Below are 57,671 nucleotides of genomic sequence, written 5' to 3'. Positions count from 1 at the left end.
TATTGAGGATTATCTCACCTAGCTTCAATGGGCTAAGTAATTTTTGTTTGGCTTGTATACATTGGTTATTTATCATTGCTACCTCAATCCAAGGCCGTTACGAGTACTGCCGAGCGACCACCATCAACGGGTAAGCTCACGCCTGTAACATATGAAGCATCATCACTCGCCAAAAACGCGATCACTGACGCTAACTCATCGGGTTGTCCGACTCTCCCCATGGGTATTAATCGCTCGGTGCTTTTACGAGTAGCGGGGTCTGATAACATGCCCTCTGTCGCGGGTGTTTCTACTACAGCAGGGATCACGGTATTGACACGAATACGACTAGCCGCACCTTCAGCCGCTGCTGCTCTGGAAAAATTAGTGACAGCCGCTTTAGCTGCGCTATAACCTGACATCCATGCTGTTCCAAGTTCTCCACAAATAGATGATAGGTTGATAATACTACCGCCATTTTGTTTCATTAATTTCATCGCAGCCTTTGTTCCCCAAAAGGTACCGTCTACTGATGTCTTAAAATTTGCATGCCAAGATGGGGTGTCCATCTCTTCGATACTGCCCCAAGTAAATGCCATCGCATTATTGACCATAATGTCCAATGAGCCATATTCGCAAGCACATCGCTCAATCGCTGATACGAGTTCAAATTCATTCGACACGTCAGCAATCACAGCCTGAGCCACTCCACCATCTTGCTTTATCTGTTCAACAACAAGATCTAATGGCTGCTGATTTCTACCACAGATCATAACCTTCGCCCCCTCAGCAGCTAAGCGAACAGCTGTTGCTGCGCCAATACCACTTCCCGCCCCCGTAATAAATGCGACTTTTCCTTGAAGGCGAGCACGATTAATACTATTTGACTGCATCTTAATCTCCTTAGATGATGCCGCTGGCCATAAATTGCGCCAAGCTAAACCGCATATCACGGTTTGTTAGGTATTAATCAGAGTAAAAAAGGCTGAGTTTTACGCCATCGTCCGTTGAGACTACAAACATAACCCATTGCCATTATTGATAACAAATAGTTATAAAATTGTTAATTTCAGTCGGTAGCTCAGCGTCAACTGAACTTGACAGCGTCAATTGTGAAGAGGTGAAAAAATGGACTTTAGGGATGTTTTACGTGTGATTATTTTACTAAATAATCTGACTACGACATTAAACTCTACGAGGCGCACCTTTGCGCTAAGCGCTTATAAATTCGAGACTTTAGTCTAGTATTTGTCGCTCATTAGGTAAAAAGAGTATTAACCGCCTTTACTAAGCGATTTTTGTTTAACTTGATAAAAGTGCATTAGCGCAAATTAACGGGCGATTTTACAACAACGCCCGTTAATTTGTGTTAGGTGTAACAAATTCTGATGTGTTCCGACAATGGGACCGCCTGACAACTCAGGGTTAAAGATTGCTTTAAATCACGCTCGCTCAGTACATCATTAATACGTAATTTTACGTTTCCTTCTTTTACTTCACACATGCAAGAGGCGCACATCCCTTCCCTACATGAATGTGGAAGTGACAAACCTGCTTTTTCTGCCGCCTCAAGTAAAGTATCGGTTTTGCTCCAGTTGACAGAATGTGATTGTCCATCTAGCTCAATAATCGCTCGGGCATCTATTCGCTGGTCTAACTCAGGTGATAAATGCTCATCTTCAGTGGCTGCAATACTTTGCTCGTCTATCAATTCGTCTGTTTTAACAATTTTTTCATTGGGTAACGAAATAAAGCGTTCTATGTAAATTTTATCTGCTGACATATCAATTGACTCGAGTGCTTTTTCCATCGAATCCATGAAAGGCCCAGGACCACATATAAACGCACCAGCAAAGTTTAATAAACCAGAGAATGGCTGGGCTAATCGCGCAAGTAAGTACGGATTTGGGATCCCTGATACTGAATCGATTAAGTGTATAACTTCAAGGCGATTTGGATATTCACAGGTTAATGCCTTCAGTTGTTCCTTGAAAATAACTGATTTTTCATCACGATTAGCATAAATCAAACGAATATTGCCTTCGCCTTGCGCTAATGCTGTTTGCAATATTGAAAATACCGGAGTAATGCCACTGCCGCCAGCACAAAGCAGCATATCTCCCTTAACGGATTTAGGGACAAAAATCCCAGCCGGTTGCATTACTTCTATCTTATCTCCGACCTTTACCTCATCCATTACCCAGCTTGATACTAAGCCATTTGGAACACGCTTAATGGTCACTTTTAATGAAGAGTCTTTTGGCGTATTCGATAATGAATAGCAGCGTAATAAATACTCGCCGTTTTTAGGGATCCTAAAAGTAAGGAATTGCCCTGCCTTATATGCAAACTTTTGACGTAAACTCTCAGGTAAATCAAACACCAAAGAACGTGAATCTTCAGTTTCTTCGATGATATGACTCACAGTCAAATGGTGATAACGAGATGAAGACATGGCAACTCCTTTCCAGCAAATGGGTTATCTAATAAGGCGACTAAATAAATGGGTCAAGGTTTGGTAGTCCAAGCATGACCGAACCATGTGCACGCATGTAGGCATCACCATTATTCGCGATATGTCCGCGGGCCTGATGAATATCTCTAAATATCCGTTCGATAGGATTAGATCTATATAAACCAGAAGCTGCGCAAGCTTTAAGTAAATCATCAACATGTTCACCACACAATTTCGGCACTGATGCAGCTTGAGCTCGTTGTAATAAACGTTCTTCAACATCCATTACTTGGTTGGATTTTACGCAGTCAACTATTCGCTGATAATTTCTTAACATGACTAACTTAAGCTGATCGCTTGTCATCATTGCTGCTGTGACAGCAAATTGTGCATTAGGATCCTCTGCAGTTTTACTACCGTGCTTACCTACATGCATAGAGGCTCTTTGCTTAAATTCATTAATCGCGCCGTCTAGCGCACCGATACAAGCTGTTGAAACCGCACGTTGAAAGACCTGTGTAAACGGGATTTTGTACAACCAACCATTATTGAGCTCTCTACCTGGACAGCCAGCATCACTATGGTTGTTAGTACGCTGGGTACGATGAGCGGGAACAAATACATTATCAACAACGATATCATGACTCCCCGTTCCTCTAAGGCCATGGACATCCCAGTTCTTGTCAATGGTAAAATCTGACTTAGGTAACAGAAAAGTCGTATGTTCAAGCCCTTCACTGCCATCTTCCTTAGGCAATAACGCCCCGAGGAAAATCCATTCACAATGCTCACAACCACTTGAGAACCCCCAGCGTCCTGAGAACATATAACCGCCCTCTACAGGCACCGCTTTACCTACAGGCATATATGTTGACGCGATTAAGGTCGAGTCGTCTTTTTGCCAAACATCCTGTTGAGCTTGCTCAGGAAACAAAGGCAGTTGCCAATTGTGAACACTAATAACCCCATATATCCATGCAGTTGACATACAACCCTGAGCCAAAATCATTTGAATTCGGTAAAACACACGAGGATCGAGTTCAGCTCCGCCCCATCTTTTTGGTTGTAATACTCTAAATAGGCCTGCAGCAGCTATTTCTTTGACTGATTCTTCAGAAACCTTACCATCAAGCTCTGTTTGTTTAGCACGCTCAGCAAGTTTTGGCACTAAAGCAGTGGCAAGCTCGATTAATGCTTGAGCGTCTACGGTCATGTAGTCTTCTTGTTCCAAATCGGCCGCTATCACTTCACTATGGTTACTCATCAATATTCACTCCCCAATTATCGATAAAATTTGTTCATTTAGTGTTTTGCAAACAAAACATCACACTGCACTGTTGTTGAGGGTTCCATACCCGCCTGAAACACTCATCGTTAATTCGGACTAAAACAATAAAGAGCGATAAAACTCCTATTTAGCTCCTAGCTCATTTGGACGATGAGACTCTAAGTCAACTGGTAATAATGAGCCTACAAGCAATATGTATCCCCCCCTAGACATGGTAAGAATTTAGGGCGATAAAACTGTTGCAACAAGCTGTTTAATAACAACATTGTCAGGCAGCGCCAAAATATACGTCTTTAAGGTTAACTTGATTTAAATAACAGCAGTTTATTAACTGACTGCTTTAGGGAAGTTCCTATCGGGAGAGTTATGCATATATTTTTTACTATCTCTATTTCACTCATTGTCGCTACAGCAGGTTTAATTGCTTTTTCAGCAAGAGAATCTGCACCTCTATCAGCTAACGACATTCCTGTCACTAACATGAACATCACGAATATAGAAGTCACTTCGGCAGGGCTTGTCGCAAGTGGAGAACTAGGTTCGCTTTTATTGTCTACCGATGAAGGCAAAACATGGCAGCCTACTAACGTGACCAAGCAGCGGCATGCACTTATCACGAGGATGGTTTTTGATTCACCAGATACTGGTCTTGCAATAGGACATGAAGGTTGGATATTAAAAACCACCGATGGCGGCTTGTCTTGGCGAGAGGTCGCATTCGATAAAACGATGAGTGATCCCCTGTTTAACATTGCTAAATTAGATTCAGGCCAATGGCTTACGGTGGGAGCTTTTGGCAAGTCTATGGTGTCATATGATGATGGGGAAAGTTGGCAAAAAATATCTGCTCCAGAAGGAACCGATTGGCATCTAAATGGCTTAATGAGCGACGATAACAAACAAAATTGGTTAATGGTTGGCGAAGCCGGAACCGTACTGCGCTCAAACGACTACGGCGAAAATTGGCATTCTTTACCAACTTTTTACGATGGTTCTTTGTATGGAGGTCTGCACTTAGGCGGAAGTAAATGGCTGGTATATGGTATGAGAGGCAATATATTTCGCACGGTAGACAATGGCAATAATTGGCATAAAGTCGATTTTCCTTACCCTATTTCTCTATTTACTCATTTAACACTATCGTCCGGAGAACTACTTCTTGCTGGCCAAGGTGGCATTGTTTTATCTAGTGTTGATCAAGGTGAGACATTTAGCATATTCCGCAGCGGAGGACGTCTATCTGTAACTGATATGGCGGTTTTACCTTCCGGCAATATCATTTTAGCTAGTGACTCAGGCATTTTTTATCACTCTTTAAAACAACAAAAAACGGCTAAAACAGAAACCAGAAAAATCGTAAAACCAAATACTAATTCGAATACATAACCGGCACCCCTTGGAGTTTTCTATGTCGCAACCTCAATCAATTCCCACTCAACCAAGGCAGAAAGATATTAGTTTAGTTAAACGTTTTGTAGACTTTACCGCCAATCAGCTGATCCTTAAAAGGAAACCTTTAGGGCTATTGTTTCTATTAATCACATTATTGTTAAGTTACTCAGCCCTCGATACACGCTTTGATCCCGGATTTACCAAACTGGTTCCTATTCAGCATCCGTATATGCAGGCTTTTTTAAAGCATTCAAATACATTTACCGGAAGTAACCGCATCATGGTTAGCATGACTTGGACCGGTGAAGGTGATATTTATAACGCTGAATTTCTTGCTCGCTTAAGAAAAGTCCATGATGAAGTTATATTTACGCCAGGGATCAATAGAACAACAGTAAGATCCTTGTTCGCTCCTGAAGTCCGGTATATGGAAGTCACTGAATTCGGTTTTATGGGAGATGTCGTTATCCCCTCTCGTTTTACCGCTGATGAGGCTGGACTTAATTGGGTACGCACTAATGTGACTAAATCTGGTCAAGTGGGAAATCTCGTTTCTAATGATTTGAAATCAGCGATGGTTCAAGCAGATTTAATGGAAATGGATCCTGAAACGGGTTTAGCCACCGATTACGCGCAGGTAGCTGCACACTTAGAACAAATTCGCAGTGAGTTGGCCGGAGCTGGAATTGAGATCCAGATCATCGGTTTTGCTAAGGTGATGGGCGATGTGATGGACGGTTTATCAACTGTGCTGTTGTTTTTTGTCATCGCATTTTTTATCACTTTGCTGCTACTTTGGCATTATACTTTATCAATAAAGCTCACCTTATTAGCAATCGCTGTTGCGTTGCTGCCTGTTGTTTGGTTACTCGGTATATTACCTTTACTCGGTTACGGCATCGACCCTATGTCGGTTCTGGTACCATTTCTCATTTTTTCAATCGGTGTTTCCCATGCTGTACAGATGACTAATGTGTGGAAACAAGACGTACTTGATGGCAATAGTTCGCCCGAGGCGGCGGTGAATGCTATTCGAAAATTGGCTATACCAGGAACTGTTGCCTTACTGGCAAATGCCCTTGGCTTCATGGTCATCATGGTTATTGATATCCCCATGGTACAAGAGCTTGGTATGACAGCCTGTTTAGGCGTGGCATTGATGATCATTACCAACAAAATGTTCATGCCTGTAATATTATCTTATCTCACACTCGAGAAAATGGCGCTCCGCAAAAACGATGAAGTAATTGATAAACAAAAACAGATTTGGTGGAAAGTCTCCGCTTTAGCGACACCTAAGCCTGCTATAGCATCTGTTACTGTAATGATGATTTTATTAGCCTTAGGGACCTGGCAGTCTCGCTCGTTACTCACTGGCGATATTGGCAGTGGCGTACCAGAACTCAGAGAAGACTCCCAATACAATCTAGATAATGCACAAATCATCAAGGATTACTCTATTGGTATGGACGTATTGTCTGTGTACTTAGAGACTTATAATCGAGAAGAGTCTTGCCTCGACTGGGAAATTATGAACGCCATAGACCGTTTTGATTTGCATATGAGAGGAGTCGATGGTGTACGCTCTGTTAAGACAACAGCAGGTTTAGCTAAGCTTTATGTTTCAGGCAACAATGAGGGTAATCCTTTATGGCGAACGCTACAGCGAGACTCTAATGCACTACTAGCCGGTGCCAGTGCTGCCAACCCTTTGCACGCACTTAACGATAATGGCTGTAAAACCATTAACATGCAGGTTTATTTAGCTGATCACCAAGATGCGACATTAAAGCATGTCGTTAACGAGATTAGGAGTTTTACCGACCAACAACAACTAAATAACGCGGAATTTAGACTATTAGGCGGTAATGCTGGTGTGGCATCAGCTACCAATGAAGCCGTTGAAAAGGCAGAAGTACAGATGCTAATCTCTATCTTTAGCGCTATTAGTTTGCTTTGCTGGATAACGTTTAGATCTGCTCGAGGTGTTCTATGTGTGATCCTGCCACTAATGCTGGTTTGTATTCTTTGTAATGCATTAATGGCATTGCTTGGAATTGGTCTGAAGGTATCAACGTTACCCGTAATAGCCTTAGGTATAGGCGTGGGTGTTGATTACGGGATCTATATTTATGAAAAGATGCAGCACGCACTTTATCAAGGCCATGATCTACGAAATTCATTCTACCAAGCAATGAAAAGCCGTGGAACAGCCGCAGTATTTACTGCTGTTACAATGTCGATAGGTGTAGGAACTTGGGCATTTTCAGCTCTAAAATTCCAGGCTGACATGGGGATTTTACTCGCGTTTATGTTTTTAGTTAACGTATTTGGAGCAATCTTTTTATTGCCTGCTCTTGCCTGTTTACTTGGTGTTAAGCCAGCTAAAATCTCGCAAAGCGATATCTCAGAGTCATCAGTTAACGACAATAACCTAAAGCCAGTTAAACTTTAACTCATACAGGAAAAGTGAAAAGCTTGTATTCACTTTTCCTTCATTCCCTTATCCTTCACTACTAAGCTCTCATTGAAGCTCTCACTGTAGTTTAATCCATAAATAATTCTCGAATGACCGATCAGAAATGTATTGGCTTCGAACAAATCAGGGTAACAACACCATTAAATTATCCTAAGTGATTTGTTGTTAAAAGATAGAATGGATTCACTCGTTATATCGACTGTGGATAAGTGGTTATTCTAGTGGTGTGCATACAGTAAAGGTATGCATAGTCAGCTTGGACTAACGCTCACCTTTACCCACAAAAAAGCCGTCTTAAAAGTATATAGACGGCTAATAGTGCTTATTTTACGCAGTGTTGCGTATTTGATGGTTCTAGGCGCTAAATGTTTCTGCCAACTCAGCTTTCAACACTTTATTAGAAGCATTGACTGGCATTGACTCGACAAAGCGAATGTGTCGAGGAACCTTATAGTTTGCCATTCGTGAACGGGACCATTGTATGAGCTCTTCTTCATTGAGCACACTGCCAGGCTTTCGTATTACGTAGGCACACCCGACCTCCCCCATTCGCTCACATGGTACACCAATCACAGCGCTCAAGCTGATACTATCGTGCTCAGCAAGTACAGCTTCTATCTCAGCGGGATAGCAATTAAAGCCACCCACAATGAACATGTCTTTTAAACGACCTGTAATCGTCACATTACCACGCTCATCAAGCATTCCAATATCACCAGTGTGTAACCAATCATCACCATCTATGGTCGCAGTAGTTGCGGCTTCGTCTTGGAAGTAACCTTGCATGACATGAAAACCTTTAAGACAGATTTCCCCTTGAACCCCATTTCCTAAAAACTGACCATCATTTGATTGAATCGAAATTTGTGTACCTTTAATGGCACTGCCGCTGGTTTTAGCTATGGTCTCGACATCCTCATCTGGTCTACAGATAGTTGCCAGCCCACCACATTCTGTTAAACCGTAGGCAGTGGTAACGATTTTAAATCCTAATTCACTACGCATACGTTCAATCAAAATTGGTGGGATCGTCGCAGCTCCAGTAACAGCGACTCGTAGGCTTGATAGATCAGTCGTGCTCAGTTTAGGATGAGAAAGCATTGATAAATATAAAGTGGGAGGCCCAGGAAGTACTGTCACTTTATCTGTTTCTATCCGAGCAATAACTTCATTAGCATCAAAAACCTTATGGGGTAAAATTGTCGCTCCAGCAATTAAACAGGTAAGCCAACCGGCTTTATACCCAAAAGCATGAAAAAAAGGATTAACGACAAGATAACGATCGCCCTTTTCTAACCCTAAGATCTCTACAAACTGGGTGAATGCCAGTAAACAGCTACGATGACTGCTCATAACACCTTTCGGTTTGCCTGTCGTCCCAGAAGTGAACATCAGATCGGCAATATCGTCCGGCTTAACAGCATTAGCCCGCTCAAGCGCAACTTCATCTTTCAGGCTATTTCCCATAGCCAAAAATTGTTGCCACGTTTGGTTCACAATAAGCGGTATCGTGTCGTTAGCTGTACGCTCGGTAACAACCACTTGTCTTTCTACATTGTTAGGCAATACATCTGCCAACGCAGCAGGATAATCCAGCCCCAAAAAATCTCCCATAATAAACAGAATCTTAGTACCACTACGCTCTAAGATATCGGCAGCTTCTATGGGCTTCATGCGCGTATTTAAAGGAACCAGTATTGCTCCAGCCATTTGTAAACCTAAAGCCGCGATAACCCAATTTGCGCAGTTTGGTAGCCAAATAGCAACGCGATCGCCAGGTTTTACTCCTGAGTTAATGAGGCTTTTACAAACTGCTAATGCCCGTGTTGATAGTTCAGTGTAACTAATATTTTCGCCGTCATCTTCTATCGCGATATTATCGTTGTACACATGTCCAGCATGCAGTACCAATTGAGGAATGGTTAACACTGCAGCGTTTGAAATCGATTTATCAAAAATAGAATTCGTTTGGTTCGTGTTACTTTTAAATATCATCGTGTTACCTATCTTCATTACAAGCATTTAAGTTTTTAACGTCTTGTACTTGTTGATCTAGTAAAAGATGATCTTTTACATCCTCTTTTGGCCAAGTACGCAAACCTTCAATCAACGCATCACAGCTATATAAACAAGATGCTTCGTCGGAATGACAAAATAACAGAGACGTAAATGCTTCAATGTTAGAGAATAGTCTGATTGCCATTAGCTCTGCCCTTTGCAATATGATTTGCTGCGATATATCCAAATGTCATCGCAGGTCCCAACGTAGCCCCAGCTCCAGGATAACTGCGGCCCATTACCGATGCTGAACAGTTGCCAATGGCATATAACCCAGCAATAGGAGTATTCGTATCACTTAATACCTGTGCATGTTCGTTAGTCAGTAAACCGCCTTTTGTACCGATATCACCAGCTTCAATTCTCATTGCATAGAATGGACCTTTAGCAACAGGTGCTATGCAAGGGTTAGGTTTAACATTGGTGTCACCATAATAACGGTCAAAAACATTACCTCCTCGGCCGAAGTCTTCATCAACACCCGTTTTTGCAAATCTATTAATTCGCTCTACGGTTTGTGAAAGTCCTTCAGGATCTATTTGGATCTGTTTGGCCAGATCATTAAGGTTTTCAGCCTTCCAATAGAGTGTGTTTAACCACCCCTTAGGCAATCTACTATCTGGCTGGATTTGCGCAGGCATAAACGGGCCCATGGCATAATTAAAACGAAAGTTAGCATCGAAAATTACCCAGGCAGGTAATGATTTACCGCCAGTAGCTGCATTGTTGCGGTACATAGCGTCACCGAACTCAAGGTACGGAGCGGCCTCATTAACAAAACGCTTGCCAAGTCCATCGACAACGATTGCACCGGGAAAAGCACGTTCAGCAAAAATGCCTCTCGCTTTATCTTCTTTAGGTACATTCACTGTTGGGGACCACCAGCACCAATCCATAATGTCAGTTTTTGCGCCAGCGCGAATGCCGGCCTCTAGTGCAGCACCAGTATTATGACCAGGGGGCGTTGCACTCCACTTAACATTTGACGGTTCAGGTAAATACTTTTCTCTAAGCTTCTGATTTTGCTCAAAACCGCCACTAGCAAAAATCACGCCTAGAGCGGAATTAATTATTTGTTTTTCACCTTCGCGGACAACTTCAATCCCCGAAACCTTCTCATTATTTAATACAATATCGGTAAAGTCGGTATTGAGCCAAAGCGGAATATTACGGTCGGTCATTGACTGCCTAAGTGAGGCCACTAGTGAACTGCCTAAAGCCGCTCGTCTATCGCGCTTTGTTTTACGTCGTTGACTAAAATCTAATTTATATCTGAGCATTAGCTTTAACAGTAAAAAGCGCCAACCTCTTTCTCTTGCCATCGCTTTATGCGCATCTCGTGCCGTCCAAGCTATTTTGCCCATTAACAGAGTAGATGCAGATGCTTTCAATTGGTTATCGACTTCACTACCCATACATTTTGTATCAAATATTTCAGGATCCAGTGTTCGCCCGCCAGGCAAAGCCCCTTCTAAATGTGGATAGTAATCAGGATATTTTTCTGCAACGGCGTAGCGCACTCGGCTATTATTTTCCAAATAGCGGATCATTTCAGGAGCTTGAGTCAAATAAGCGTGCAGTCTTGGCTCTGACACTGTGTTCTCTGTCGATGCTTTTAGGTAATCAAAAGCTAACTGGTAGCTATCTTCACCACCTTTAGCCTTAAAATGATCGTTATTGGGGATCCAAATCCCCCCGCCAGAGAGTGCCGATGTTCCCCCATAATGGGCTGACTTTTCGACAACCAATACCGACAAGCCATGGTCAGCAGCAACTATTGATGACGCCATAGCCCCTGCGCCAGAACCAACAATTACAACATCATAATTTGATTGATTAATTGACGACTTCTTGGTCTCTCTTATTTGTTTATTTAAAGAACTGAATGTCATTTGCAATCTCGCTATTGTGAACTCATGAATACCATTACTTCCGGCTAAAAATCGTAACGGAAGAAGTATCAGCGGGTTAAGAAACCACTAAAGAAAATTGGTAGTTTGTGAGTTCATCATGTAGGTTTACAAATTAAGAATCATCGTCAATCTGGACTAGCAGGAACATGCTCTAGAGAAGTGTTAATAACAACTAATAAACAATGACTTAACTATTAAAAAGCAACGTCAAAATCATTAGTTGACGCTGCCTTATTGCTCATGTTTTATTGATTGGCGCTATAGGCGGCCTTTAGTTGATTGTGCTGTAACTTACCCGCTGGATTGCGTGGTAGATCATCATCAATAATATGAATGGTACTTGGCACCTTGTAACTGGCAAGTTGCCCTGCAACGTGCAACTTTAGCGCCTCTTCATCGGTTGAGTGCCCATTTTTAAGGGAGATAACGGCCACAACACTTTCGCCCACCATTTCATCAGCAACTCCAAATACCGCAGCCTCTTTAACTGCATTATGTAGCATCAAGCTAGACTCAACCTCTACAGAGGCAATATTTTCACCATTTCTGATAATGACATTTTTGAGTCTATCGACAATAAATAAGAATCCATTATGGTCTAAATAACCAATATCTCCAGTATGCAACCAGCCGTTACGAATGGCTTCTTGTGTACCCGCATGATTATTCAGATACTCACGCATTACAGTAACTGACTGAATACAAATTTCGCCGATTTCCCCTTCTGAAAGCTCATCACCTATAGGATCACAAACTTTAATCTTAACTAATGGCGATAACATACCTGAACTTTTAGGGCTAACTCTAAACAACTCTCCTGATGAAGAAGAGCCGACACCATTAGATTCTGTCATACCAAAACCGCTACCAACCATATGGTTTGGCATTTCCTTTAATACAAGCTCGACTAATACTTCTGGTAAACCGGAGCCGCCGAAACCGAGTCCAGCCATATTATCAAGAATAGAAGTTGATAAAAATCCAGGCTCCCTAAGTAACTGCATAACCATCGAAGGAGCACCATTAAACTGTGTAATATTGTGCTGCTTGATCATTTTTACTGCTTCAGTGGGATCCCAACGATGCATCATTACCATTCCACGACCGCTACGAAGCGCGGTAAGCAATTGCGCATGTAAACCACTTACATGGAATAAAGGTACTGCGGTCAATAACATAGGAGGTTTTGCATTTGCCATTATTCTCGCTACAATTTTTGGCGACGTCATCGCCGATATTGCAGAGATATAATCAATATTATATAGCGCTTGGCAAACTGCTCTTTGGGTCGAGATAACAGCTTTAGCGTTACTTGATGCTCCAGAGGTAAATAGGATCAACGCCGTATCTTCTGGCAAAATATTCAGACGAGGTAAAGAAGTTTTGGTATTGGCTTCTACTATGGCGTCTTCATAATGGCTCACTTCTGCTGTAATTTTATCGTTATCATCTACAACCAACACTTTAAATATATTGTTGCTTACCTGAGTATCTAGCTTATTCCAACGAGCCTTGTCACATACCAAGATCTTTGGCATGACCTCATCAATTGCTGACCATAACTCTTTTGGCTGCCCCAGACTATTTAACGGTACAGGTACTGCACCAAGCTTTGCAATGGCTGCAAATGATACTGCCCATTCAGGACGATTACGTAGCGCAATAGCCACCCGAGTCCCTTGAACGACTCCTTGTTCATGGAACCAAATGGCAAGCGCATCTACTTCAGAATAAAACCGGCGATAGCTGTAAACATCATCTTGATAAACAAGGAAAGTACTTTCATCATCACGTCGCGATGCTTCTATGACTTCAGACAGATCCTTAGGTGCGTTAAGGTAAACTGGTACACTTATTTCACCTTGATCAAGTTGTACTAATTCAAAAGGGGCTCCTACGGCTGTCAGTTGTGCTTTTACCTCTTGCGCATGATCCATAATATCCATAACTTTCTCCTGTTATCCTTTTCTCGTTAACTATAATCCCTAAGCTATTTCAGCTTATTGTTATATATAAATTTATCGCTTTTATTGCAAAGGGTTCTCGTTAACTCTTCTACGTTTATTAACCAGTTTAAGTGAGCAAGAGTTTCCCCCAGCGCCATTAATTTTTCGATTGGCTGCATAGGTCGTTTAAATAACACTTCTAATGCATCCAATGCGGTAAAATCAATATAACTAACGCTTAACTCACGTAACACATCAAGCTGGTTTTTATGATGTTGTTCCAATTGCTTTGATCTAATGTGTAAGTTACCAAAAACAGGGCCGTGTGCTGGTAATACCAATGATTCACTATCTAATGACTCAAGCCGCTTTAACGACTTAAACCATTGAGCTAACGGATTGCCTTCCGGTTCAATACTACTAACTAAAATATTTGAGCTGATTTCAGGGAGAACTTGGTCACCTGAAATTAATAGTGCAGGCTCGTCTTCCATTGCTTCACTATATAAACAAGCATGTTCAGGACTATGGCCTTCACCGATCCAAACCTGCCACTTTCGCTGTCCAATCGTAAAAACATCTCCCTCCCTTAGGCGGAAAAAATGTGGCGGGTAATGAGTTATATAGGGATCCTTCTTACAAGCTTCAAAAACCTTTTCAGCATACCCAGCTGAGAATCCAGACCTTGTATAAAACCGCTTGTCTTGTTCATTGCCGCTACATTCATGAGTAGCTGCAACACCTCTCAACATATAGTACTCACCGTGAGTCATATACAAAGGCACATCAAAATACTCAGTTAGCCAACTCGACAAACCTGAGTGGTCATAATGAAAATGGGTACAAATCACGCCTTTAACAGGTTTAGCGGTGAGGTAGTTTTCTGCAAGCGCTATCCACAATGCTTTATTTTCTTCAGTGTTTAAGCCTGTATCGACTAAATACCAACCATCAGTATCTTCAAGAATGTATACATTTATATGGTCGAGTCCCATTGGCATTGATAACCGCGCCCACAGTACGCCTTTAGCCACATAAACAACCTTGGCATCACACAATGGAGGCGTAAAAGGATAACTAAGAGCTTGGCGATCCTTTAATTTCTGTGCTCTATGGTCATTAAGTGATTGATTCTTAGTTACGTCCATTGCCCCTCCCACCTGAATTAAAAGTTACATGATTAAGCACCATGATAAAGCCAGCTATTAATGACACAAATATAAGAATCTATTACACGACTAAACAACACGTCCATAAGGACGATGTTTAGATTTTTACCTAGGTTACCTTTTAGCTACTGCGATATTAATTTTGGAGCAAATTATGGGGCCGACTTCACCTTCAGTGACATGGCGTACACATAGCACACTTGTTTTGCTAGCACTGGTTTACGTCTTCTCTTTTATTGATAGGAATGTCATTGCCATTGTTTTGGAGCCAATAAAACAAGAGTTTGGCATTTCAGATACCTTAATGGGTTTCCTTAGTGGGCTCGCATTTGCCATTTTATATGCAGGATTAAGTCTACCTCTCAGTCGGTTAGCCGATAGAGGTGGAAATAGACGCAATATTGTCGCCGTATGTTGTGGGCTTTGGAGTATTGCGACAATGGCCTGCGGTATGGCGCAGCACTTCTGGCAATTATTGCTTGCCAGAATGACTGTTGCTGTCGGTGAGGCTGGCGGTATCGCGCCATCGATATCGATGGTGTCAGATCTCTATCCTCCCCATCGTCGCTCCTTGGCTATTAGCGTACTAATGATTGGTCCTCATCTTGGGTTATTAGCAGCCATGGTTGCGGGTGGCTGGATAGCACAAGAATATGGATGGCGCTCAGTTTTCTTATTCTTTGGCGCTCCCGGAATTTTACTAGCCTTGCTGTTATTTTGTTTTACTAAAGATCCTGGCCATGGTGTTTACGATAAGTATACAGCGTCCAAAAATAAAAAAGTTAAGCAAGAATCCTTCTTCAAGCAGCTAAATGGAATTATGAAAGTTAAAGGCTTCATTTGGATCGCAATGGGTTGTGCACTAGCTGGTATGGCTGGATATGGTTACGGCATATGGGTACCTACGTTTATGGTTCGTAACTACGATATGTCCCTCGCTCATGCCGGAATAAGCTTTGGATTAGCCGGTGGTATTTTTGCTGCTATAGGGACCATATTTAGTGGTTTATTTTGTGATAAATTGTCAAAGCGAGATTCACGCTGGCAAATTGGACTACCCATTATTGGCATTTTAATCAGTTTACCAATGGGCGTTGCATTCATGCTGTGGCCAGCTGATGCCTTTTGGATGATAGGCGAAATAAAAATTCCTCATGCCATCGTCTTTGCTGCGTTATTTAGTTTCTTCAATTGCTGGTGGCCAAGTTTATCTTATGCCGCAATCAGTCATTTAATGACCAGTAGCCAACGTGCAACAGGCGCTGCATCGCTAAACCTATTCTTAACCCTTTTCGGAGCAGGCCTCGGCCCTCTGCTGACAGGCACATTAAGTGACGTGTTTGGGGCAACATTCGCAGGTGAAGGACTAAAGTACGCTTTGGTCGCGACTATGATGTTACTCCTCGTTTCAGCATGGTTTTACTATAAAGGCCTCTCCCCTTACCAAACTCGAATGAAACAATTGGATAACGATGAAGTTGAAGCTGTAGAAAACGCAGTGCCGCCTACTACCATCAACGATCCGCTACCGAGTTCATAGATAATTAAAACGATAATGGCACCAGTACACTTAAGTATTAGTGCTGAAACCAATATTATAAAAACAAGGAGTTACGCATGGCAACAGCACAGGAATACCGTTTAGGAGAATTCGACTTCCCTAGAGGCTGGTTTATGATAGCCACCGCCGAGGACATTAATACCCATAAGCCTTTAGCCGTTAGATTTTTTGGGCGAGATTTTGCTCTATACCGTGGTCAAGCAACTGGCAGAGTTGTACTACTCGATGCGTACTGCCCTCATATGAAAACGCATTTGGCAGCAGAAAATAATACTTCTTATGTGATCATTGACGGTGGCGGAACTAATATCGACGGTGACGGGATCCGTTGTCCTTATCATGCATGGCGCTTTGGGCCTGATGGGCAATGTGATGATATTCCTTACCATGACGGCCCTATCCCTAAAAGTGCTTGTGTAAAGTCATGGCCCGTAACAGAAAGCTTGGGAGCTATTTGGGTTTGGCATGATCCAGAAGGCGCTGATCCAGAGTGGGATCATCCCTCTTTGCCGCAATGGAACGATGACTCTTGGGTAAACTGGCAATTTGATGACCTTGGTATACTTGAGCAACATCCACAAGAAGTTATTGATAACATATGTGATTATGGACATCTTAGCCCTATTCACGGTTCAACAGTACAACGTTATGAGAATGAGTTTAAAGGCCATCAAGCCATTCAACGACAATGTGGGCCCCACCGTACCCTAGTCAGTGATGATGGCGGAAGCCCCATTCTACATACCGATACTTGTTACCACGGACCGGGGGTTCTCATATCTAAGATGACAGGGTTTTATGATGCAATCCTGATGATCACGCATACACCAGTAGAAGACGGTTCAGTGAGAGTTTGGCACGCGTTATTAGTGAAGTCACCTAATGGTCACGAAGTTGTTACTGTTGAAGATAGCATCGCGGCCCGCCAATTTCAGCAAGCAAGTCGTCTCGCCTTTGAGCAGGATTTCGAAGTCTGGACCAATAAAGCGCCTTGTTTAAATGGGCTCTTTATCCCTAGTGACGGACCATTTATGAAAGCTCGTATCTGGTATAAGCAGTTTTACAATCCTAAAGCACGCAGAGCTGAGTTTTTGGATAAATGTGAGGGTGTTTATGTGCCCAAAGGGACTGAACCTTACACAATATCTTAAGATACGGCTACTGTGTAATCTTGTGTGAATAATGTACTAACCTAAAAATGGCAGCCAGTAGCTGCCATTTTTTATTAATGTTATATAAGTAAAACGTCAGACACTTAATCTGCAGTAATTTGAGACTCCATTACAGCCTTAAAGCCTTCATGGTAAGGTGGTAGCATGCCCCATTCAGCACGAGGATCATAATCAGGCATTGTTAATACTGTCTTCATATGGCTAAACTCTAAGAAGCCTTCTTTACCATGATAATGACCTATTCCCGAACCACCAGTACCGCCAAATGGCGCATCATGCATTGCTGCATGCATTAGAGCATCATTGATAGTCACACCACCAGAGCGAGTCAAGCTTAGAACCTTTACTTGCTCTTCACTATTCTGTCCAAAGTAATACAGGGCTAACGGATTGTCTCTACTATTAATATCGTTTATTACGGTATCAATCTCTAAATAGGTTTTGATCACTACAGCTAAACCAAAAATTTCATGCTGCATAATGTCACAATCATTAGTCGGATTAACGATGATACGTAATGGTGCTCTACGAGTAATCGGATCGGCCAAGGTATCATGACTCGACTCGACTCTTGCACCTTTTGCTTTTGCCTCTTCAATGTAACTCTCAACTCGCTCAAAATGGGCTTGATTGACCATAGGGACGAGATCTTGGTTATGACTTATTGAAGGATATAAAGTCGAAAATACCTGCTTTAATGTAGTTAGTCCCTGCTCTAGATTTTCTTCATGAAGATAAATAATGTCTGGGCTCACACAAATCTGGCCACCATTAGTACCTTTAGCAATCGCTAAACGATAGCAAGCTTGGTCAATGTTTGCGCTAGCACTAATGATTGCAGGTGACTTTCCACCAAGCTCTAAGGTCACAGGGGTCAAATTTTTTGCCGCAGCAGACATTACTTTTCGTCCAATATTGGTGCTACCTGTAAACACTATATGATCAAAAGGTAGTGCTGCAAAATCAGCCCCTATCTCCGCACCGCCTGTTACTACGGTCACGATTTCTGGACTAATAAATTTAGCGAATAATTCAGCAATAGTTTGTGCGGTGCGGGGCGTCAATTCAGATGGTTTCAAAATTGCTCGATTGCCAGCACCCAGCGCACAAGCTAGAGGGCTCAATAATGTATACAAAGGTGCATTCCAGGTGCCAATAATGCCTACAGAACCTTTTGCTTGGAAGCTGACTTCAGCTTTAGCGCCTAACTGATCATAAGGAGCAAACGGTTGGCGATTTTCCGCAGCCATCCAATCCTCTAAATTATCTCGTGTATGCTTTAGTGAGCCTAATGAACCCAATACGTCGTTCATTAGTGAAAAACCTTGGCTGCGACCACCAAAATCCTCCTCCATTGCAGTCACCAAAGCGCTATGACTAGCCACTAATAAATCGATAACTTGTTGAATTCTCGCCTTACGTTCACTTGCAGTTGGGTTTGGGCTAACAAGATGCGCTTGCTTTTGCTGCGTTAATAATTGAGCGAGGCTATTTACTGGTGTTGTCATTTTGGAAGTTCCCTCTTTATTAATACGGTTGTTTGCACCTTTTTAGCGCTCTAGCTTGGTTAATTCATGGTCTGTACGGACGATGCAGCTAACGGTTATTTATTCTGTTATAGCTAGACCTCTGCGTAACTTCTTAACGTCAAAATACTGGGAGCTTCTAGCCACATTGCAATGAGCTTTTAGTCCATTAAGACGATGATTGCCTTACCTGTCAACATGATACTGATATCTATGATTGCATACCATTTAGGGTTTGCTCCGCATATTGTGCTCGACAGAGGGATAAGTAATGTCAAATCCAAATTTTGATACAAAGGCATTTCGAAATGCGCTAGGGACCTTTACCACCGGGGTTACCATTATCACAACCAAAGCTGCAGATGGCACCGAAGTCGGTTTAACCGCTAACAGCTTTAACTCTGTATCACTTGATCCGCCATTGGTACTTTGGAGTCTTGCTAAATCGGCGATGAGTGTGCCGGTTTTTAATGCAGCGGACCATTGGAACGTTCATGTGTTATCTAGTGATCAACAAGAACTATCAGGGCGATTTGCATCACGAGGCGAAGATAAGTTCTCAGGTTTATTACAAGATGAGGGGGTCAGTTCTGCTCCCTTGCTTCAGGGATGTGCTGCGCGTTTTCAATGCCGTAATGCTTTTATCCACGATGGTGGTGACCACATCATATTCATTGGTGAAGTATTGGACTTTGACCGCAATGATCAGGCGCCTCTCGCCTTCCATAGTGGACAATATGCGCTCACCGTTCCACAGCCTTGGGAAGAGGTAAACCTTAGTCAGGCTGAAGACACGCTAGCCTGCAGTTACAACGAAGATCTTCTTGGCTATCTACTGGGGCGATCACACTTTCAAATGCTCAATAAAATGCGTTCAGTATTAACTGAGCACTTATTACAAGACATCCACTTCTTCGCTCTATCAGTGCTGTCGATAAGTGACGGTCTCGAGCTGGCGCAGCTTAACACTCATATCGAATACACTGGCCGATGCGTAAGTGACGCTCAGTTGCAACATATGGTTAATAGTAATTTACTCAAAAAAACTGAACAGCGTTACTTTTTGACCGAACAGGGACGCCAAGTTTCATTCCAGCAAATTGCTCAAGCGAAAGCCATTGAAAATGAGCTAGTTGACGGTCTTAGCCAAGGTGAAATAAACGCACTAAAACTGCTGTTGAAACAAATAATTAAACGCACAGACCCGGGGCTACCCGATCTGTGGTCAAAAGTGTCTTAGGAGTACGTAATGGTCGATAAAGTAAAAGCAACAACCAATAGCTCTCTTATCGAAATGCATGCCGAAGAGTTACTTTTAGCACTCAGGAAAGGTGAAGCGATTACTCCTCTGAGTGAGCGAACGACAAGCTTAACCATCGATGATGCATACCAAATATCACGGTTATGCTTACAACAGCGTGAAAATGACGGTGAACAACTCATTGGCAAAAAAATCGGCGTGACCAGTTTAGCCGTGCAGCAAATGCTCAACGTTCACCAGCCTGATTTTGGGTTTCTGACCAACAGCATGCACTTTAACAATGGTGATTGTATCAGTTTATCAAAAGCCAAACTCATCCAGCCCAAAGCTGAAGGTGAAATAGCTTTTTGCTTAAAGGAAGATTTACACGGACCGGGGGTTACCGCTCAGGACGTCCTCGATGCCACGCTTTGGGTGGCCCCATGTTTTGAAATTGTCGATTCAAGAATCGAGGATTGGCGCATAAGTATTGTTGATACCGTTGCTGATAATGCTTCATGTGGAGTGTTCGTCATTGGTGATACCCATACTCCACCTAGAGAAATTGATCTCGCGGAGGCGCAAATGGAAATCAAAAAGAATAGTCAATTTGCCGGTTCTGGCTTAGGCAGTGCCGTTCAAGGACACCCAGCCCAAGCAGTTGCATGGTTGACAAATACACTAGGCGAGTATGGTATTCCGTTTAAAAAAGGGGAGATTATTTTATCCGGCGCACTTGCTCCGCTAATTGTGGCCCAATCAGGTGACAAATTCACCATGGAAATTGAAGGCTTGGGAAGCTGCAGCATCAGCTTTTGCGACTAACACAGATTAGACATCAGCACGGAAATAACAGAAGGAATACCGACATGACAAGTAAAATAAAATGTGCGCTGATTGGCTCTGGCAATATTGGCACCGACCTACTCTACAAATTAATGCGCAGTGATGTGCTTGAGCCTGTATGGATGGTGGGAATCGATCCGGAGTCTGATGGATTAGCTAGAGCTAAAGCCGCCGGGCTGAAGGTGACCGCAGACGGCATCAATGGCTTACTGCCGTTTGTTGAAGCCGATGAGATTAAAATCGCCTTTGATGCTACATCTGCATACGTACATGCAGAGAACTCACGAAAATTAAATGAATTAGGGGTGGTGATGATTGACTTAACCCCAGCGGCAATTGGTCCTTTTTGCGTTCCCCCGGTTAACCTTTCTCAACTCGATGAAAATGTAAAAAATATTAATATGGTCACCTGCGGCGGCCAAGCAACTATCCCAATGGTTGCTGCGGTTTCACGAGTACAAGCGGTAGAGTACGGCGAAATTGTTGCTACGGTTTCATCCCGCTCTGTAGGCCCCGGTACTCGGCAAAACATTGATGAGTTTACTCGTACAACGGCTGGCGCAGTGGAACAAATTGGTGGTGCAGAAAAAGGCAAAGCGATTATTGTCATTAACCCTGCTGAACCGCCGTTATTGATGCGAGATACCATTCACTGCCTAACAAAAGAACAACCTGATGAACAGGCAATTACAGCATCTGTCCACGAGATGATTGAACAAGTTCAACAGTATGTACCGGGTTACACACTTAAAAATGGTCCTGTATTTGATGGCCGTAAAGTCACCATATTTTTAGAAGTTGAAGGTCTTGGAGATTACTTACCAAAGTACGCAGGTAACCTCGACATAATGACCGCCGCAGCAGCAAGAACAGCAGAGATGCTAGCGTCCAAAATGCTCAATCCTGAACCCCATTACAATGTTACCCAAGAAGCGGCGCTAGCCTAGGAGTCCATGATGAATTTAACGGGAAAAAAAGTTATTTTACACGACATGTCATTAAGAGATGGCATGCATGCTCGCCAACATCAAATTACTTTGAAAGAGATGGTTGATGTAGCAACAGGACTCGATGCTGCGGGGGTACCTTTAATCGAAGTTACCCATGGTGATGGCCTTGGCGGTGCATCGCTAAATTATGGTTTCCCTGCGCACACTGATGAAGAATACTTAAGCGCCGTGATCCCTAAAATGAAGCAAGCAAAGGTTTCTGCACTGTTATTACCAGGGATCGGTACCGTCGATCATTTACGGATGGCACATCAACTTGGTGTTAATACAATCCGAGTTGCTACCCACTGTACTGAAGCCGATGTATCTGGACAGCACATTGCGTTATCAAGAGATTTAGGCCTTGATACTGTAGGATTTCTTATGATGGCTCATATGGTTAGCCCTGAGAAGTTGCTTGAGCAAGCCAAACTTATGGAGTCCTATGGCGCAAATTGTATTTACTGCACCGACTCTGCAGGTTATATGCTACCAGGAGACGTTACTTCGCATATTGAGCGATTACGGGGCGAGCTTAAAAGCGATACGCAAATTGGTTTTCATGGCCACCATAATATGGGGATGAGTATCGCCAACTCCCTTGCAGCTATTGAAGCTGGCGCCGAACGTATAGATGGTTCCGTTGCTGGTTTGGGTGCCGGAGCTGGAAACACACCATTAGAGGTATTCGTGGCCGTACTTGAACGTATGCAGGTCCACCACGGGGTTAACTTATATGACATTATGGACGTAGCAGAAGATCTCGTTACCCCAATGATGGACCAACCGATAAGAATCGACAGAGATGCGCTAACTTTAGGCTATGCTGGAGTCTATTCATCATTCTTATTGTTCGCACAAAGAGCCGAAAAAAAATATGGGGTTCCAGCAAGAGATATATTGCTTGAGCTGGGTAGACGTGGCACTGTTGGCGGCCAAGAAGATATGATTGATGATACCGCAATGAATATGGCAAGAGAGCTTGCCTAAACGTGAATAAAATTGCTGACGGTAAACCAACACAGTGGCAGCGACATGGTCTGCTACTGCTGTTGACGTTGTTTTATGGTGAAACGTTCATCGGAAGACAAATTATCGCAGTGATGATTGAGCCCATTAAATTGGAGTTTGGTACTAGCGATACACAAATGGGTTTGATGTCTGGACTGGCTTTTGCTGTTGTATTTGCAGTGCTAGGCTTACCCGCGGGTCAGTTAGCAGATAAAAAGTCACGAACAAGAATATTGGCGTTTTGCGCCTTAGCTTGGGCATTTGCAACCGCGTTATGTGGGTTTGCTGTTGGCTTTTATATGTTGGTTGCGGCGCGGATGTTAGTCGCCGTGGCTGAAGTCCCTATAGGTTCCTCTTCAATGTCTCTTATCGCCGATTTATATCCGTTAAATAAGCGTGCATTTGCCATTAGCTGTTATACCTCTGCCGCGACAATCGCCTCTATTTTGGCATTAGGCCTTGGAGCTTACCTCATAGGTCAACTGGGGTGGCGACATACTTTTTTTCTGCTCTCTATTCCCGCTCTTATACTTTCTGCTGTATTTTTCATTTTCGTAAAAGAGCCGAAAAGAGGTCAATTCAATCACAAATCTCAAGCTAACCTAACCGCAGTACAAACAGAACTAACCTCTAGCAACGGAACTTTAGCAGATACATTACGATCGCTGTGGGCACATAAACGATTTAAACTGCTCGTTTTTTCAAGTGCGATGGCAACCATGTCAGCAAATGCGTTCGGCATGTGGAATATTACGTTCATAATGCGAAGCCACCAACTCGAGTTATACAACGCAGGTTTGCTTGCAGGAGTTATCGGCGGAGGTTCTGCTGCAATCGGTATTCTTTTAGGCGGGTATTTAGCAGATAAGCGCAGCGTTCGGACCTCACCGTTACAACTACCGATTATTGGCCATATACTTGGGGTCACCTCTCTGTACTTATATCTATTATGGCCAAGTGAGCAAACCATATTAATTTTTGGACATAACGTGCCAGTTGCGATGTTTGCTTGCGCCTTAACCAGTTTCTTTTCTGTATGGTGGGTTGGTCCCTGTTTTAGTTTGCTCACCAATTTAGTCCCAGCTCATCAAAGAGCTGTTGCTATTGCATGTCAATCTATCTTAGTTTCGTTTCTCGGTATGGGAGTTGGCCCTGTTTTAGTCGGCAGCCTTAGTGATATTTTGTCTCCTAGAATGGGCGAGGAATCATTGAGGTATGCACTAATTTTCAGTAGTTTTTCGACAATTATCGCCATATTCCTTTTAATAAAGCTTAACCAAATATTTACAGCTAATGACCCTAACTATATTGACGTGAGTTCTTCGACTCAATCAAAGTTAAACCAAATTCACAGTGAATAGATCTAGTCTCTTTAAACGAGGAGACATAACTTATCACTCGGCATACTGGCTGTATCAAAATCTACCATCGCTTTAAAGTTTACTTTTTAAGCGCTAAGTATTGCTAACGATGAAAGGAGAAATAATATGCCTACTACTGCGGTAACAGGATCAGCTTCAGGCATTGGCGCTGCGGTTTGCGCTCAACTTGAAAAAGCAGGACACACCATTATCGGTATCGATCGCAAAACGGATGACAATTTCACAAGTATTGCCGCCGATCTATCCACAGCTGAAGGCCGTCAAAACGCCATAGACCTTGTATATCAACAGTCTAATGGGGTATTGGATGGATTAGTATGTTGCGCCGGTCTTGGCGTCACTGCGCCTAACTGTGGACTTATCGTTGAAGTTAATTACTTTGGCGTCACGTCTTTAGTTACTGGCCTCTATGACGCACTACGTCAAGGTGAGCAAGCTTCTGTCGTTGTTATCGGTTCTGTGGCTGCGAATCAACAAGTAGCAGCGCCGCATCCGATGGCGCTAGCCATGCTTGATAGCGATGAGGCCCTAGCAACGAAGTTAGCTAATGAAGACCAACAAGCTCACATTGCTTATGCCGCGTCAAAGTTTGCTGTAACCAGTTGGAGTCGTCAAACGGCTGTAAAATGGGGTGGCAACGGGATCCGTGTTAATGTCGTTGCACCCGGTGCGGTAGAAACACCTTTACATCAAGCTTCTAAAGACGATGCGCGTTATGGAGAAGCCGTTCGTAATTTTGTCGCACCGATTGGTCGTAATAGCGAAGCTGAAGAAATCGCTTCTGTTGTGACGTTCTTACAATCAAATCAAGCAAGTTTTATTCATGGCAGTGTGCTCTTTGTCGATGGTGGTATGGATGCAATGATGCGAGCCAATTCGTTTTAGACGCTTAACTGAATAATAGGAACCCTAGGGTTCAGTTCAGTAAACTCCAGATAGCAAGAAGCCCGCTATAAAATAGCGGGCTTCTTTATGTGTGGCGAAGGGATAGGGATTTGAACCCTATATATCGATGCTATAAACCCATTGCACTTGAACTCTGCAATCCAATATGCGAAAAAGCCCGTAGCATTTCTGCTACGGGCCTCATCTAGAATGTGGCGGAGGGATAGGGATTTGAACCCTAGATGGGCTATAAACCCATGCCGGTTTTCAAGACCGGTGCATTCGACCACTCTGCCATCCCTCCGAACGCCGCGAATAATATAGCGCTCTATTGTGCTTGTAAAGTAATAATTCTAAGAATTTATCACTTTGACCAACAACAAAGCAGTTTGACTAATTCTTGTCCTGATTGATTGCGATGCGAGCAGGATCTGGCATAACAATATTTTCGCCAACTTCTTTCCAGTTATTGTGATTACGTAGCTTGTAGCCAAGAAAGACAATAAACGAACAGATCATGATGCCCCAACCAATGGCAACTTCACCACTTGTTGCCCAAATAGCCACTAAACTTGAAGCACCAAAAGATAAGCTGATCTGTAAAAAGTTTTGTAATCCAGCGGCTTTCGCTGCGTTTTCAGGAAACTGCTGCAAGGCACCATTAACAACGATTGGGTAAATCGCACCATTACATGCAGCGAGTACCGAGAATACCGCTAGCAGCGGGAATACCGACAAGCCAGTAATCAAAATGGTTACGACAACAATACCAAGTGAACATAGACCAAATACCGATAGCAAAACCTTTAATGCGTTTTCAGCACCCACTTTACGAATGAGAGTCTTACTTGCATAACCACCTAAAACGAACATGATAGTTTGTGGAATAAAGCTCAAACCGATCGCTTTTGCGTCGAAACCGTGCTGCTCCATGACCATTGGCCAAACTGTTAAGTAAGAGAAGAACGCCGCTGAACAAGCACCAAAAATCACAACGTTACCCAAATACTTGGTGTTCTTGAAGATATTAACGTAGCTAATATCTTTCTTTTTACGATTTATCGCTTTGGTTTCACTAGGTACAAACCATACCGTCAATAAGATCATGACAACAGACATCATAGTTAGGGTAACGAAAATGCTTTCCCAGCCCATAGATTCAAGAATAAATGCACCTAAGATTGGAGCGAGAGCCGGCGATAAAGCCACAAGCGGCATAATGTTTGAAAATACACTTTGCGCCTTTGAAGCATCATACTTCTCGATAACAATTGCTTGCCAAATAACCCCAGCAGAACAAGCACCTAACGCTTGCATGAAGCGTGAAATGTTAAATACTAACATTGAGTCACTAATTGACAGTGAAAAACTAGCAACCGAAAATAATACTAATCCAAAAATGAGTGAGTTACGCTTACCGAAGCGTTCTACTAATGGACCGTATAACAATTGCCCCAGAGCCAAGCCCGCTAAAAAGAACGTCAAAGACATCGCGACTTGTGATGGTGACGCCGCCATTGTGTCTTCAATTGCTTTGAATGCAGGCAAATACATGTCGGTTGCAATAAAACCTAGCATACTTAGTAACGCTAGATAGGTAAGAAATATATAGTATTTAAGATTCATAGGAGAATTCACCAGCAAAGAATTAAATCGGGATTTATTAAAGTCGCGCAGTTTAAACACTTGCTAAACTACTGTGAAACGTTTATTTTTCACATTAGCTATCAAAAAAACTCACAGCAGGATGTGGCCTATGCTTTCAGAACAATCCCTTCAACTCATCGATATGGTCGCCCGTGTCGGTAGCTTTACCGCTGCAGCTAACAAACTGCACAAAGTGCCTTCAGCCGTAAGTTATGCGGTCAAACAGCTTGAAGAAGAGCTTGGCGTGGTTTTATTTATTAGACATCATAGAAGTGTCAGCTTAACTCCGGCAGGCGAGCACTTCGTCAAACAGTCTCGGAGCCTGTTAACAGACATAGATGCAATGCGGGCTGATACCATTCGCGTAGCTAATGGCTGGCAGCCTACACTTTCAATTGCACTCGACAATATCGTTAGAGCCGATAAGATCAGTAATTTAATCGCCGACTTCTATCGAACTTTCGATAATGTTGAGTTGATTATCCGCATCGAAGTGTTTAATGGTGTTTGGGAGTCAATAGCAACAGGACGAAGTGATATTGCTATTGGCGCAACAACTGCAATACCTGTCGGCGGGGACTTTCATTTTAGGGACATGGGTAAGATTGAATGGAATTTTCTTGTAGGCAAAAATCATCCTCTGGCCGATATTGATAGACCCATAACCGATGATGAATTGCGACAATACCCTTCTATATGCCTTGAAGACACCTCTCGCGAGATCCCTAAAAGAATGACCTGGTTACTTGAAAACCAAAGGCGTCTTGTTGTCCCAGATTGGATCCGCGCGATTAACTGTTTTAGAGAAGGCCTAGGTATTGGATACATGCCGGCTCATTTTGCATTTCCGTTTATTAAAACTGGGGCACTGATTGAGAAAGAGCTTGAGCGACCTAATCTGACCAGTCCGTGTTGCTTAGCTTGGAACGCGACCAATCAATCACCCGCTATGGCTTGGGTACTGAACTATTTAGGTGATAGTGAAAAATTACATAAAGACTGGCTTGATTAACTAAGCTTAACTTAACGCTATTTTATGCGCTAAGCGCTTTATACCTTGAGTTGGCTACTGTATGATTCAATGAGCTAACGAGCGATTAAAACTCATTTTGACGATGGGGGAACTCCTTGTTTATCTCATGTTCAAATAGATTGGCTTGAAAATTTGTCTTCGGAGAAAGATATGAAAGATATGACACAACAAACCGCGTATAGCAGTACTTCAGTTGAAGTAAACAAACTGCTTAAAAATACGTACATGCTGCTTTCTATGACCCTAGCGTTTTCTGCAGTGTGCGCAGGTTTGGCGATGGCATTAGCAATTAGCCCTATGATGTCTCTAGGCCTATCTATTGGTAGCTTAGTCCTTTTATTTGTGACACTAAGAAAAGCGGACTCTAGTGCCGGTCTTTTTTGGGTATTCGCGTTCACAGGTATGCAAGGTGCGTCGTTAGGCTACATCCTTAACCATTATGCTGGTATGGCAAATGGTCCACAGCTGATCATGCAAGCATTAGGGTTAACCTCGGTAATCTTCATTACGCTTTCAGGTTATGCGGTAACGACCAAGAAAGACTTCTCCTTCATGCGTGGTTTCCTGATCGCAGGTCTTGTGATCATGGTTGTGGGTCTGTTGGTTAACATGTTCCTTGGTAACGGCATGGTTTTCATGGCGCTTAATGCCGGTATCGCGCTGTTGATGACTGGTTTCATCCTTTACGACACGAGTCGTATTGTGAGTGGTGGTGAGACGAACTATATCCGTGCAACCATCTCTTTATACCTAGATTTCTTGAACCTATTCATCGCCCTACTGCATTTAATGGGCATCGGTAACGATGACTAATACCAATTAAATTTAATTGAGTTAAAATGGTCCTATTACAGGGCCATTTTTTTTACCATGAGCAAATTTATTATTCAGGTTAACTCTCCAGCTTACGGAAGTTCATCAAGTTACAGCGCGTATCGATTCGCAAAAGCCGCGATAGACAATGGTCACATGATTGAGAAAGTATTCTTTTATCAAGATGGTGTCCTTAACACGAATAGCCTCAATAGCCCCGCAAGTGACGAGTTTGATCTAAAGCAGGCATGGGTCGATTTACACGATAATCACGGTGTGGCCTTGATTAACTGTGTCTCTGCCGCGCTGCGCCGTGGTGTGTTATCAGAGTCAGAAGCAAAAGAAAACCAACAGTTGCACTGGAATATGCAAGCGCCATTTATTATGGGTGGCTTGGGTGAGTTGGTTACTGGTATTGAGACAGCTGACAGACTTATCTGTTTTTAGGAGCATTAGTGAAGAAACTTTGTATTATCTTTAGGCAGGCTCCTCATGGCACAGCACACGGCAGAGAGGGCCTTGATCTGTCATTGTTAAGTGCTAGTTTTGAGCAGGAAGTTAGCCTCATATTTACTGATGAAGGCTTGTTAACCTTATTAAAAAACCAAGATCCTGAGTCCATTGGCTGCAAAGATTATATCGCAACGCTCGGTGCGCTATCACTTTATGATATTGATACGGTGTTAGTTTGCCAAGAATCGATGCAAGAGCTTGGTTTACTTGAAGCTAATTTTCGCATCGCCGTTTCCATGGCAACTGCCACAGAGATTTCGACTCACTTAGCAAGTGTCGATGAGGTAATTGTTTTCTGATGATATTACATCTCATACAGGACTCCCCCGAACAGAGTTCAGCGCTAAAAGCATGCTTACGTTATGCAACCAAACAGGATTGCATTTTACTATCCGGTAATGGCGTAAACAGTTTGCTAAAGCAGACTTTGCGATCACAACTATCTGAGTATACTTGTGTTGCCTTGCAAGAAGATGTTGAAGCTCGTGGTCTAATGGGCTTTCTGAACGATATTAAACTGGTAAACTACAACGAGTTTGTAGCGCTTAGCCTTACGCACGATAAAGTAATTAGTTGGTAGAATGATAGAATTTAATGGAAAGCAGATTGAGACCGATGCTCAAGGTTATTTGAAGTCGGTAAATGATTGGACGCCTGAGTTAGCAGTCATTATCGCCAAAGAGGAAAAGATAGAGCTAACTGATGCACATTGGGAAGTGATTAACTTCGTTCGTGAATTCTATCTAGAATTTAAGACCAGTCCCGCGATCAGGGTGCTTGTAAAAGCGATAGGTCTTAAACTTGGAGCTGACAAAGGGAATTCTAAGTACCTCTATACCCTCTTCCCTGTTGGTCCAGCAAAACAGGCCACCAAGATAGCGGGCCTTCCAAAACCAGCTAAGTGTATCTAAACCAGCATCACACAATCGCCCTACATGTTAGGGCTTTTTATTCTCAGCCCTAAACCACCTACTGAAGTAGGTGATTATCATCAATGATGACTTTGCCTGAAATAAAACAAATGAAAGTTATGGAGTAGGTTATGTTTAATGGCTTATTAGCACGCTGACTTTTTGTTGAAGAGAAAGTGTCATGGAGGCTCGCTTACCGCACCCCTGAGATACACGGCTTATAAGCTCTTTTAAACATATCCACGTTAGACTCAGTGACAAAGTTAAGCTTTGCTAGAAGTGCAGTGCAAGCTTCTAAATCAGGGATGATTTGGCCCATGCTTGAATAAAAGGCCTTTAGGGATATATTTACGGCGTCTTGCTAAAGCACGATAGGAAAGCTCTTCTAGGGAGTCCGCTCCATAACAGTAAGCAAAGCCACTTTCTTCAGAAGGTGGATTCTTTACTCTGCCTTATTATCAAAGCATTATCTCGTCAGACAGACAATCAGCAAGGTTCTCTTTTCAAGGTGGGGCCCAGAGGCTGGTTTGGTCACTCTTCATAAGAAGATGGTACCCGTGGCCAGACTTGAACTAACACATCTATTCAGTGAGGCATCTGTTATAAAAAGCAAATCCCTTGTACTTTTGTCGTAAACGCAAGATACAAAAAAACCTCCGCACGTTAATGCGGAGGCTTTAATGATGGTACCCGTGGCCAGACTTGAACTGGCACGCTTATTCAGCGAGGGATTTTAAATCCCTTGTGTCTACCGATTCCACCACACGGGCAAACTCTTTGACTCTGACGATACGCACTATCGGTACTAGTACTGCAGCTCATTATGAGTGTGCTGCTCATCAAACTCTTAATTTGTGGAGGCGCGACCCGGAGTCGAACCGAGATCGACGGATTTGCAATCCGCAGCATAGCCATTCTGCCATCGCGCCACATGATTTAAATTGGAGCGACATATCGGGTTCGAACCGATGACCTATACCTTGGCAAGGTATCGCTCTACCAACTGAGCTAATGTCGCATTTCAATTTAAACTGTATTCAAGTTGTTGCTTAGTTCGCTTCCCCTTGACTACGGAATGGCATTCTACCGATTTAACGTAGAGAGTCAATCGTGAAAAAACAATTTCATGACTGTTTGGTGTTAAATTCATCAAAGCTAACAGTTTTTGTGCTGATTGGTTACGCGGCAAACAATAATGTGATTGTCTGCAGCGACAGTATTATTAAATTAGCACTTTTATTAGCTGAAGTTGAATCTGTTTTAGCGCCTTCCTCTCCCCTCTCCTAATAGCTTGATTATTATTTTATCCACGAATGAGCTGTAAAGTAGGTACGATCTCTGTCCTGCAGCAGGCTTTGGAGTTTGACTGTCGACTCATCTTACTTTTGGATGAAATTGCATATTTTGAAAGTCGGAAGTTTAAAAAGCAAAAACGCCTCTAAAAATAGAGGCGTTTTATTCGCTAAGCTTAACTCTATAACGAATTAGCCATGGGGCAATGACTGGTAGTTTAGGCCAAGCATTTTTTGCATTACGCCGACAACCTGACAGCTATAGCCAAATTCGTTGTCATACCATACATAAAGAATAGTACGGTTACCTTCAGCAATCGTTGCTTGCGAATCAATTACACCCGCATAACGAGAACCCACAAGATCACTTGATACGATTTCTGTAGAATCAGTGTAGTCGATTTGGTTTTGCAGTTCAGACTGCAATGCCATGTCTTTTAGGTACTCGTTCATGTCGTGCTTGTTCGTTTCACCCTCTAGGTTAAGGCTAATAATCGCCATAGACACATTGGGTGTTGGAACACGAATAGCATTACCTGTTAACTTACCTTCAAGTACTGGTAGCGCTTTTGAAACCGCTTTAGCCGCACCGGTTTCAGTAATAACCATGTTTAGTGGTGCACTACGTCCACGGCGATCTGCACTGTGGTAGTTATCGATAAGGTTTTGGTCATTGGTATACGAGTGAATCGTTTCAACGTGACCATTTACGATACCGTACTTATCATTTACCGCTTTAAGCACAGGCGTAATAGCGTTAGTCGTACAGCTTGCAGCCGATACAATGGTATCTTCATCAAGAATATCTGACTCGTTCACACCATAAACGATGTTCTTAATAGCACCCTTAGCAGGGGCTGTGAGCAATACTTTGCTCGCACCAGGTGACTTAAGGTGTAAGCCAAGGCCCGCTTCATCTTTCCAAATACCAGTGTTATCAACCACAAGTGCATTTGAAATACCAAATTTAGTGTAATCAACTTCATCTGGAGAGTTCGCGTAGATAACCTGAATGTAGGTACCGTTTGCGATAATTGCATTGTTCTCTTCATCAACTTCAACAGAGCCATTAAATGGACCGTGAACCGAATCTCGACGCAATAAGCTTGCACGCTTTTCTAAATCGCCAGTACGGCCACCACGAAGTACGATAGCACGTAGTCTAAGCTTGTTGCTTACACCCGTTCTTTCAATAAGCAAACGAGCGAGTAGACGACCGATACGACCAAAACCATAAAGAACGACATCTCTTGGTTGTTGCTCATCTTGATGGGTGATTGCATCTGCAAGTTCGCGGCTCATATAAGCCTCAACCTGACTTGCATCTTGATATTCGCGCCAGTAATTAACCGCTAATTTACCGATATCAACTTTACACTGTTTTACCGCTAACTTGCTTAAAGCCTCAACAAATGGAAAACTTTCACGTAGTCTTAGTTTTTCACCAACATGGCGACGCACTAAACGGTGCGATTTAATGATTTCGATTGTAGAAGCATTCAGTAGAGGTTTGCCATAGACGACCACTTCTACACCTTGGTTACGGTATAACTTACCAAGTAATGGCTGCATTGCCTCAGCCATTTCGAAACGTTCTTGCCAACTTTGTAGGTGTTTATCAGCGCTCATTAACAGATCCTTTATCTCACTTTTCTGACTTTTTTGTCTGAAATGTTTGAGTAACAAAAAGAAAAGACCAATAATCTAACGTTATATAGGGTGTCTTTCCCCATTTGGTCGGCGCCATTGTAATGAAAAGTTAGCTTTCAAGCTAGTCGGAAATTTTCCATAACAATGTAATTTTATTAGAAAAAAGTTCGTTTGGAGTCTGGTTTGAATAGAAACTTTGTAATGTTTACATCATTTTTTGCAATTAGCGCTTTTTTCGGGCTTTTGGGGTGCGAACAACCGACGAATACTCAGGTCATTTGTAACAAAAATCCTGAACTTTGTGCCGATCTTCATAAGGATAGTTGGTGTCGATTCGAAAAAGGCGACCTGATCCGCAATCGATTCAAGCTGAAAAACACTCTCGAGCCTTCTGGAAAGCTAATTTATGACCAATTATTGTACTTAGAAAACTACAATAAATGTGTAGAGTTGGCGTCAGGTGTGCAGCACATTTTACATCCAGAGCGAACGAATGATCGTGCCAGAGCCTTTGGCTTAAGTTCACAAACATTATCTGAGTTACAAGAAACGACTAAAGGAAGTAACGACCCTCATTTAGCCTACTACCACTGGTCACGCTTTAATGATCCTGAGGCCGAAGCGGTATTATTCGCAGCCGAGAGTAACGGCGCTATTACAGATGTAATGTTAAAGGCGGAGCTCGCTTCTCACTACCTAAGGCTTAATCCAACAAAATCGAAACAACTTTACGCAGAAGTGTTCGAAGGTAGTACTGAAGAAAACTTTAAAGCCGACTGGTTACTGGCTTTGGCGACCATTTATCGGCTCGAAAACAAATTTGAAATCGATTATTGGCTCTCTATGACCAACATCGAAATTACCCATGCTAATTTTACTGAAGTTCAGATGTTGGCCCTAATTAAGGGCAATAAAATTTTACAGCGTAGACTCGATAAAGATGCGTTAGAACTAGCGGAACAACTACAATCTGGAGAGTATCAAAAGAGCAAATTAAAGACGTTACTCGATAAAGACATAAGAGAAGCTCATTCACCATTATAATGTCGTGTAACTATCATTTAATGTTGGCAATAAATTTGCCAACTTATAAGTATTTTATACATTTATGCAATAAATGCTTAAAATCGCGACACGTGTAAAAAAATTACCGAAATAACGGCCATAAAGTCGCTTTTATCGTCGATATAACTTGACGATAGCTGTCAATTTGGTAATTTTACTACCAGATATATTTTTTATACATTTACCTGAGGGATATGAGATGACTATCCGAGTTGCAATTAACGGCTATGGCCGTATCGGCCGCAATGTTCTACGTGCTCTATATGAAAGCGAAAAGAACTATCCTATCAAGATTGTTGCGCTTAACGATTTAGGTGACGCTTCAATCAACGCTCATTTAACTAAGTACGATTCAGTACACGGACGCTTTAACGCCAAAGTTGAGCACACTGATGACGCTATTTTTGTTAACGAAGATAAGATCCTGACCTTCCAAGAGCGCGATCCTTCAAAGCTTCCTTGGAAAGAACTTGATATCGATGTGGTATTTGAATGTACCGGTATCTTCACTTCTAAAGAGTCTGTTCAATCTCATTTAGATGCTGGTGCAAAGAAAGTGCTTATTTCTGCTCCAGGAAAGAATGTAGATGCGACTGTTGTTTACGGCGTAAACAACGACGTTATCACCAGTGATATGACCGTAATTTCAAACGCCTCTTGTACAACTAACTGTTTAGCCCCTTTCGCTAAGCCGTTAAATGATGAGATTGGTATTGAATCTGGTTTGATGACAACAATTCATGCTTACACAAACGACCAACGTTTGTCTGACGTTTACCACACCGACTTGCGCCGTGCACGCGCTGCAGCAATGTCTATGATCCCAACACAAACAGGCGCTGCTGCCGCTGTTGGCCTTGTGGTTCCAGAGCTTGCGGGTAAATTTGACGGACTAGCCGTACGTGTACCGACTGTAAACGTTTCATTGGTCGACTTATCTTTTATCGCTGCACGCGACACGAGTGTTGAAGAGATCAATGCCATCATTGAGAAAGCCGCTTCAGTAGCACCATTAAGCGAAGTCTTGGCTGTAAACCATGAGCCATTGGTATCAATTGATTTCAACCATAACCCATTCTCTTCGAACTTTGACGCAACTCAAACTCGCGTTAATGGTCGTTTAGTAAAAGTTATGGCATGGTACGACAACGAATGGGGCTTCAGTAACCGCATGCTAGATAATGCTGTTGCACTGATGACTGCTAAGTAATTCGTCTGTTTTACTAAAAACCCAGCTTAGGCTGGGTTTTTTTATACACTTAAAAACTCAAAACAGTTTCTGCCACGCTTTTTTGCTTGGTACATAAGTAGATCGGCTTGAGTGATTAAACTTGTGCATTCCATATCCGTTTGCTTGCTATAAATGGCACCTAAGCTAACAGTAATAGCGAGCTCTCCTGCATCGGTATAAACCTTAGTCTCACAAATACAAGTTTGCACCCGCTCTGCAAATGCTATCGCTTGGTTTTCGTTAAGTTCAGTCATAAATACACAAAACTCCTCGCCACCTATGCGTCCAAGTACGGCTTTATCACAGAGCGTTAGAGAGACCCTTTTTACGACTTCTATTAGTGTTTGATCGCCAATATGATGGCCAAACGTATCATTAACGCCTTTGAACCTATCGATATCGAATAGCAATAAGGTCATGCTTTTTTTTCTAGTCTTATTGCTTCGTTCAAACTCACTTAAAAAATAACGTCGATTATTAATGCCTGTTAAGTGATCTTTCCTGGCCAATAATTGTAATTCTTGATTTACGGCGTAAAGCTCTTTGGTTCGTAGTGATACTGTTCTTTTAAGTTGTATGACGTAAATAGCGATCATACCTAGAGATAAAACGATCATCAGTGGCAGTAAGTAGCTCGGGTATACCGTTTCGACATGAAGCCATTTCCTGTTAATACGGCTTAACGTGTCCTGCTCTATCTGTTTAAAACCATTCTTTACTAAGTTAAGTAATTGAAAGTTCCCTTTGGCTACAGCGGGCTTAACTGAAGCCGTATACAGATGCTGTACCGGTGCAAAGGTGCTTTGCTTGTCTGAGGTATAGAGATAAAAGTTTGCAACTTGAAAGTCGGCTACAAAAGCCTTGATATCGAAATGTAAAGCAGCATCTATCATCTGTTCATTATTGCTAAAATGGATTAATTTGACCTGAGGGTACTCCCTACGGATGAAATTATCTTCATAGCTTCCTTCAATCACTCCTAGCGGTGTGCTCTCTACTATTGAGTCTACGTTATCACTAAGCAAAGACTGCTCTACAAATACTTGGCCATCTAGTTTGGCGAGATTATTTGCGTAGTCGAAATACACCGCTCTTTCATTTGACCATAATAAACCTGCATGTATATCGGCTCTGCCCTACCGAACATTGTCGATAGACTCTTGCCAGTCAGTTAAAAGGAATTCGATTTCTATCTGGTTGACCTCAGCAAACTCTTTCCATAAATCAATAAGCAAGCCTCTAGGCTCACCTTTATTATCTATGTAAGAAAAGGGTTTCCATGCTTTGGAGTTCGCAACAACTAAGGAAACAACATTGTTAGATGTAGTGTGTGATGAAACTGCTGTCGCTAGTGGAATGTTGGAGGCTAGTGTTATTAAACCGATGAGCAAGATGAAAAGTAGAATGATTACTAAGGGAGTAAATCGACATGAGATGGCTTTACGAACCGTTTTTAATGTTATCGGACCTTGGTTATCCTTAGGGGAAATCGCCACAAGATACCGTCCTTTGCCATATTCCTTTAGTGGTAGCGTAACATCTGCAAAACAAGCGCGCTACATTAACTGTTTCAATCAACCCTGATTAACACTAAAGCATGATATCAAGTGTAAAACTATAGTTTGGCAAGGTTTTTGAAACAAAAATGCATTTTAAAAAATACAGTTTCATAGGCTCTAGCTGTTCATGCTAAATATCACATCAATCAGCTTCTACGTTCCTAATAGTTAGGACTCATACATCAATATAGTTGCTCGACTTACTATTAGATAACCTTACCTATTTTTGAAATTCCAGAATCAATTGCTTCATCAATAACTTCAATATTTTGATTTATATAGCTAATTAATATGTGCCGTTCGGTATCTCCCATTTCGCCATTCAGCACTGCACGGTGTAACTCTAGAGATTCAGACTTATGGCTAAGAAGTGAAAGCACAGATATTTGCTCTGTATTGTAATAATGCATCAGTAAGGCTCGTTGAGTGAGCCTTATCGATGCATGTATTAGGTACGTAAGACTAGATACATTGTCATTACTAGATAAGTTGTCATTAGCAATAACCTGCGAAGCAAAACCCTGGTATTGGAGAGTTTGTTGTCTAGTTGAATGCATGTTCACCCCTTTTAAATTTGCCCTGTGATTAGGCTAGTGGGATGAATAGTAGCGTTTTAACGCTGTACGATGCCTTAACGGTTTTTTATCAACAATGATGTATTAACAACAAGGCAAGCTATCTGGTTAACTGCGTTTGATTCTCACAACTTTAAAGATATCCATTTCAAAGCCAGCTACGCCCTGTTTATCCGGATAATAGGTCATGTTTACGCGAGCACCACATAAACTTTTATACTTTTTGGTTCTTCTAAAGGTAAAAGGCGTATCACAGTTATCAATCATCACTGTGTGTAACACCCAATCATCTTTAGCTCTTTGTGTGTGTGAACAGACTTTCACATCTTCTGAATGTACTAGCTTATCGTGCTTAACTAACATTTTGTCTACTGTGGACTTCACCATTTCCTCCATAGCAAAAAAGTAAGTACTAAAAGTAGCACAAATAGGCATTTGAGTAAAAAATTTGCTAAAAATAACGGTCTCTTATCCAGCAATATTGATAGTAGCCCCCATTGTCCAACACACCAAAATTAGTGAAAGGAAACTTATCTCATGACTAAAGAAAATATAATCACTAGGCTATAAAAAAAGCGCTATGCCAGAGGCATAACGCTTTTTCATTTATCCTAGGTTGGAGCGGATTACTCAGCCTTCCAACCCAACTTCTTCTCAATAGAATCGATCATCGCACCAGCGATATCGATACCTGTCGCAGATTCGATACCTTCAAGCCCTGGAGATGAGTTAATCTCAAGCAATAATGGTCCGCGACTAGAGCGAATGATATCAACACCAGCAACACGAAGACCCATTGTCTTGGCAGCTTTCAGAGCCAATTGTCGCTCTGCAGCACTTACCGAGACAATAGACGCACTACCACCTTGATGGATGTTAGCTCTAAACTCTCCAGGAGCCGCTGTACGCTCAATAGAAGCAACAACCTTGCCGTCAATAACAAAACAGCGTAAATCCTTACCCTGGGCTTCTTTAATGAATTCTTGCACAAGTAGATTTACATGTAGCGATTTGAAAGCATTGATTACGCTTTCAGCCGCTTTGGTGGTTTCGGCTAATACAACACCTTTACCTTGAGTTCCCTCAAGTAGCTTAACGATAAGTGGTGCACCACCAACCATATCGATAAGATCTTTCGTATCAACGGGTGAATTAGCAAAGCCACTTGTTGGAATATCTAAGTTATTCTTTTGCAGTAACTGCAACGAGAATAGTTTATCTCTTGAGCGTGTAATCGCATCAGAGGTGTTAAGCGCCATGATATTCAAACTTTCAAAGTGACGCGTTAACGCGCAACCGTAGAAGGTCATACTTGGTCTGATGCGTGGAATGACTGCATCAAGATCATTTAAGATGCGGCCGCCACGGTAATGTACCTCAGGCTCAGAGGCATCGAGCTTTAAGTAACACTGTTTGATGTTTAAAAACACCATCTCATGACCACGTTGTTCACCCGCTTCAATGATGCGTCGGTTACTGTACAAGTCAGGGTTACTTGCTAACAAACCGATCTTAAGACCACTTTTCTTAGCTGATTTCACACCGTAAAGTTGTTCAACCTCAACGTCGTTCTGCTGACCTAAGCAAAATGATTCCGATGGGTCAACCAAGGTCTTGTTGCTCATCGCTTCACGACCTAACAACATGCGATATCCCATACTGTCGCGGTTAGTCAAGGTTAGCTCAACTTCCCAAGCGTGGCCGCCTAACTGAATAACAGAGGCGATAACGTAGCGTTTTTCGATCTCACCGTTAGAGCTCTTAATGTTGCGACGGTCGATAACTTTACTTTCACATCGAAGGATGATCTTGCGACTATTTTGTATCGGGTGAAGTTCAAAAGAAACCCATGGCTCGCCTTCTCTTTTAAAAGGGCGGATATTGACAGCATGGATTGATGACGTTCTGGCGCCAGAGTCAACTCTAGCTTTAATTGCTGGAACACCAAGAGCTGGGAATGCACACCACTCTTCACTTCCGATAATAAACTTGTTGTCGCTCATTACAATTCTTCCAGTTAAGTTAAATTAAGGAGCGCGAAAGTACTCCTTTTTTCAGCAGATGCAAACTAAATTTTAGTTATTTTCTACAAACGGATAGGATTTTTTCCAAAATCCCGAAAACTGAGACATCTGTCGTCAATTTTTAGCCATATAAATGGCTGACATCACGGCAAATTAATTAAAGGTGCAGGGTATCAAAAATGCCTATTTTTGAGTAGCTTTGCCCGATTAATTTTAATTTATAACAGAGATAAATACCAACTTTTCACCTTCCGCGCAGCTATAAAACTGAGTGACGGGGCAATCACCAAACAAAGTCGCACTGCTGATGAAAAACCCCCTTTAAAATAAAGCAAATTTTACCAAGGGATGGTTTTCCCTTGGTAATCATAAAAATGACCGCTTTGTTCTTGTGTTAAGCCATCGATAACTTGAGTCATTCCCTTTACCGATGTGTCAGTATCAATCAGCGCATTGGGTCCGCCCATCTCGGTTTGTACCCACCCCGGGTGCAGTACCACACATTTGATTCCATCTTGAATAAGATCGATTGAAAGAGACTTAACAACTGAGTTTAATGCTGCTTTTGAGGAGCGGTAATAATAGCCGCCACCACTGCTATTATCTTGCATGCTTCCAACCTTTGAGGAGATAAATGCCAAAACACAGTTTTGCGCAATCTTTAAGTTAGGATACAAGGTTTCAGTCAGGATAAGCGGCGCGATAGTGTTAACCGCTAACACCGCCTGCCATTGGTTTATATCCGTTGTACCAAAGCGCACTCCCTTTGGTCCATAATATCCTGCATTATTAATCAGTAAGTCGATAGCTTCAGAGCCTAGTGATCGCTTCAATTCTGCGATAGAACTAGGAATTGTGACATCCAGCTCCACAAGCTTTAGTGCTGTAAATTTTGATTGCTGGTGCTGCAACGCAACTGCATCATTCAGATTTCGACAGCAAGCGGTGACCTGCCAACCTGTTGTTAAGTAATGCCCAACAAAGGCAAGACCAATTCCGCGGTTCGCACCAGTGATGACGACATGCTTCACAAATTACTCTCCCTAAAAAACCATTAGCTAACAAACCTGTCCAATCGTTAGTTTAGCAGTAACTGCCTCTTAGGCAGACTCTAAGGCAGGAAAATCTTCCTAGACATGAAGTATCACAACGTAATCAACATCTTTAACTAATTTCCTCGATGCTTGCTGCATAACTATGCGGCGTACTTGCTATAACGGTACACGCAACATCAATAATACCAATTGCATTAAGTATCTGTTCATTCAGTGGGAATTCAAAGCGCTGAAGGCAAGTTGGGAACTTGAAGCTAATAGTTATTCTATATCAAGAGTTTCCGGCGCAGCATGCAGTGCTTTGAAAGCCACCCAGTGGGAAGCGCTCAAGCATTCCACTTCTGCTTTGCATCGACTCACAAGGGAATAACCATTCTGTCGTCCATGCGCCTTGAATTGAAAAGCTTGAGCGCTTCTGAATTGATTAAATATTTAATGCAATTGGTATAATTTGTCCAAAGGCTATTTTGAAGACAAAATTAGCCAACTCGATAAAAGCCTTCAGCCAGCATACATCCACTTCTCCATGAATGTTAACTAGCTGATTAATCACTCAAAAAAGGCTAAGCTAATAATTAGCTTAGCCTTTATGTTTAACGACTTTAATTAAGTACGACATAACCTCGATTTATCATACAATTTTTAATAACGGCTTGCTGCTCTGAAGCATAGGCATCTTTATTACTCCGCCTTTCTCTTCCTTTAGAAATAACCCCTACGCCAAGTCCGATTGCAGCGCCCTGTTTTGCTCCGTCTGTACCAGAACCACCTGCAATCGCCTTACCTGCTGAACCGATTGCAGCACCTTTAGCAGCGGTGCCAATGGCGCTACCTTCTGTCTGTTTTTGCTTAACTTGAGTCGACATTTCAGTACATTGATGTAGATCGTACACATAGTCCTTCTCATCAACCCCCGTTTTATCGACAATAATATTTGCCATCGCGCTCACAGGTAGTAACAACAATCCAAGGCTTAATAAATAACGTCTCATTCAATGCTTCCTCTTTAATCGCCACACTTTTTGTGCTAATCAACAACAGAATCAATATACTTAGTCTGTTTTGAATTTCGTTGTATATCAATTATAGTACAGCGTTCTACCTGTCTGGCTCTTGAACAAGAATTCACTAAGGGACATTAATAGATTTGACTAACGCATCAATTAACAATGTTTTGGCGGACTTTTTCGAGTCTGCAGACTTTGAAAAAGTTACAAATATTCAATCCCTTTGGTCCGGATATGGTGAGATCGCTAGATATCGTTTTACCTCTGTGAAGTTAATTGAGAAGTTTGGATTCAAACTCTTTATTGTTAAACACATTGCACCTCCTCAGCAGGTACAACATCCAAGGGGCTGGTCAGGTTCGGTCTCTCATCAACGAAAAATAGACTCTTATCAAGTTGAAGCTAACTTCTATCAAACTTTAGCTAAACGTTGCAATGATGACTGCTTAGTCCCCACTTTCTTAGGTGAGCGCCACTTTGTCGAAAAAGGACAAGCAAGCCAACTGATCTTAATGTCTGATCTTGATAGTCAAGGTTTTCCTGTTCGTGCAGCTAGTTTGAATCTGGAACAGACAAAGTTATGTCTTCGTTGGCTAGCGCAGTTTCATGCAAATTTTATGCACCGAACAACTGACAATACTCACGATGGGCTTTGGCCCATCGGCAGTTACTGGCACCTTGCTACTCGACAAGAGGAGTGGCAAGTTATGCCGGAATCTGAACTTAAACAGCAAGCAGGTAAAATAGATAAGCTATTGAATAATTGTGAATATAAGACAATTATTCATGGTGATGCTAAAGTTGCCAACTTCTGCTTTAATGACGATTTTACTGATATTGCTGCTGTCGACTTTCAATACGTGGGCAGTGGCTGCGGCGTTAAAGACCTTGTATACCTGATTGGCAGTTGCTTATCTGAGACCGACTGTGAGAATAATTTTACACAATTAGTGAATGAGTATTTCACACAATTAAGGCAGGCACTAAGCTTATATCAGCCACAGTTAGACTCAAATTTAGTCGTTAAAGATTGGCACAGATTAGTGGACTTAGCCTGGGCTGACTTCGAACGCTTTCTTGTTGGTTGGGCTCCTAACCATAAAAAAAGAAATCGATTTAGTCAGCAGATCACAAACAGAGCACTAGAATCCATTCGAGGTTTCTGAATAATATTTTGAGCATCGAGCATCGAGCATCGAGCATCGAGCCAATATTTTTATTCTAGAGGGCTAGCTTAGTTAGCCATTTAATTAACTAATTACTTAATTAGATAGTTAGTGAACTCATCTAAACGAGCCTATCTGTGGATTAGGACTGTAACTCAATTCTCTTCACTTGATTTCGGATATTCACTCAATAGATGATCAATGGCCTGATCAAAAGTATCGATTTGATTGGAAGCCATAAATTCTTTTAGTTTGATGACAAGATCATTGCCTATCTCGATGTGGGATTTCTTTTTACGTTTCTTAATTTGCGATAGCTCCTTTCGCACCATTCTCCAACCATGATCACTAAAGTAGCGGTTAAGCAGTAGATTGGTTTGTTCCAGAGCATTATCGACACCATTCGCTTGTTTGCGGATCTTATTGAGAGACGACAAACTTTCGGTCAGCATGATATAGAGCTGTTCGCGTTCACCTGTTTTTTCAAATTCACAAAACCAATCTTTTCTCTTTTCGACTTCAGCCAAAGAGATGAGTCGATAGATAAGAGGTAATGCGACAAGCAACTCTTCCGCTTCAAGCAATTTTAATTTCCGGCCAGCTGTCGGTTTCTGTTGATGGTACTGCCAACTCTGCCCTGCGTTATCTATTTTCTTTTGCATTCAATTCCATTCTCAATCGATTATTTCACCACACGTTACGGGTAACAAACCAAAACATTAAAAGTATGGTGCAACCATATAATAATTTAATTGTCGCACTAATGCAGTATCTAACTCACTACTTCTACGTATTTTTTATATTTTTTCGCTTATCACTTTACTCAACCAATAAAATGGTGACACCATGCTATCTACACCATTACTCCGCCTCAAAAGTGGTGGCTCTGCTCTACTGGATAGCAACTTAATCAAATTTCAGTTCCCCATGTATAATGCTAACGGATCATTTCGTACAAGCCTGGCTTTTCAATCATCCATGATTAAGAACCACTAGTAGAATTTAACCAAATTTCCCCTAGACGATGATTAACAGTCTGACCGCAAAAACCATCACACTCATTGCAGTTTCACCAAGGTAAAACGATATTAGTACGGAGTACTGAACCGTTATTGCATAAACAGTTAAGCATAAACAGCTTCGAGATAAGGGATGCTGTTATAGGTATTAATATGGTTATACCATGTTATTTATGTTCCGCTTTTTGTAACCATTATCCCAAGACTTTTCGTTACTCACTCTATAGCATGGTTATACCACGCTTTAATAAATAACATTCTAACCAACGCTGATACAGCTAAATTAAAAACAGCGTTCATATTCACTGACCTATTTTTGCTCCATATTTAACCTCTTACTTAGGCAAACCCTCAATTATTGTGCGTAAAACATCCAACTTGTACCTTGCCAACTTCTACCAGTGATAATGACGATTATCACTGGTAGAGATAAGGGTTTTTAAGTAGAATATCCGACGTTAAATGACGGATTTAACGCCACTTTATTAGATTATAGGTCAGCAAAAAAAGATGAATTCGGAACAACAATGTCCTAAGCAAGTACCCTCTTTGAATGAACAAGAGCATGCATTAGGTCACTTTAGTGGGGGCTTAACTAACGGCCACAGTACCCAACACGCTCCGAGTCAGAATCCCAATGAAAAGTTTTTCCAAGAGCAACAACTTCCCATCTCGATCTTGGATGATTACAAGAGCGCGGCCAGTGAGACTCAATATGAGATCTCGGACAATACCCGACGAGTCTATCGTTCCAGCTTCGCTATTTTTAGAAATTATTGCGATCAACATAATCTAAGTGCCCTGCCCGCCGATCCTCGGAGTGTGATTTCTTTCATCGGTCATCAAAAAGAAATTTATCAGGAAAAGAGCGGCCACCAGCTATCTAAGCAAACGATTAATACACGTTTGGCGGCAATACGTTTTTTCCATATTCAAGCCGCACATCATTCACCGACTGAACACCCCCTTGTGATCAGGGTGATGCGTGGTCTGATGCGAAACCAATATCGACAGATCTCAGACTATGATCAGCAACCGATCACCTATGATGAGCTGGAAATGTTGTTGGATGTGATCGAGCGACAGCCGCAACAGTTAACCCGATTGCGGGATAAAGCGATTTTACAGCTTGGGTTACAGGGGGGATTTCGACGTTCTGAATTAGCGGAGATACGAGTCGAACATATTAGCTTCTTAAGAGAAAAGCTTAAGGTGCGCGTACCCTATTCTAAAAGTAATCAGCAAGGCCAAAGAGAGTGGAAAGATCTGCCGAAACAGGAACTGTTTTCTGCCTATGAAGCGGTTCAACAATGGCTTGATGCCACCAAGATAAAACAGGGACACCTATTCCGATCCTTGAGCCGTGATGGCAATTCGGTTCGAGATTATCAGATCACTCAAGCCAAAATGGGTAAAGGCTTTTTAAAGGGCGACGATATTTATCAGATGATAAAAAAATACTGTGACAAGGCGGGACTAAATTCTCGATTCTATGGTGCACACAGTTTACGAAGTGGCTGCGTCACCCAGCTCCATGAAAATGATAAAGACCATCTCTATATCATGGCAAGAACCGGGCATACCGATCCGAGATCATTGAGGCATTACTTGAAGCCAAAGGATTAAAGCTGCTTAAAGCTTCAGTCATCCTTTAGTTTGAAGCTTGAATTTACAGTTAAAAATTTCACTTAAATTTTTGGTTTTTATTTTAGCTTTTGGGTTTTCGATTTCAGTTTAGCAGCTTAAGAAAGCGGCTAAAATGGACTGGGGCTATTTGCAAATATTCTCTCTCCAGTGATGGGATGATCAAATTCAAGCCGAGTAGCATGCAGCATCAACCTTGGTGCGAGTCGGTAAGAGGTCTCGGAGCCATAAAGATCACAACCGATAATCGGGTGACCAAAGTACTGGCTATGGATCCGTAATTGATGGGTTCGGCCTGTTTGCGGAATAAACTCAACTCTTGTCACCGAAACCGAACGGTCAACAGCTTGTTCATTCGTGCTCAAAAGCGGTGCGTCATCATCAAGACTAGAATAAGATTCTAGACCTAAAACATGATACAAAGACCGAGCTGTTTTCCCCTCTTTATCGCAGATTTTCATCAGCGGAAAATTAGGTTTATCTTTAGCAATTGGTGCATCGATAAATCCGTCATCATGGCTAAGCTCGCCAAGTAACAATGAGGTATAGGTTTTTAACACGGTTCGTTCACTAAATTGCTTACACAACAGCGCATTAATTTGTTTGTTTCGTGCTATCACCATAATTCCCGACGTCCCTAAATCCAACCTATGAACTAAGGTACAACCTGGAAAATCCTTAACCAGACGGTAATGAACTGAATCCAGATTTGCAGGATTTTTTCCCGATAGAGACAGCAGCCCCGAAGGCTTATTGATCAGTAAAAGGTGCTCATCTTGAAACAAAATTTCGATCTCTTCAAGACAGGGAGGCGCAATAAAATCGTCTGCCGGCGGTGGGGAAACTTGCAATGCGGTAAACTCTAAACAGATAAATGACAGGCTATGATACAGGAGTTTGTGTTAAACAACGAACTGATAATGGACTTAAAGCTACAGTCAGGATCCTGTAAAACTAGTCAAATTTAGCAGCCTATTTTGAGTTATTTAAGCTGCCTTTTAGACTGTATATCTACAGCAATATCTTATATAGGCACTTATGCTATCTCTTATAAAGCCTCTTATACAGTCTCTTATATTAGTCATATGTCGCTCGTACATATGTTCTTACCTCCTCTATATAGCCCTCGACAATTATCGATTTGTGACCATTTCTTTATATTAATAGTGTTTATTAGTCTATCAACGTACAGCTTTTTTTCAAAAAGCTATTTATTCAAAAATAAGCATAAAAATGCAACTATAAAAATATAATCCCGAGATATTTTTGACAAAACTGCATATTCAATCAAAAATATGAATGATAAAATAGGAGCCGCAGAGGATTTTTAGTAGTGCGGAGCGTATATCCTTATACGCTCCATAGAGGCAAATCGTAAAACTAGAAATAAAAAGCTAGAGATGAAAAAATAGATGTATTAGGCGCGAAAAACTCAGTTTAGAAGTCGAGTCTAAAACCAACACTCATGATGGTGTCGTCAAAATCTGAGTATTGTTTCACGTCAAATTGGCCAAGCTCCGTATGTACTCGAGTCGATTTTGAAAGACGATATTCAGCACCAATAGCCCACTGTGAAACCTCTGGAACCTCAGTCGCTGCTGCGCCTAATTTATCATAAACACGGCCAGCAATTTTACCTGTACCCGAATCGTCCTGACCATATTGAGCCTTTAATGTTAGCTTATCAAACTGATATTTAGCACTCACGATAAAGCCATCGCCATCACGTTGCTGCCAGTTATCTAAGTTTGGATTCACGATTTCTGAGCTTTGATAAATTGAGCCTAGCATTAGCTTGTCAATCTTATACTGAGCGACTGCACGAAAGCCTTTAATGTCTTCTACACCATCGGTGTATGCAGCGGCTAGATACAAGTCACCGCTTTTGAATAGTTTATCGCCATAGGTTAAAGCGACCTGGTAGTTTCCGTTATCACGGCGCACATCATCTTCACCATAGTAATTATCTTCTAGAATATAGCTGGCGCCAAATTGTAGCTTGTTCCATTTTACGGTTTTATATTCTAATGAATCCCCCCAACGTTTATCACCAGCAAACAAGCGGTCATGCTTTAGTGAGTACATATCCATGGCATCGGCAGTGCCTTTCGCCATTTTGAATACAGGGTCGATACGACCTGCAGCAAGTTGGCCGACTGTAGAGTGCTTAATACCTAGAAAGGTAGGACGCGCAGAGAACGGATTATTTTGCTTACCTTCCGTCGCGCCATTTACGCCAACTTCAATTTGGTAGAAGACAGTGAAATCTTCATTGATTGCCGCATCACCTTTAATCCCTAAGCGACTCCAGTTGTTTTCTAAAACAGTACCGCTTTTACCGCTATGGGTTGCGCTACCACTATCAGAGTGTGTAATCGAATAATCGATACGTCCATAAAATTTATAGGCATCGGCCATAACACTCGGTGAAGCTAAAACCGCGGCAACGAGTAAAGTTAATTTAACTATTTTCATCATCTTCTCTCTTAATTATTTATTCATTTGAAAGACAGACGACTCCCCACTCTAGAGGCGATTAGGAGTCGACATCTATAGCTGGGTTAGTTTTTATTATGCTGGTTAATCATTCCATCTTGACGCATCTCTTTGTACAAGATCTCGGCTTGATTCAGATAGCTATCCCAAGAGTTTGAGCGCTTAGTGAAACCGGTCGCTGCATAACTTCCGGTATCACCTGTTGCTGGTAAGTCATCGATTAAAAATAGCGATCCACCTTGTTGAAGATGAGCATTTAAACCATCTATCATCACATTGAAGCCAATTCGTGCAGGCTCAACATAGTTAATAGATTCATATTTTGACTGGCGATAGAATTTCTTCAAAGACGCGTCTTTTATTTGGGCCTTCTCATCGGCAAAGATCTCATCATAGTGGGCTTTCACAATTTGCTTCGTATCGGTATCGACAACGATACGCAGCATGGCAGTAATCCCCGTCCAGTTGCCTTTAGCATCATTGAGCTTTTCAGCATGTTGATAGAATCTTTGCTTGGTACCATCGCCGTTTATTTGAGCATGAATTTTTGCCGTTAGCGGAACCATAGATTGCTGGATACTGTTAGATGCACCGGCAACCACATCGATATCGGCATATTTCAGACGATTAGGTTCTTTTAGTTTATTGCGTAGCGATGGGTCAAAATCAGGATTTAAGTCGAACGTCAACTTATCTTGCTCAACCATAAGCTTTTCCATGGTCAAAGATGATTGTACCCAGGCAGTGCCTTTCTTCTTACCCATTGAGAAGTTATATTCAGACATACGCTTTGGGACATCTTGATATAGACGGGTGTAGTAATTCGGACGTCCACTTTCATTAAACTCTGCAAAAATCACGTCTTTGGCGTTATTGCTATTGGTGACAATCGCGACACTTCCCATGTGGCCTTGACGGAATCGCGCTTCCTGATAGTAATAATCCCCCTTAAGCAAACCTAGCTGAGGTTGAATTGACCACTTAAGCTTGAAATCTTCATCGCCAGATTGCTCCTTTGAGCCAACGGCAGCATAGGCAGGTTGACTGCCATTTCGGCGAGGGACACTGTTAACGGCTTCTAAAATACCGTTAGAGGAAAAAGTTGCCCCCGAAACGGCGTCAATGCCTTCGTGACCGTTGTTTGCGATTATTTTTGAAAGTAAACGCTCGGCGTTTAGATACAGAGATTCGGTTTCATTATGAGATTTGGTCTTAATATCGACAATATGACCATTTTTGACCTCTATCGTTAAGATAATTTTCCCTTTCTTACCTTTAGCTGAAACGTCATGAATGCCGTCTGCGTACTTACCTTGATCCATAGCGGTAGAACTCGTTGCAGAACAACCGACTAATGTCATTGTGGCGAATAATACTGCGCTACTTACCAGCGTTTTATTGAAGTTTTTTAAGCGTTTCATTGTCTCTGCCTTCAAGTGTTTTTTCATTGAAGCCAGAATAAAAGGTTTTAGATTCTTAACAATTGCGGAAAACCGCAATATCTTAGTTTGAGTTTTATTTATTTGACGCAGTTAACACAAACTACAGTTAATTATTACCGCACAAGCTGCTTATGATATTCATTTAAAAACTACGCGACCACCAGACTTTATTATGAAACGTATTTACCCACTCTTACTTTTACTGACATTTGCTAGCTACACCAGCGCAAAAAATGTAAATTCAGAATCTACAAACACGCTACTTACAAAATCAGAGCTTATTAAAAATCTGCCACCAGCACCTGACTTTAAGATTGTTAATGTCGATACTAAAGGGGAACCCTATCTCTGTGAAGGTAACGCTATTATTACAGCTAGCAAGGGAGTAACAAACTTAACTACACTTAAATACTTTGGTACCTCAATCAGTATTGATGTTTATGATGCCGACAGCGACAATTTAAGACAGGCACTTTGTAACGCACTAAATGTAATACAGGAGTACCATTATCTTGCGTCAAACTACAGTACCTATCCCCATGTCACCAATATCAAGACCATTAATAACGCCCCAGAAAAGTCCCATCACATCGACCCAAAACTGACACAGCTCATTGATGCGAGCATTGAGTGGCATGACAAGACTGGCGGATATTTTAACATTGCCCTATCACCAGTCATTCAACTTTGGCGTGGCTACAGAGCACAATGCATAGGAGAACGTAAACTTCAGGACAGATGCGAAATCCCGACTAACGCTGAATTAAATGCAGTCAGACCATTGATTAATATTGATAATATCAAATTAAATAAAGAGCAAAATACCATACAGATGCAAACGGGCATGAGTATTGACCTTGGTGGAATAGCCAAAGGCTGGATGACGGAGAAAGTTTACAGGCAGCTAAAAATGGATGGCATTGAAAACTTTATGATCAATGCGGGTGGCAATATTCGCCATTATGGGCTCCACCCACAAGGTCGCCAATTTACGACGGCTGTAGAAGACCCAATCTGCAAGAAATACAATAACAGCCTTAGTCAATGCCAAAGCTTCGATGGCCAATATCATGAAGTGCTCACAGGTAAAGATATTGCTGTAGTATCGAGTGGTAACTACTTAAGATATTATCGAGTGAAGGGAAAAGAATACCACCATATTATTAACCCCAAGACCTTATACCCCAAGCGTATAGGCATATCCACGACCATTGTAATGAGTCGGGAACAAATTTATGCTGATATTATTTCAACAGCGTTATTTCTTATGCCGTTAGACGAGGCGTTAGATTATGTTAATAGTACCGACAATCTCGAAGCCGTTTGGTATTTAAATAAAGAGGGAGAAAAAACCAAAAGTGACAAACTTTTTAAATTCAAAAAACACTTACAATAAGCGATACAGTTATTTAAATGACGTCAAACGTAAAAAATTCGAGTTTAATTATATAATTCAAATTAGACCATGGACGGTTTTATTTTAAATTATTAATAAAGAGCATGATGTAGTGGTTTTCCGCATTCGAACACAAACTGCGATTCATGTCACGTAGTGTCGGTCTGCACACTACATTTATCTATAATGAAGTCATAATACTCAAGTGTCTCCTTTCTGTACTCAATGATGATAGCCAAATTTCACCATTTAGCCGCTATAGGCTGCCTTATTTTCTCCTGCTTTAGCTATGCAGAAGACACTGCGCCAATACGAGTCGGCGTATTGGCATTTACTCACCCAGATAATGTCAAAAAACGCTGGCAACCGACTATCGACAAGATTGCAGCAGATCTAAATAGGCCTTTTGAACTGTTCGCCCTAACCCCTAGTGAATTAGATTCGGATGTGGCTCAAGGTGAGCTAGACTTTTTAATCACTAATGCCTTAACTGGGGTGAGCTATAAGAAAGATTTTGGTACCAGTAGCCTATTAACGCTCGTCCCTCTGAGGAATAAACAACCGACTCAGGCTGTCGGTTCTGCATTAATCACTCGCTCAGATCGACATGTAGCCAATTTTAATGATTTGAAAACGCTCAGCGCCGTTTCTACCGATAAGCAAGCATTCGGAGGCTTTCAAATTTTTGCCGGCGAAATGGCTCACAACGATTTAAATCCCTTCAATGACTTTGAGCAACTAAGCTTCGTCGGATTCCCTCAGCAAAAGCTACTGTCGATGGTGCTTAATGGTGAGGCGGATATTGCAATTCTTCCTACTTGTGTACTTGAGAACGCAGTTAAAAACGGTGATATCGCTGCAAATAGCTTAAAGGTCGTGTTAACCAAAGCTGCTCCAACATTTCACTGTAAAACCTCGAGTGAGTTATACCCCTATTACTCATTTTCAAAGCTGGGCAAAACAGATCATCGTCTAGCGACCGATGTCATCCGCTCTTTGCTGACGATAAAAACCAATGACCAAGCGGCAATTATTGGTCGTTACGACTCATGGTCTGCTACGGTAAACGATAGCCATGTATTTAAACTGCTTAAACAGCTACAACAATGGCCGTTTGTCACTAACTGGACCTCAATTTTTAAGAGTGCATTCCCCTGGGCCGTCGTAGTCGCAATTTTCTTGTTATTGGGTTATATCCATCACCTGCGGGTCAAACGCCTCGTAGTGCTTCGTACACGCGATCTACAGGCCGAAATCGAATTACACACCCAGACACAAAAGGCGTTACTTGAACAAACAAAGCAGTTCTATAAGGCTCAACGGGTACTGTTAACGGGTGAGATGGCATCGGGTATAGCCCATGAGCTGAATCAACCCTTAGCGGGGATCCGCTATCTGACTCAGGGTTGCATTTACCGTTTGTCTGAAGAGCAGACCGATCTTAAAGACGCCATGACCAAAGCGATTCAACAAGTCGATCGGGCTCAATCGACGATTAAACGCTTTAGGCATTTCTGCCAACAACCCAGTGTGATGAGTGAGTGTAGTTTAAATCAGGTCTTAGATGAAACATTGAGCCTTATGGGTGCCGAGTTCACGCGTATGCAACTAACGCCAGAGTTTAGGAGTGAAACAGTGCAGTTAACGGCAGATCCGAGTCTTCTACAGCAAGTGTTCGTCAATATCATACGCAATGCACTCGATGCGATGGCGCAAACCCCTGAACCGAGCCTTTCTATAACGCTTTCAAAGCAAGCACAACACGCCACTATTGTATTTAAGGATAATGGCACGGGTTTGACTGAAATAGCGTTAGAGCGGTTATTCTTCCCGTTTGAAACATCAAAAGAAAATGGCTTGGGGCTCGGTATGATCATTTGTAAACGTATTATTGAGGAGCACGCCGGTGAGATAAAGGCTAAAAACAATTGCAACAAATATACTAAGCAGCGTGAGCCAGGTTTAAGCATGACTATCACCCTTCCAATTAAGGAACCATTAAATGACTAATCTGTATCTGGTAGACGATGATCAGGCTGTACTAGACTCGTTAACCTGGATGTTAAATGGACTTGGATATCAACCTAAAGGCTTTTTATCGGCCGATTCATTCCTACAACAAGTCGATATAAATAACACGGGGATCGCAATCTTAGATGTGCAGATGCCCGGTATGGATGGCAGTGCGTTATTAACGCATATGAGCAAGGCACAAAGCCCTATTGCCGTAATAATGTTAAGTGGTCATGGTAGTATCGCTATGGCAGTACAAGCCATTCAAAAAGGTGCGCTAGACTTCTTAGAAAAGCCTGTAGATGGAGATAAACTTGTACGGTTGCTTGACCAAGCGGGTGAACTAACAGAGCAAAATCTACGGAGCAAACAGGAGCGCCAAGCGCTTTCTGATAAGTTAGCGACACTGACACCAAGAGAACATGAGGTGATGGAGAAAGTCTTAGAAGGAAAGCTCAATAAGGTGATCGCGGCGGAGCTAAATGTCGCTCAGCGTACATTAGAGCTACACCGTCAAAAAGTCATGCTAAAAATGCAGGTCAGTAATGTTGCTGAACTCGCTTTCTTAATGGGCAAAAGCACCGAATAACCCTTTACACTAATTGGGATTAGCCCCTATGCAATTCTACTGTCTGGGCTACGTTTTGATTTTGCCCAAGTTGCACAAAACTCCCAGCCTCTATCTTGGCAAACTAGACCGGCGCTATAGCGGCTTTTTACCCATAGAGGATAACGATTACCGGCAATGAGTTTAAAGTTAATATCGTCCTGCAATTGGCTGGTGGACCAATTAACCTCATCGACTGTAAAACTATTTTTTACTGGACTCGTGATGATCAGTTTTGGCGCTGTGCTAGCGATAGCAACCCTCTCTAGAACTTGACTATCAATAACCGTATTAGCTATAACCGCATTCGCTGCCAGAGTATGAGATAAACAAAACAGCGCCAGTGAGAAGATAGCGACACAACGAAGAGGCCGAGTGAAACTGAAATCCATTAAAACCTTGTCTGCAGCCATCCATTGCCCTTATCCATCGACTATCGAATATTAAGCATAACTCAAATAGCACCAGATTCAACGTATTGATTAATTAGACTAACATTTTAATCTTTTGCTATCGTTTCGCATTTCTCTGCCGCATTCTGATAAGCTGCGAGGAACTCTTGCTTAAGCTTGCTTAATGTCGATACGTCACGATTATTGCGGCTACGACCATGTAAAGAAGATTCAACAAAAAGCGCAAACCATGCCTCTAATACTGCGCCATTTTCAGGCTCACCTGCAGCCGAAATCGCTAAGCTAGCAACCTCAGCGGTACCAAGTTGAAAATCACGCGCGCCTTTTCTTAGCGCATAACTTGCAGTGGTTTCTGGTGAAAACGAGAACAGCGGCAGATGATGCAAGTACTCGCTTTTTCTAAACATCTTGATCGCTTCGCGCCAACTACCATCAAGTAAAATAAAAAGTGGTGTTTTCCCCTCTTCTCGCTCGTCAGATGTCACTTGGTTAAATATCGCTTGCCCGTCTACGGCATACTCAGCAGGGAAAATAACAAAAGGCTGGTACTTAGGATCATTAATGAGCGATAACATTTTTCGGTTAGGATCATTGCGCGACCAAATAAATGCATGGGTATCAGGGATAATATCTGCGATTAAACGCCCACTGTTACTTGGTTTAAGTACCTCATCGTCATACATAATCAACATAAACGCTAATTTACTGCTAACCGATTGACGTTGGCTACAAGTACACAGATGCTCTGCTAGTAAACAAAACTGGCAGCGAATAACATTTTTCCCTCTCGCGGTAAAAGGTCGAGAAGAGATCGCTTTTCTGTATTCGTACAGCCGATGAATGGCGTGCTTTGGCAAAATCATTTTTGGCTTAAATCCAATCTTTTCAAATATAACAGTCTAAAAAACAAAAAAGCCTACTCATAAGCAGGCTTTCAATATCAAGCAAACGACAGGCTTACAGTATACGCCTTAATAAAAAGTCTGCTTTCAAGCGCTTAATACGCTTCATGATCTTTCGCACAGGTGCTGGATAGCTATTTAACGTTTCAATTTGACTGTAATGATACAAACGCTCTGTATGCTCGAGAATATGCGTTTGCTCTTCTTCAAACTTCGCTTTCCAACATCCGTTATCATCTTGCAATAACAAGCCATTCTCTAGATCTAACGCCCATGCTCTGGGGTTTAAATTGCTACCAGTAATTAAATGCCGCTTACCGTCAGCACTGATCCCTTTCAAATGGAAACTATTTCGGCCATCTTTCCAAAGGTGGATATTCAGCTGGCCGCTTTCAATCGCCCACTGTTGACGTTTAGCAAACTTTCTCAATGACTGCTCATACATGTAAGGTAAAGCGCCAATAGTAGAAAACTCTTCCTCTGGTGGAATATAGAAATCGTTAGAGGTTTTATCCCCAACCACGATATCAATTTTCTTACCTTTACGAAGGTGCTTCGCCAATGCTCTAACTAAAATGTATGGTGGGTTAAAGTAAGGTGTGCAGATGAACAAAGTGTCTTCGGACTCTTCAACTAAGGCAACAATGACCTTGTTAAGCTTGTTCTTTTTACGCCCAAGCCCGACTAATGGCGTGACTCGGTTGCCTATTTGAGTCTGACTAAATTCATACTCCGCTTTTGAGAGACGATATTTAAGGCTACTCACCTCGTATTTAGTCGGTAAGATCTCTGTTTCTTTAGCTTGTGTTAAAGAGCTAACTGCAACATCCGCGACTAAATACTTTTGGATCATTGCACGCATACTGCGAGCAAGCTCTGCAGATTCGATCACATGATAACGATCGAAGCGATATTTATCGTCCTGATGCAGGTAGATGTTGTTAATACTGGCTCCGCTAAAAACAACCGCATCATCAATCACAAAGCCTTTAAGGTGAAGTACACCCATAAACTCGCGAGATTTAACCGGCACACCTAAAATATCGATCGGATGCTCAGCGGCTTCAGTGACCTTGCGGTACATTAAGTAATTGCCACTGTCGCCTTTATGACCAATTAGCCCGCGACGAGCGCGATGAAAGTCAACGAGCACTTTAACATCGAGTTGAGGATTGTTATTTTTGGCATCCATTAATGCGGCAAGGATCTCTCTACCCGCTTCATCATCTTCTAAATAGAGTGCTGCGATATAAATAGAATGCGTTGCACTTGCAATTCGAGATAACAATTCAGCTTTTAACGCTTTAGGCGTTAACAGCCAAGAAAGCGAATCTGGTTGTAGCGGTATGCCACCTAGCTTACTCAGCAAGGCTCTCTCCTTAATAATGCTGACCATCTTTATAATATGTGCTTGGTTCAAGCTGTCTAAACATAACAATGACATGCTGTAGCTTGGGATTGGCCATTAATAAGGCTTCACGAATAACCTTTTGTGCACGATGGTGTGTTTCGGGATCTTTTGGAAACCATAACACCTCGACCTGAGCAATATCGTTGACCTGTTCGCCATTACGATAATTATTGCTGTTTACCCAATCGAGAATGAAAGATTCTGGTTTTGCCTGACAAACCTTGGCTAATGCCTCAAGTAATCCGATACTCAGTGTGGCAACTGCCGCTTCTGATAAACCGCTGATTCTTAAATGTGGCATAAAGATCCTCCTAGATAAGGGCATAGAAATTACCGATTTAAGTCAGTTTGAGCAAGGTTTTTCTGATAATAACAGTCTCTAGAGCCAGATTTAGGTGGGTTCTTGCGCGGTTCGCCAAATATTTAGCCAGAAAAACGACAGAGGCGTATTGGAGATTTTTGTCTAACAACTCACTTTGTTTGCCAAAACCATCACTGATAATGGTCGGAGATTTTGCTAATATCAGGCTAATTTTACGATTTGGATGAGTTAATGAATATTAAGACGCTGGTTACGCTATTGGTTGTGCTGTTGAGTGCATGGAGCATTTTTCACTTTAAAGCCGAGCTAGGGATCCTTGTGTTACCGCTATTTTTTGGCTTAGTACTGTTTGTGACACTAAGGCTTTATCGTTTGATGGAAAAGGATGAACCTAATGGTCAAGACTAGGCTAATGTTGCTCATTTTAATAATAGAAGGGATCTCTTTTGCTTAAACGCTTTGTAGCTGCCACAACGCTTTGCCTTATTGCCACCTCGGCTGTAGCCGACGATTACCTCGCTAATATGGTAAAGGCGATAGAACCTAAAACATCTCAAACCGCCATCGTTGTGAGCCCCCTCAATTTAAACGATGAGGGACACGTTAGCTCGCCAGCATACCGTAAAGATGCGCAACGACTATTTGTACCGGCCAGCACGATGAAGCTGCTTACAGCCGTTGCGGCAACGACAGCGCTAGGTAAAGATTTTCGATTTAAAACCCAAATTGACTCATTTGTTGGAATTAAGAACCGACGAATTGAGGGCGATCTATTTATACGCTTTGATGGGGATCCCACTCTCACTGGTCGCGACTTAAGACAGTTATTCAAGCAGCTAAAGAAGCATGGGTTAGATCATATTGATGGCAACCTTTATTTAATCGGTGATCAGCAAGAAACACTGCAAGCTCCCGGCTGGGTATGGGACGATTTAGGGATCTGCTACGCGGCACCAGTATCTCGCTATATCGTTAATCAAAACTGTGTTAAAGCGAAGCTCTCACCAACCCTCGCCGACAATCAGGGTAAACTGACATTTAGCCAATTTGAACCCGTATCAATCGCCAGCACCGCAGTTTTTGATAAAGTCGGAGACACACCTTTTTGCGAGTTAAGCCTACAACGCCAAGCTAATAATGAGTTTATTCTATCGGGCTGTCATGCTGGGCAGAA

General features: G+C 42.1%; 53 protein-coding genes, 4 tRNA genes and 1 pseudogene (2 of these 58 cut by a window edge). 26 read left to right on the top strand and 32 right to left on the bottom strand.

All coding sequences use genetic code 11. The features are described 5' to 3' along the window. From SHAL_RS10995 to SHAL_RS10980, 4 genes are all read right to left on the bottom strand, one after another. Positions 1 to 76: the beginning of an alkene reductase gene (locus tag SHAL_RS10995; protein WP_012277193.1), read on the bottom strand. It extends 1,028 nt beyond the left edge of the window; the window shows 76 of its 1,104 coding nt (coding positions 1-76); its start codon is at positions 74 to 76; its stop codon lies off the left edge, out of view. 7 nt (positions 77 to 83) lie between these two features. Beyond that, positions 84 to 872, bottom strand: a complete 789-nt coding sequence (locus SHAL_RS10990; RefSeq protein ID WP_012277192.1) for an SDR family NAD(P)-dependent oxidoreductase — start codon at positions 870 to 872, stop codon at positions 84 to 86. Positions 873 to 1,348: 476 nt separating this feature from the next. After that, entirely contained in the window at positions 1,349 to 2,434 is a 1,086-nt protein-coding gene (locus SHAL_RS10985; RefSeq protein ID WP_012277191.1) for a ferredoxin--NADP reductase, read from the bottom strand. A gap of 40 nt (positions 2,435 to 2,474) precedes the next feature. Next, positions 2,475 to 3,698 carry an acyl-CoA dehydrogenase family protein gene (locus tag SHAL_RS10980; RefSeq protein WP_012277190.1) on the bottom strand — a complete coding sequence of 408 codons (1,224 nt, stop codon included), beginning with the start codon at positions 3,696 to 3,698 and terminating at the stop codon, positions 2,475 to 2,477. A gap of 390 nt (positions 3,699 to 4,088) precedes the next feature. On the opposite strand from SHAL_RS10980, the gene SHAL_RS10975 reads away from it, so the two are divergent. After that, positions 4,089 to 5,108, top strand: a complete 1,020-nt coding sequence (locus SHAL_RS10975) for a WD40/YVTN/BNR-like repeat-containing protein (RefSeq protein WP_012277189.1) — start codon at positions 4,089 to 4,091, stop codon at positions 5,106 to 5,108. Between the two features lie 22 nt (positions 5,109 to 5,130). Then, positions 5,131 to 7,569 (top strand): efflux RND transporter permease subunit, encoded by a 2,439-nt coding sequence (locus SHAL_RS10970; RefSeq protein WP_012277188.1) that lies wholly within the window; start codon positions 5,131 to 5,133, stop codon positions 7,567 to 7,569. A 378-nt stretch (positions 7,570 to 7,947) separates the two neighbouring features. Here the strand turns inward: SHAL_RS10970 and SHAL_RS10965 are convergent, their stop codons facing one another. The 5 genes from SHAL_RS10965 to SHAL_RS10945 all read right to left on the bottom strand — a co-directional run bounded on the left by SHAL_RS10965 (position 7,948) and on the right by SHAL_RS10945 (position 14,658). Continuing rightward, positions 7,948 to 9,588: a FadD3 family acyl-CoA ligase gene (locus SHAL_RS10965; RefSeq protein ID WP_012277187.1), complete on the bottom strand. Its 1,641-nt coding sequence runs from the start codon at positions 9,586 to 9,588 to the stop codon at positions 7,948 to 7,950. A 4-nt stretch (positions 9,589 to 9,592) separates the two neighbouring features. Further along, on the bottom strand, positions 9,593 to 9,796 hold the full coding sequence (locus tag SHAL_RS10960) for a hypothetical protein (protein ID WP_041415972.1): 204 nt from the start codon (positions 9,794 to 9,796) through the stop codon (positions 9,593 to 9,595). Beyond that, on the bottom strand, positions 9,774 to 11,543 hold the full coding sequence (locus tag SHAL_RS10955; RefSeq protein WP_012277186.1) for an FAD-binding protein: 1,770 nt from the start codon (positions 11,541 to 11,543) through the stop codon (positions 9,774 to 9,776). The genes SHAL_RS10960 and SHAL_RS10955 overlap by 23 nt, the downstream gene beginning before the upstream one ends. Positions 11,544 to 11,809: 266 nt before the next feature. After that, positions 11,810 to 13,510 carry a class I adenylate-forming enzyme family protein gene (locus SHAL_RS10950; RefSeq protein ID WP_012277185.1) on the bottom strand — a complete coding sequence of 567 codons (1,701 nt, stop codon included), beginning with the start codon at positions 13,508 to 13,510 and terminating at the stop codon, positions 11,810 to 11,812. Positions 13,511 to 13,554: 44 nt separating this feature from the next. Continuing rightward, positions 13,555 to 14,658 carry an MBL fold metallo-hydrolase gene (locus SHAL_RS10945; RefSeq protein ID WP_012277184.1) on the bottom strand — a complete coding sequence of 368 codons (1,104 nt, stop codon included), beginning with the start codon at positions 14,656 to 14,658 and terminating at the stop codon, positions 13,555 to 13,557. Positions 14,659 to 14,833: 175 nt separating this feature from the next. Here SHAL_RS10945 and SHAL_RS10940 point away from each other — a divergent pair, with 175 nt between their 5' ends. Both SHAL_RS10940 and SHAL_RS10935 read left to right on the top strand, forming a co-directional pair. Continuing rightward, positions 14,834 to 16,219, top strand: coding sequence for a spinster family MFS transporter (locus tag SHAL_RS10940; protein ID WP_012277183.1), 1,386 nt, complete (start codon positions 14,834 to 14,836; stop codon positions 16,217 to 16,219). Between the two features lie 77 nt (positions 16,220 to 16,296). Beyond that, entirely contained in the window at positions 16,297 to 17,391 is a 1,095-nt protein-coding gene (locus SHAL_RS10935; protein WP_012277182.1) for an aromatic ring-hydroxylating dioxygenase subunit alpha, read from the top strand. A gap of 104 nt (positions 17,392 to 17,495) precedes the next feature. Here SHAL_RS10935 and SHAL_RS10930 read toward each other — a convergent pair whose 3' ends face one another. Continuing rightward, positions 17,496 to 18,920: a coniferyl aldehyde dehydrogenase gene (locus SHAL_RS10930; protein WP_012277181.1), complete on the bottom strand. Its 1,425-nt coding sequence runs from the start codon at positions 18,918 to 18,920 to the stop codon at positions 17,496 to 17,498. Between the two features lie 289 nt (positions 18,921 to 19,209). Here SHAL_RS10930 and SHAL_RS10925 point away from each other — a divergent pair, with 289 nt between their 5' ends. The 6 genes from SHAL_RS10925 to SHAL_RS10900 all read left to right on the top strand — a co-directional run bounded on the left by SHAL_RS10925 (position 19,210) and on the right by SHAL_RS10900 (position 25,291). Beyond that, the gene (locus SHAL_RS10925) at positions 19,210 to 20,178 is read left to right on the top strand and encodes a flavin reductase family protein (protein WP_012277180.1); all 969 of its coding nucleotides are present in this window, start codon (positions 19,210 to 19,212) and stop codon (positions 20,176 to 20,178) included. 9 nt (positions 20,179 to 20,187) lie between these two features. Next, positions 20,188 to 21,003: a fumarylacetoacetate hydrolase family protein gene (locus tag SHAL_RS10920; RefSeq protein ID WP_012277179.1), complete on the top strand. Its 816-nt coding sequence runs from the start codon at positions 20,188 to 20,190 to the stop codon at positions 21,001 to 21,003. Positions 21,004 to 21,047: 44 nt separating this feature from the next. Beyond that, complete coding sequence (locus SHAL_RS10915) at positions 21,048 to 21,971, top strand: acetaldehyde dehydrogenase (acetylating) (RefSeq protein ID WP_012277178.1); 924 nt, start codon at positions 21,048 to 21,050, stop codon at positions 21,969 to 21,971. Between the two features lie 9 nt (positions 21,972 to 21,980). Further along, a complete protein-coding gene (dmpG, locus tag SHAL_RS10910) occupies positions 21,981 to 23,003 on the top strand; it encodes a 4-hydroxy-2-oxovalerate aldolase (protein WP_012277177.1) in 1,023 nt (340 codons plus the stop codon). Between the two features lie 2 nt (positions 23,004 to 23,005). Beyond that, positions 23,006 to 24,385, top strand: coding sequence for a spinster family MFS transporter (locus SHAL_RS10905; RefSeq protein WP_012277176.1), 1,380 nt, complete (start codon positions 23,006 to 23,008; stop codon positions 24,383 to 24,385). Between the two features lie 126 nt (positions 24,386 to 24,511). Beyond that, positions 24,512 to 25,291, top strand: coding sequence for an SDR family oxidoreductase (locus SHAL_RS10900; RefSeq protein ID WP_012277175.1), 780 nt, complete (start codon positions 24,512 to 24,514; stop codon positions 25,289 to 25,291). Between the two features lie 213 nt (positions 25,292 to 25,504). Here the strand turns inward: SHAL_RS10900 and SHAL_RS10895 are convergent. Both SHAL_RS10895 and punC read right to left on the bottom strand, forming a co-directional pair. After that, positions 25,505 to 25,595: transfer RNA gene (locus SHAL_RS10895), tRNA-Ser, on the bottom strand. An 89-nt stretch (positions 25,596 to 25,684) separates the two neighbouring features. Further along, entirely contained in the window at positions 25,685 to 26,917 is a 1,233-nt protein-coding gene (gene punC / locus SHAL_RS10890) for a purine nucleoside transporter PunC (protein ID WP_012277174.1), read from the bottom strand. 130 nt (positions 26,918 to 27,047) lie between these two features. Here punC and punR point away from each other — a divergent pair, with 130 nt between their 5' ends. The 6 genes from punR (at position 27,048) to SHAL_RS10860 (ending at position 30,208) form a co-directional block, all read left to right on the top strand. Then, positions 27,048 to 27,950: a DNA-binding transcriptional activator PunR gene (punR, locus tag SHAL_RS10885; protein WP_012277173.1), complete on the top strand. Its 903-nt coding sequence runs from the start codon at positions 27,048 to 27,050 to the stop codon at positions 27,948 to 27,950. Between the two features lie 180 nt (positions 27,951 to 28,130). Further along, positions 28,131 to 28,784 (top strand): Bax inhibitor-1/YccA family protein, encoded by a 654-nt coding sequence (locus SHAL_RS10880; RefSeq protein ID WP_041416382.1) that lies wholly within the window; start codon positions 28,131 to 28,133, stop codon positions 28,782 to 28,784. Positions 28,785 to 28,841: 57 nt separating this feature from the next. After that, positions 28,842 to 29,231, top strand: coding sequence for a sulfurtransferase complex subunit TusD (gene tusD, locus SHAL_RS10875; protein ID WP_012277171.1), 390 nt, complete (start codon positions 28,842 to 28,844; stop codon positions 29,229 to 29,231). Positions 29,232 to 29,239: 8 nt separating this feature from the next. Next, positions 29,240 to 29,596: a sulfurtransferase complex subunit TusC gene (gene tusC / locus SHAL_RS10870; RefSeq protein ID WP_012277170.1), complete on the top strand. Its 357-nt coding sequence runs from the start codon at positions 29,240 to 29,242 to the stop codon at positions 29,594 to 29,596. After that, positions 29,596 to 29,877, top strand: coding sequence for a sulfurtransferase complex subunit TusB (gene tusB / locus SHAL_RS10865; protein WP_012277169.1), 282 nt, complete (start codon positions 29,596 to 29,598; stop codon positions 29,875 to 29,877). Before tusC ends, tusB begins: the two co-directional genes overlap by 1 nt. 1 nt (position 29,878) lies before the next feature. Beyond that, entirely contained in the window at positions 29,879 to 30,208 is a 330-nt protein-coding gene (locus SHAL_RS10860; protein WP_012277168.1) for a TusE/DsrC/DsvC family sulfur relay protein, read from the top strand. A gap of 684 nt (positions 30,209 to 30,892) precedes the next feature. Here the strand turns inward: SHAL_RS10860 and SHAL_RS10855 are convergent. The 3 genes from SHAL_RS10855 to SHAL_RS10845 form a co-directional block, all read right to left on the bottom strand. Then, positions 30,893 to 30,978: transfer RNA gene (locus SHAL_RS10855), tRNA-Leu, on the bottom strand. An 85-nt stretch (positions 30,979 to 31,063) separates the two neighbouring features. Further along, a tRNA-Cys gene (locus tag SHAL_RS10850) sits at positions 31,064 to 31,137 on the bottom strand. Positions 31,138 to 31,150: 13 nt separating this feature from the next. Continuing rightward, positions 31,151 to 31,226, bottom strand: a tRNA-Gly gene (locus tag SHAL_RS10845). A 92-nt stretch (positions 31,227 to 31,318) separates the two neighbouring features. Between SHAL_RS10845 and SHAL_RS23255 the strand changes: the two genes are divergently transcribed. Next, on the top strand, positions 31,319 to 31,495 hold the full coding sequence (locus SHAL_RS23255) for a hypothetical protein (RefSeq protein WP_190273633.1): 177 nt from the start codon (positions 31,319 to 31,321) through the stop codon (positions 31,493 to 31,495). Positions 31,496 to 31,692: 197 nt separating this feature from the next. On the opposite strand, the gene SHAL_RS10840 is transcribed toward SHAL_RS23255, so the two are convergent. After that, the gene (locus SHAL_RS10840) at positions 31,693 to 33,129 is read right to left on the bottom strand and encodes a glyceraldehyde-3-phosphate dehydrogenase (protein ID WP_012277167.1); all 1,437 of its coding nucleotides are present in this window, start codon (positions 33,127 to 33,129) and stop codon (positions 31,693 to 31,695) included. Positions 33,130 to 33,351: 222 nt separating this feature from the next. Here SHAL_RS10840 and SHAL_RS10835 point away from each other — a divergent pair, with 222 nt between their 5' ends. Continuing rightward, a complete protein-coding gene (locus SHAL_RS10835) occupies positions 33,352 to 34,194 on the top strand; it encodes a DUF2989 domain-containing protein (RefSeq protein WP_012277166.1) in 843 nt (280 codons plus the stop codon). Between the two features lie 220 nt (positions 34,195 to 34,414). Next, complete coding sequence (gap, locus tag SHAL_RS10830; RefSeq protein ID WP_012277165.1) at positions 34,415 to 35,425, top strand: type I glyceraldehyde-3-phosphate dehydrogenase; 1,011 nt, start codon at positions 34,415 to 34,417, stop codon at positions 35,423 to 35,425. 41 nt (positions 35,426 to 35,466) lie between these two features. Here gap and SHAL_RS23665 read toward each other — a convergent pair whose 3' ends face one another. From SHAL_RS23665 to SHAL_RS10800, 8 genes and pseudogenes are all read right to left on the bottom strand, one after another. Then, positions 35,467 to 36,534, bottom strand: coding sequence for a transporter substrate-binding domain-containing diguanylate cyclase (locus tag SHAL_RS23665; protein ID WP_049763878.1), 1,068 nt, complete (start codon positions 36,532 to 36,534; stop codon positions 35,467 to 35,469). A 48-nt stretch (positions 36,535 to 36,582) separates the two neighbouring features. Continuing rightward, positions 36,583 to 36,942 (bottom strand): transporter substrate-binding domain-containing protein, encoded by a 360-nt coding sequence (locus SHAL_RS23660; RefSeq protein ID WP_049763877.1) that lies wholly within the window; start codon positions 36,940 to 36,942, stop codon positions 36,583 to 36,585. Positions 36,943 to 37,211: 269 nt separating this feature from the next. Continuing rightward, positions 37,212 to 37,562, bottom strand: coding sequence for a hypothetical protein (locus tag SHAL_RS10820; protein ID WP_041415970.1), 351 nt, complete (start codon positions 37,560 to 37,562; stop codon positions 37,212 to 37,214). A 126-nt stretch (positions 37,563 to 37,688) separates the two neighbouring features. Continuing rightward, positions 37,689 to 37,964 (bottom strand): putative cross-wall-targeting lipoprotein signal domain-containing protein, encoded by a 276-nt coding sequence (locus tag SHAL_RS10815; RefSeq protein ID WP_041416381.1) that lies wholly within the window; start codon positions 37,962 to 37,964, stop codon positions 37,689 to 37,691. Positions 37,965 to 38,206: 242 nt separating this feature from the next. Further along, positions 38,207 to 39,121, bottom strand: coding sequence for a 30S ribosomal protein S6--L-glutamate ligase (gene rimK, locus SHAL_RS10810; protein ID WP_223296285.1), 915 nt, complete (start codon positions 39,119 to 39,121; stop codon positions 38,207 to 38,209). A gap of 54 nt (positions 39,122 to 39,175) precedes the next feature. Next, positions 39,176 to 39,583 (bottom strand): annotated as a pseudogene (locus SHAL_RS23435) (ATP-dependent zinc protease family protein); the annotation flags it as partial. Between the two features lie 359 nt (positions 39,584 to 39,942). Beyond that, on the bottom strand, positions 39,943 to 40,635 hold the full coding sequence (locus SHAL_RS10805; protein WP_012277162.1) for an SDR family oxidoreductase: 693 nt from the start codon (positions 40,633 to 40,635) through the stop codon (positions 39,943 to 39,945). A gap of 626 nt (positions 40,636 to 41,261) precedes the next feature. After that, complete coding sequence (locus SHAL_RS10800; protein ID WP_012277161.1) at positions 41,262 to 41,651, bottom strand: glycine zipper family protein; 390 nt, start codon at positions 41,649 to 41,651, stop codon at positions 41,262 to 41,264. 155 nt (positions 41,652 to 41,806) lie between these two features. On the opposite strand from SHAL_RS10800, the gene SHAL_RS10795 reads away from it, so the two are divergent. Continuing rightward, the gene (locus tag SHAL_RS10795) at positions 41,807 to 42,832 is read left to right on the top strand and encodes an oxidoreductase family protein (RefSeq protein ID WP_012277160.1); all 1,026 of its coding nucleotides are present in this window, start codon (positions 41,807 to 41,809) and stop codon (positions 42,830 to 42,832) included. A gap of 155 nt (positions 42,833 to 42,987) precedes the next feature. On the opposite strand, the gene SHAL_RS10790 is transcribed toward SHAL_RS10795, so the two are convergent. Further along, the gene (locus SHAL_RS10790) at positions 42,988 to 43,494 is read right to left on the bottom strand and encodes a hypothetical protein (RefSeq protein WP_012277159.1); all 507 of its coding nucleotides are present in this window, start codon (positions 43,492 to 43,494) and stop codon (positions 42,988 to 42,990) included. A gap of 867 nt (positions 43,495 to 44,361) precedes the next feature. Between SHAL_RS10790 and SHAL_RS10785 the strand changes: the two genes are divergently transcribed. Continuing rightward, a complete protein-coding gene (locus SHAL_RS10785; protein WP_012277158.1) occupies positions 44,362 to 45,477 on the top strand; it encodes a tyrosine-type recombinase/integrase in 1,116 nt (371 codons plus the stop codon). 128 nt (positions 45,478 to 45,605) lie between these two features. Here the strand turns inward: SHAL_RS10785 and SHAL_RS10780 are convergent, their stop codons facing one another. From SHAL_RS10780 to SHAL_RS10770, 3 genes are all read right to left on the bottom strand, one after another. Continuing rightward, complete coding sequence (locus SHAL_RS10780; protein ID WP_012277157.1) at positions 45,606 to 46,346, bottom strand: RluA family pseudouridine synthase; 741 nt, start codon at positions 46,344 to 46,346, stop codon at positions 45,606 to 45,608. 586 nt (positions 46,347 to 46,932) lie between these two features. After that, entirely contained in the window at positions 46,933 to 47,973 is a 1,041-nt protein-coding gene (locus SHAL_RS10775; protein ID WP_012277156.1) for a porin, read from the bottom strand. Between the two features lie 83 nt (positions 47,974 to 48,056). Next, the gene (locus tag SHAL_RS10770; RefSeq protein ID WP_041415969.1) at positions 48,057 to 49,412 is read right to left on the bottom strand and encodes an FMN-binding protein; all 1,356 of its coding nucleotides are present in this window, start codon (positions 49,410 to 49,412) and stop codon (positions 48,057 to 48,059) included. A 193-nt stretch (positions 49,413 to 49,605) separates the two neighbouring features. On the opposite strand from SHAL_RS10770, the gene SHAL_RS10765 reads away from it, so the two are divergent. The 3 genes from SHAL_RS10765 (at position 49,606) to SHAL_RS10755 (ending at position 53,431) form a co-directional block, all read left to right on the top strand. Then, entirely contained in the window at positions 49,606 to 50,829 is a 1,224-nt protein-coding gene (locus SHAL_RS10765; RefSeq protein WP_012277154.1) for an FAD:protein FMN transferase, read from the top strand. Positions 50,830 to 51,054: 225 nt separating this feature from the next. Beyond that, entirely contained in the window at positions 51,055 to 52,839 is a 1,785-nt protein-coding gene (locus tag SHAL_RS10760) for a sensor histidine kinase (protein WP_012277153.1), read from the top strand. Beyond that, positions 52,832 to 53,431, top strand: a complete 600-nt coding sequence (locus SHAL_RS10755; protein ID WP_012277152.1) for a response regulator transcription factor — start codon at positions 52,832 to 52,834, stop codon at positions 53,429 to 53,431. Before SHAL_RS10760 ends, SHAL_RS10755 begins: the two co-directional genes overlap by 8 nt. 26 nt (positions 53,432 to 53,457) lie before the next feature. Here the strand turns inward: SHAL_RS10755 and SHAL_RS10750 are convergent, their stop codons facing one another. The 4 genes from SHAL_RS10750 to SHAL_RS10735 all read right to left on the bottom strand — a co-directional run bounded on the left by SHAL_RS10750 (position 53,458) and on the right by SHAL_RS10735 (position 56,476). Then, on the bottom strand, positions 53,458 to 53,862 hold the full coding sequence (locus SHAL_RS10750; protein WP_041415967.1) for a hypothetical protein: 405 nt from the start codon (positions 53,860 to 53,862) through the stop codon (positions 53,458 to 53,460). 86 nt (positions 53,863 to 53,948) lie between these two features. Beyond that, a complete protein-coding gene (locus tag SHAL_RS10745; protein ID WP_012277150.1) occupies positions 53,949 to 54,725 on the bottom strand; it encodes a tRNA-uridine aminocarboxypropyltransferase in 777 nt (258 codons plus the stop codon). Positions 54,726 to 54,819: 94 nt separating this feature from the next. Continuing rightward, a complete protein-coding gene (gene pssA / locus SHAL_RS10740; RefSeq protein ID WP_263053416.1) occupies positions 54,820 to 56,133 on the bottom strand; it encodes a CDP-diacylglycerol--serine O-phosphatidyltransferase in 1,314 nt (437 codons plus the stop codon). 10 nt (positions 56,134 to 56,143) lie between these two features. Next, positions 56,144 to 56,476, bottom strand: coding sequence for a DUF1904 family protein (locus tag SHAL_RS10735; RefSeq protein ID WP_012277148.1), 333 nt, complete (start codon positions 56,474 to 56,476; stop codon positions 56,144 to 56,146). A 252-nt stretch (positions 56,477 to 56,728) separates the two neighbouring features. Here SHAL_RS10735 and SHAL_RS23250 point away from each other — a divergent pair, with 252 nt between their 5' ends. Both SHAL_RS23250 and dacB read left to right on the top strand, forming a co-directional pair. Continuing rightward, a complete protein-coding gene (locus tag SHAL_RS23250; protein WP_012277147.1) occupies positions 56,729 to 56,905 on the top strand; it encodes a hypothetical protein in 177 nt (58 codons plus the stop codon). Between the two features lie 38 nt (positions 56,906 to 56,943). Then, positions 56,944 to 57,671 carry the 5' portion of a D-alanyl-D-alanine carboxypeptidase/D-alanyl-D-alanine endopeptidase gene (gene dacB, locus SHAL_RS10730; protein WP_012277146.1) on the top strand. 703 nt of this gene lie beyond the right edge of the window, so only the first 728 of its 1,431 coding nucleotides appear in the window; its start codon is at positions 56,944 to 56,946; the stop codon falls past the right edge of the window.

Origin of the sequence: Shewanella halifaxensis HAW-EB4 (assembly GCF_000019185.1) — a bacterium.
In the GTDB taxonomy this organism is placed as follows: Bacteria; Pseudomonadota; Gammaproteobacteria; order Enterobacterales; family Shewanellaceae; genus Shewanella; species Shewanella halifaxensis.
This window is presented reverse-complemented; position numbering and strand designations above follow the sequence as displayed.

Bases quoted from the DNA above. Each gene is read 5' to 3' on its own strand.
- punR (WP_012277173.1), top strand. From the start codon at position 27,048: ATGCTTTCAGAACAATCCCTTCAACTCATCGATATGGTCGCCCGTGTC.
- SHAL_RS10940 (WP_012277183.1), top strand. From the start codon at position 14,834: ATGGGGCCGACTTCACCTTCAGTGACATGGCGTACACATAGCACACTT.
- dmpG (WP_012277177.1), top strand. From the start codon at position 21,981: ATGAATTTAACGGGAAAAAAAGTTATTTTACACGACATGTCATTAAGA.
- gap (WP_012277165.1), top strand. From the start codon at position 34,415: ATGACTATCCGAGTTGCAATTAACGGCTATGGCCGTATCGGCCGCAAT.
- SHAL_RS10950 (WP_012277185.1), bottom strand. From the start codon at position 13,510: ATGGATATTATGGATCATGCGCAAGAGGTAAAAGCACAACTGACAGCC.
- SHAL_RS10820 (WP_041415970.1), bottom strand. From the start codon at position 37,562: ATGCATTCAACTAGACAACAAACTCTCCAATACCAGGGTTTTGCTTCG.
- SHAL_RS10790 (WP_012277159.1), bottom strand. From the start codon at position 43,494: ATGCAAAAGAAAATAGATAACGCAGGGCAGAGTTGGCAGTACCATCAA.
- SHAL_RS10785 (WP_012277158.1), top strand. From the start codon at position 44,362: ATGAATTCGGAACAACAATGTCCTAAGCAAGTACCCTCTTTGAATGAA.
- SHAL_RS10840 (WP_012277167.1), bottom strand. From the start codon at position 33,129: ATGAGCGCTGATAAACACCTACAAAGTTGGCAAGAACGTTTCGAAATG.
- SHAL_RS10775 (WP_012277156.1), bottom strand. From the start codon at position 47,973: ATGATGAAAATAGTTAAATTAACTTTACTCGTTGCCGCGGTTTTAGCT.
- SHAL_RS10770 (WP_041415969.1), bottom strand. From the start codon at position 49,412: ATGAAACGCTTAAAAAACTTCAATAAAACGCTGGTAAGTAGCGCAGTA.
- SHAL_RS10755 (WP_012277152.1), top strand. From the start codon at position 52,832: ATGACTAATCTGTATCTGGTAGACGATGATCAGGCTGTACTAGACTCG.
- SHAL_RS10935 (WP_012277182.1), top strand. From the start codon at position 16,297: ATGGCAACAGCACAGGAATACCGTTTAGGAGAATTCGACTTCCCTAGA.
- SHAL_RS10800 (WP_012277161.1), bottom strand. From the start codon at position 41,651: ATGAGACGTTATTTATTAAGCCTTGGATTGTTGTTACTACCTGTGAGC.
- SHAL_RS10735 (WP_012277148.1), bottom strand. From the start codon at position 56,476: ATGCCACATTTAAGAATCAGCGGTTTATCAGAAGCGGCAGTTGCCACA.
- SHAL_RS10985 (WP_012277191.1), bottom strand. From the start codon at position 2,434: ATGTCTTCATCTCGTTATCACCATTTGACTGTGAGTCATATCATCGAA.
- tusB (WP_012277169.1), top strand. From the start codon at position 29,596: ATGATATTACATCTCATACAGGACTCCCCCGAACAGAGTTCAGCGCTA.
- SHAL_RS10745 (WP_012277150.1), bottom strand. From the start codon at position 54,725: ATGATTTTGCCAAAGCACGCCATTCATCGGCTGTACGAATACAGAAAA.
- SHAL_RS10760 (WP_012277153.1), top strand. From the start codon at position 51,055: ATGATGATAGCCAAATTTCACCATTTAGCCGCTATAGGCTGCCTTATT.
- SHAL_RS10750 (WP_041415967.1), bottom strand. From the start codon at position 53,862: ATGGCTGCAGACAAGGTTTTAATGGATTTCAGTTTCACTCGGCCTCTT.
- SHAL_RS10920 (WP_012277179.1), top strand. From the start codon at position 20,188: ATGGTCGATAAAGTAAAAGCAACAACCAATAGCTCTCTTATCGAAATG.
- tusD (WP_012277171.1), top strand. From the start codon at position 28,842: ATGAGCAAATTTATTATTCAGGTTAACTCTCCAGCTTACGGAAGTTCA.
- punC (WP_012277174.1), bottom strand. From the start codon at position 26,917: ATGAATCTTAAATACTATATATTTCTTACCTATCTAGCGTTACTAAGT.
- SHAL_RS10900 (WP_012277175.1), top strand. From the start codon at position 24,512: ATGCCTACTACTGCGGTAACAGGATCAGCTTCAGGCATTGGCGCTGCG.
- SHAL_RS10980 (WP_012277190.1), bottom strand. From the start codon at position 3,698: ATGAGTAACCATAGTGAAGTGATAGCGGCCGATTTGGAACAAGAAGAC.
- SHAL_RS10915 (WP_012277178.1), top strand. From the start codon at position 21,048: ATGACAAGTAAAATAAAATGTGCGCTGATTGGCTCTGGCAATATTGGC.
- SHAL_RS10765 (WP_012277154.1), top strand. From the start codon at position 49,606: ATGAAACGTATTTACCCACTCTTACTTTTACTGACATTTGCTAGCTAC.
- SHAL_RS10925 (WP_012277180.1), top strand. From the start codon at position 19,210: ATGTCAAATCCAAATTTTGATACAAAGGCATTTCGAAATGCGCTAGGG.
- SHAL_RS23250 (WP_012277147.1), top strand. From the start codon at position 56,729: ATGAATATTAAGACGCTGGTTACGCTATTGGTTGTGCTGTTGAGTGCA.
- SHAL_RS10835 (WP_012277166.1), top strand. From the start codon at position 33,352: ATGTTTACATCATTTTTTGCAATTAGCGCTTTTTTCGGGCTTTTGGGG.
- SHAL_RS10955 (WP_012277186.1), bottom strand. From the start codon at position 11,543: ATGACATTCAGTTCTTTAAATAAACAAATAAGAGAGACCAAGAAGTCG.
- SHAL_RS10945 (WP_012277184.1), bottom strand. From the start codon at position 14,658: ATGGACGTAACTAAGAATCAATCACTTAATGACCATAGAGCACAGAAA.
- SHAL_RS10880 (WP_041416382.1), top strand. From the start codon at position 28,131: ATGACACAACAAACCGCGTATAGCAGTACTTCAGTTGAAGTAAACAAA.
- SHAL_RS10970 (WP_012277188.1), top strand. From the start codon at position 5,131: ATGTCGCAACCTCAATCAATTCCCACTCAACCAAGGCAGAAAGATATT.
- SHAL_RS10860 (WP_012277168.1), top strand. From the start codon at position 29,879: ATGATAGAATTTAATGGAAAGCAGATTGAGACCGATGCTCAAGGTTAT.
- SHAL_RS10965 (WP_012277187.1), bottom strand. From the start codon at position 9,588: ATGATATTTAAAAGTAACACGAACCAAACGAATTCTATTTTTGATAAA.
- SHAL_RS10960 (WP_041415972.1), bottom strand. From the start codon at position 9,796: ATGGCAATCAGACTATTCTCTAACATTGAAGCATTTACGTCTCTGTTA.
- SHAL_RS10975 (WP_012277189.1), top strand. From the start codon at position 4,089: ATGCATATATTTTTTACTATCTCTATTTCACTCATTGTCGCTACAGCA.
- SHAL_RS10990 (WP_012277192.1), bottom strand. From the start codon at position 872: ATGCAGTCAAATAGTATTAATCGTGCTCGCCTTCAAGGAAAAGTCGCA.
- SHAL_RS10930 (WP_012277181.1), bottom strand. From the start codon at position 18,920: ATGACAACACCAGTAAATAGCCTCGCTCAATTATTAACGCAGCAAAAG.